Source organism: Photobacterium sp. BZF1 (genome assembly GCF_014349205.1).
In the GTDB taxonomy this organism is placed as follows: Bacteria; Pseudomonadota; Gammaproteobacteria; order Enterobacterales; family Vibrionaceae; genus Photobacterium.
This window is the reverse complement of the sequence record NZ_JACSOF010000019.1, coordinates 1-57,671: the sequence shown is the minus strand read 5'-3', so window position 1 is coordinate 57,671 and position 57,671 is coordinate 1. Positions and strand designations below refer to the sequence as shown.

Here is a 57,671-nt window from a genome sequence, read left to right as displayed (position 1 = left end):
CTATACGGCCTTTGCCGCTAACCTCTAACAACCCCAGTGACACCTCTTCTCCTAGTCGTGATGGCCGTAGTGCTAATGCGGTACAAAAAAACAACCAGACAGACCCATCGGGGCAACCGCTTGTTGGGGATAAAGCCACAAATTCCCAAGATGCCGCAACAAAACCTCAGCTTGATGAAGCAATGGCTGAAAAAATGGCCATGTATTTCCAGAACGTCAATCGTGAACTGAAATTCCAAGTCGACAACGAAGGGGGAGATCCCATTGTTATCATTATCGATAAGGAAAGTGGTGATGTTATTCGTCAAGTTCCGGCACAAGAATTGCTAGATATAAATGAAAGTCTGGCAAAGTATCCGCCAGTCTCACTGAGCCAGAAGGTGTAAAGGGGTCGCATGGGGTTATCAGTTGGTGGTCTAGGGTCAGGGCTAGATGTCGCAGGCATGACAGATATGCTAGTCGCGGCGGAGCGTACGCCAAAGCAGCAACGTATCGACAAGCAGATGCAGGAAGTCGAGGTGAGTTTGAGTGCCTACGGCCAAGTCAACTCGTCTATGTCAGATATGCAGGACATGTTTGAAGAGTTCGATGAAGATGAGGTGTTCCTCAGTAAGAAAGCAGTTAGCTCTGAGGCCGATTACTTAAAGGTCAGTGCTGAGAGCCATGCCCAAAACGGTAACTACTCAATTGAAATCAATCAACTGGCACAATCCCACCGTTTGGTGAGCGAGAATGGTTTGGATGCAGACCCCGATGCAAGCCTTGGTGATGGTGAGTTGGTCTTCTCGCTTGGTAGTGAAACCATGTCTGTTACGATAGACTCGGCGAAAAGTAGCCTTAAAGATGTCGTTGATGCCATCAATAATGCTAATGGCAACCCCGGTATCAATGCCACTACCATTACCATTGGTGATCAAGCCCACATTGTTTTCACTAGTGATAAAACGGGTAAAGATAATACGATTGCTATTGATACATCCAATGCCACTGGTGAACTGACCAAGCTTGCTTTTGACCCAGCTAATCCTGATGCTGGTGAAATGGACCAGATGCAAGAGGCACTGGATGCCGAAATCATGATCGATAACTTCCTGATGGCAACCAGTGATACCAATGAATTCGACAATGTTATCGATGGTGTAAAAATCAATGTTGAAAAACTGACAGGTACCACTGGCGGTGGCCGTGATGATATAGACGTAAAGAAAGTTGATATCACCATCAGTAACGATACTGGTAAAGCGAAAGAAGCCGTTGAATCTTTCACAGAAAATTATAATGCTTTCCTTGAGATGGTCGAGGGCATGTCCCAGTATGACATCGAGGAGAAAACCGGTGGGCCGCTCAATGGGGATAGCATAACCCGATCATTTACTGGCCAGATGCGTACCTTGATGAATACCCCAGTCGAGGTCAATGGGGAGCAACTCTATTTATCGGACTTTGGTGTGACGACCACACGAGAAGGTGTGCTCGAAATAGACAATGAAATGCTTGATGATGCGTTAGAAGATAACTTTGGCGCTTTCAATCAGTTTTTCGCCAGTGAAAATGGCTTTTTGAAAGAAGTCGACAAATTGATGGAATCCTATGTTGGTCGCGAAGGTACCTTGACCAACAGGGAGGAATCACTCGAAGGTCAGAAGCGTCGTTTGGAAGACGACCAACGAGAACTTGACCGCCGGATGGAAGCCTACGAAGAGCGGACGTATAAACAGATGTCGGCGATGGATGCAGCCATCTACAAGATGAACAATGAACTGAATACTATGATGAGCTTGCTGGTGTTCTAAGGTTGAAAGATGAAAGAACTAGCCATTTTAGAGAAGCAGATAGAGGTACTTCTCGCACTCGATGAGTATCCAGATGATTTTCCCGAGCAACTCGAGCAACTGGTCGCGGCAAGGCATGAGCAGGTCAAAGCAATCCTCGCAGACCGTGACAACCTGAGCCGGGAAACTTTTGAGGACGTCCAGCAACGTACCCGTGATTTGAAAGTACTGCTAGAACAGAACAAAGCCCGGATACGGCAGAAGCTATTGACCGCCAAGCAAGGCAAGAAGTCAGTGTCTGTCTATCAAATGTATCAAAAATAAATAGGAAAGAATTATGCGTGGTTCGCTTCAGGCATATAAGCAAGTGTCAGTTAACTCCCAGTTGGCCAGTGCATCTCCACACCGCGTGGTACTGATGCTATTAGGGGGAGCCATTGAACGCTTGATTCAGGCAAAGGCCGCGATGGATCAAGGCAATGTTGCAATGAAAGGTGAGCGAGTGTCGAAGGCATTAGCGATTATTGGCACTTTGAAAGACAGCCTGTCGATGGAAGACGGTGGTGAGGTAGCCACAAATCTAGACAGCTTGTACGATTTTATGTTGCGCCATATTATTGACGGCAGCTCAAACAACAAATCGGAAAACTTTCTAGAGGTGGTCGACTTGCTGCGTGAAATCAAGTCAGCTTGGGAGCAAATCCCTGCCGAGTTCCACCACTTGGCCGAAGAATCATAAAATTGTCACAGTAAAGCTGTGATGTGTCGCAGTCACGTACTCGTACAAAATCCGCTCGAAAGCTATCCCAAGCTTGCTTTTCATTGGGATAGCTTCACAGCTTTTACCCGCCGTCGGTTGCCTTATTCTGTACTTTAATTACAATGGTCAGATAAGATTTGAAGTGGTTTCTCGTCGCATTACGCCTTTTTTTTCATAATTTTTAAATATGAATGTCGATAATGCCAGCACGAAATAACTCTTAAGTAGGCAGGCAAACTCTTTTCTATGCAAGTTCATACCCTCGTAATTGATGATGACCAACAGCATCGCCATGATTTAAGCGTGATCCTTACCTTTATCGGTGAGCAATTTGAAGCTTACTCGTCTCAAGAGGTTAACAGTTCGCACTGGGAAAAAGAGTGGGGCGCCTGTTTACTGGGCAAGGTGTCCTCAAGCCAGTCGCTAACTAATTTGCTGAACTTCTTGCGTACCCATCACCATATTCCGGTGATTTCAATGGGCGAGCATGAGAACGAGCTCGCGGCATTGCCTAACTATGTAGGTAACCTCGATAAGCCAATTCATTACGGCCAGTTGATGGATGCCTTCCGCCACTGTAAAGAGTTCCTGGGTAAGCAGACTTTCCAGCTTCCGACCTTTGGCCGCAAGAATACTTTATTCCGGAGTATGGTTGGGCGCAGCGAAGCCATCAGCCAGATCCGCCATTTAATGGAGCAGGTGGCTTCGACCGATGCCAGCGTACTGATTTTTGGTGAATCCGGTACCGGTAAAGAAGTTGTCGCACGTAACATTCATTACCATTCTACCCGTGGCAAAGGACCGTTTGTGCCGGTTAACTGTGGGGCTATTCCACCGGACTTGCTTGAGAGCGAGTTGTTTGGTCATGAGAAAGGGGCATTCACGGGCGCTGTTTCAACCCGTAAAGGCCGGTTCGAATTGGCTGAAGGCGGTACCCTGTTCCTGGATGAAATTGGCGATATGCCAATGCCAATGCAGGTGAAATTGCTGCGTGTGCTGCAAGAGCGTTGTTTTGAGCGCGTTGGTGGCAGTGAAACGATTAAGGCTGATGTGCGTATCGTTGCTGCGACTCACCGCGATCTTGAATCTATGATCGCTGAAGAGAAGTTCCGTGAAGACCTCTACTACCGCTTGAACGTCTTCCCAATTGAAATGCCGGCCCTCCGCGAGCGAATGGAAGATATTCCGTTGTTGCTGCAGGAGTTACTGGCACGGATGGAAGCTCAGGGGGCCAAGCCTATTCACTTTACCCCACGTGCAGTGACCTCACTGATGGAGCATGACTGGCCGGGTAATATTCGTGAACTGGCCAACTTGGTTGAACGTTTGATTATTCTTTACCCTGGTGAGATGGTCGATATCAGCCACCTACCGATGAAGTATCGGTATAACCAGTTCCCAGAATTCCAGCCGGAAGAAAGCTTCCTGTCTGTCGATGACCACGAGCGCATGGCACTGGCAGACATGTTCAGCAGCCAAGCCTCAGAGCTTGAAACGGCACAGAATCACAGTGACTTGCCGCCGGAAGGGGTAAATTTGAAAGAAATGCTGGCAGAGCTGGAAATTGACATGATCAGCCAAGCGCTGGAAGCCCAAGGGGGCGTAGTCGCTCGCGCTGCCGATATGCTGGGTATGCGCCGAACCACGTTGGTTGAAAAAATGCGCAAATACGGTTTGAGCCGCTAACAACAACCCATTACTTTCATAACTCCAAAAGTGACGTCAAAAAAATGGCGTCACTTTTATATCCCTCCTGTAGATAACGTGCTGATAATAAAGATATAATATTGGCACTATTCATGCATTACTCAGTAACAGACAGCGTGCTGCTTAACGTTATGCTCTGAAATCGCCAAGAGCATAAAAAACAATGGTACGCGTTGAGATGAGCCCACTTTCGAATGAGTTTTAGGTTTTCCATGGACGATAATCAGCCTGCCCAGAGCGTATCCCAACAGACGGACCCGGCATTGGGCACATTGTCACAGCAAGTGAGCCGGTACCAGCAAGTGCTGGATGTGATGCCATCTGGCGTGATTTTCTTGGATTCTGGCGGTATCGTCCGTGAAGCTAACCCTGAAGCTATCCGTTTGCTCGAACAGCCTCTGATTGGCCAGCGTTGGGTAGACGTTATCCAGCGTGCCTTTTCGCCGCGTGAAGATGATGGCCATGAAATCTCCTTGAAAAATGGCCGCAGGGTGAAATTGGCGATTTCGGCTTCCAACAGCGGTCAACTGATCTTTATCACCGATATGACAGAAACCCGACTGCTTCAGGCCCGGGTGAGTGAGATGCAACGTTTGTCATCGCTCGGCAAGATGGTGGCTTCGCTGGCCCATCAAGTGAGGACGCCACTATCGAGTGCCATGTTGTATGCCTCCAACTTAGCGTCGCCTAACTTGACGGCACCTATGCGGGAGCGGTTTCAGGGCAAACTGGTTGATCGGTTGCATGACTTGGAAAAGCAGGTCAACGACATGCTGTTGTTTGCCAAGGGCGGTGATAACAAAGTCGTTGGGTGTTTTACTCTTGAAACCTTGCTCAACGAGCTTGATGGCATGGTAGAGGCGCAGGTGATCAACAACCAGGTTGATTTCAGTATCGACTGTGATGATGAGTCCCTGACCCTATTGGGTAATGCCAATGCACTTGCCAGTGCGATCAGTAATCTGATCACCAATGCGATTCAGATGGCAGGTAAACAATGCCGGGTTGCGCTGCAGGTTATCGTACAAGGGGAGTGGATTCATCTCGCCGTATTGGACAATGGACCCGGTATTGCCCCGGAGATGCAGAAGAAGATACTGGAGCCCTTTTTTACCACTCGCCAGCAAGGGACAGGGCTTGGATTGGCCGTGGTCCAAATGGTTGCCAATGCGCACAAAGGCCGTTTGAGTTTGGAATCCGAGCTAGGTAAAGGCGCATGTTTTACCTTGTCATTACCGCAGGCCGATGCGCAAAGCGCCACTCAGCCAATAAATCCAGTATCAGAAAAATCACAAGAACACTCACAAGAACAATTCGAACAACCAATGGACCCGACAGGAGTGACCCTATGAACCAAAGCCGTGTGTTAGTTGTCGAGGATGACGAAGGCTTGCGCGAAGCCTTGGTCGATACACTGGCTCTGGCTGGTTACCACTCACTGGAGGCAGACAGTGCCGAGCAAGCGCTGTTGATGCTCAAAGCCAATACGGTGGATATTGTGGTGTCGGATGTTCAAATGGCTGGTATGGATGGCCTTGGTTTGCTGCGCAGTATCAAACAGCACTGGCCAAAGCTCCCTGTTTTGCTGATGACCGCTTACGCCAATATTGAAGATGCCGTGTCGGCGATGAAAGAAGGCGCGATCGATTACATGGCTAAGCCATTTGCGCCGGAGGTGCTGCTTAATATGGTAAGCCGATACGCGCCGGTGAAAAGCGAAAGTGGCCAAACTATTGCAGCCGATGAGAAATCACTCAAGCTATTGGCGCTGGCCGAAAAGGTTGCCAAAACCGATGCCAGTGTGATGGTGCTTGGCCCGAGTGGCTCGGGTAAAGAAGTCATGTCCCGCTATATTCACGAAAACTCGAACCGTAGCGAAGGGCCATTTGTCGCGATTAACTGTGCCGCTATTCCGGAAAACATGCTCGAGGCGACCTTGTTTGGTTACGAAAAAGGGGCGTTCACCGGTGCGGTCCAGGCCTGTCCCGGCAAGTTCGAGCAAGCTCAGGGCGGAACGATCTTACTTGATGAAATCAGCGAAATGGATCTGAATTTACAGGCCAAATTGCTGCGGGTTTTGCAGGAACGTGAAGTTGAACGCTTGGGCAGCCGCAAGAGTATCAAATTGGATGTTCGGGTATTGGCAACCAGTAACCGTGATCTCAAAGGCTATGTGGCACAGGGTAATTTCAGGGAAGATTTGTACTACCGCCTAAATGTCTTCCCGTTGATGTGGCCGGCATTGTCAGATCGCCCAGGAGATATCGAGCCGCTAACGCAGTACCTCATGGAGCGTCACTGTATCAAGCAAGGGCTGGCTGTTCCCGAGTTTTCTCCGGCGGCTCTGAGTAAGCTAAAGCATTATAGCTGGCCGGGTAATGTGCGTGAGCTGGACAATGTTGTCCAACGTGCAATGATCCTATGCCAGGACCAAACGGTTGCCGAGTCAGATATCTTGCTCGAAGGGCTCGACTGGTTGCAAGCCGATGGATTACAGACGTTGCTTGAGCCGATGACCCACTCTAGGGCCGATGATCATTCCGCGGTTGTGCCAAATGTGGCCACAGAGCAGCAAGTTACAGAGAAGCAAAAACTCACGGCACCAGCAGATGGGCTAGGAAATGAGCTGCGGGAACAGGAGTTTTCGATTATTCTAGACACTATTCGTGCCTGTGATGGCAAGCGCAAGGATGTTGCCGAACAATTAGGGATCAGCCCGCGGACATTGCGCTATAAATTGGCAAAAATGCGTGATGCTGGAATAGATATCCCAGTTTGAACACCGTAATGAGGGAGCAATTCCTTCATACTTAACATAACCATATATATAAAGAAATTTGCTCGGTAAGTAATTGGATTGACAAATTTCTGACGGGTAGGAGAAACAAATGAAAGTAAATGGACTTCAGGCCGAAATGCAGGCAATGAAACTGGAAGCCACCAACGCTTCCCGCCCGGCAACAGGACAACAGGTCAGTGCTGATTTTGGCGCCATGCTTGGTGACGCCATTAAAGGTGTCAACCAACTGCAGTCACAATCCAGTGAGTTAGCCACCCGTTTCGACCAAGGGGATCGCAATGTTTCCCTGTCAGATGTCATGATTGCGCGCAACAAGTCGAGCGTTGCTTTTGAAGCGACGGTGCAAGTGCGCAATAAGATGGTTGATGCGTACAAAGAACTCATGAATATGCCGGTCTAATAGGAATTTAGTGCGTGTCGGATCCATCTACTAACAATGAGCTCGCCGTTGCTGGCAATTCACCGTCGACGGCGGTAATGGCTGATAGCGAATTGGAGCTACAGAACCCTGATGCTGGAGAGAAAAGTGCCTCGCGTGTAGATAGCATGCTGGGTAACCTTGACGTGTTGCGTCAGGTCGTTCTGGTTCTGTCTGTGGCGATTTGTGTCGCTTTGATTGTTCTGGTCGTCTCTTGGATCAAAGAGCCAGAGATGCGACCGCTTGGCACCTATGAAACCGCAGAGCTGATCCCCATTCTCGATCACTTCGATCAGAAAAAAATCAATTACACCCTTGATGGGAATACCATCCGGGTTCCGGCTGACAATTTCTCAGCGATCAAGCTCGAATTGACCCGGGCTGGGCTTAACCAGACCGCGGCTGTCGGCGATGACATCCTGCTACAGGATATGGGCTTTGGTGTGTCGCAGCGCTTGGAACAAGAGCGCCTCAAGCTTAGCCGCGAACGCCAATTGGCGCGGGCAATTGAACAAATTCGTCAAGTCCGACAGGCTCAGGTATTGCTCGCAATGCCAAAGCAAAGTGTGTTTGTCCGTCATAACCAAGAAGCCTCAGCAACCGTTTTTCTTACCTTATCGACAGGCGGTTCTCTTGGCCAGCAGGAAGTTGACTCAATCGTTGATATGGTGGCCACCGCTGTACCGGGACTGAAACCGACAAGGGTAACAGTGACCGATCAGCACGGTCGCTTGCTCAGCTCCGGGACCGCAGACCCTCAGGCCACAGCCCGTCGCAAAGAGTATGAACTGGAACGTAAGCAAGAGCAGGCATTGCGTGAGAAAATCGACGCTATCCTGATCCCTGTCTTGGGATTGGGTAACTATACCGCTCAGGTCGATGTGTCGATGGATTTCAGCGCTGTGGAAGAAACCCGTAAGCAATTTGACCCGGCTTCCCAGTCAACACGCAGTGAATATACCCTCGAAGATATCAATAACGGCAGCATGGTCGCGGGGATCCCGGGGGCGCTGAGTAACCAACCTCCAGCGGATAGTGCGATTCCGCAGGAAGTCAAAGAGCTACAATCTGGCGGCAGTGCAGGGAACAACTCTGTCCACCGAGAAGCGACCCGCAACTATGAGCTTGATACAACAATCCGCCATCGCCGGGCACAAACCGGGACGGTCGACCGCCAGACGGTGTCCGTGGCTATCGATTACAAGCAAGTGCAGAACCCTGAAACCGGCGAACTGACACGTGTAGCCCTGAGTGAGGCAGAGCTGGCAAAAATTGCCCGCTTGCTCAAAGGCGGTGTGGGCTTCTCTGAAATGCGTGGCGATATGTTGGAAGTGATTTCCGTCCCGTTTGCCATTCCTGAAGAGCAGATGGTGGCTGACCTGCCGATCTGGGATCACCCTAACTTCAATACTTGGGTGCGCTGGTTGGCTGCGGCATTGGTCATTATCGTTATCATGGTCGTGATGGTTCGCCCGGCCATGCGCAAACTGCTTTATCCAAACCAGGCTGCCGACGGTACGCCGTTGGATGAAAATGGCCTGCCGGTCGTTGCCGGTGGTCATGACTCCATCGATCTTATCGGTAGCGAATTGGATGGTGTTGAGACGCTTGAGTTGAGTAGCAGCAACTTGGATCTACCAAACCTGCATAAAGATGAAGACCTGCTCAAAGCGGTTCGTGCTCTGGTTGCCAATGAGCCGGATCTGGCGGCGCAGGTTGTTAAGAGTTGGGTAACTGAAGATGGCTAATGAAGTAGCAACCACAGACAACAAAAAATTTGATATCACCACCCTAACTGGTGCTGATAAAGCTGCGATCCTGCTTCTTAGCCTCAACGAGCAGGATGCGGCCAGTATTATCCGTCACCTTGAGCCTAAGCAGGTTCAGCGTGTAGGGGGCGTGATGGCGCAAATGGCCGATCTTAACCAAGAAAAGGTCTCAGCCGTTCACCGCCATTTCCTCGAGGATATCCAGAAATACACCAGCATTGGTATGGGGAGCGAAGACTTTGTCCGCAATACCCTTATTGCTGCATTGGGTGAAGATAAAGCCAATAACCTGGTTGATCAGATCCTGATGGGTAGCGGCTCTCGTGGCCTGGATTCCTTGAAGTGGATGGATCCCCGCCAGGTGGCGAGCATTATCCTCAATGAGCACCCGCAGATCCAAACCATTGTTTTGTCATACCTTGAGCCTGAACAATCAGCAGAGATCTTGGCACAGTTCCCTGAACGGGTACGCTTGGATCTGATGATGCGTATTGCCAACCTTGAAGAAGTCCAGCCGGCCGCCCTCCATGAGCTTAACGATATTATGGAGAAACAGTTTGCTGGTCAGGCGGGTGCGCAGGCCGCGAAAATTGGTGGCCTGAAGGCGGCCGCTGAGATCATGAACTACCTCGACAACAATGTTGAGGGGGCGCTGATGGATCAAATCCGTGATAACGATGAAGACATGGCGACCCAGATTGAAGATCTGATGTTTGTGTTCGATAACCTCGCTGAAGTCGACGACCGGGGCATCCAGACCTTGCTGCGCGATGTACCGCAAGATCTGTTGCAGAAAGCCCTTAAAGGGGCTGATGACATGCTACGCGAGAAGATCTTGCGCAATATGTCCAAGCGTGCCGCCGAAATGCTGCAGGATGATCTCGAAGCAATGGGGCCTATCCGGGTGGCCGATGTGGAATCTGCCCAGAAAGAGATCCTTTCGATTGCCCGTCGTTTGTCCGATTCGGGTGAGTTGATGCTGACCGGGGGCGGTGCCGATGAATTCCTGTAATCGCCGTCAGGTAACTTCTTGTTTAATGGCGAATTGTTTAAAGGCGAACTATGTCTGCTGATCGCCCAATGGATCGCCGCCGTGGTTTTCTGCGTGTGTCAGAGCATCAGGCGCAAGAGCTTGAGCGTTGGGCCTACCCGGATTACTCCCCAGAACAAGAGGGCATGACAGAAAATGCCCTCAACTATGATCCTGAATGGCAAGTCGAACCCCTTGACGAAGAGCCAGAACTACCGCCGCTTACTGCCGCCGATCTGGATGATATCCGCCATTCTGCCTATGAAGAAGGGATTGCCGAAGGCCGTGCTGCCGGACATCGCGAAGGCCTTGAGAAAGGTATGCAGCAGGGGATGGAGCAAGGCTTGCAGCAAGGGCTTGAACAAGGTTTGGCCCAAGGTCTCGAACAGGGGTTAGAGCAAGGTAAAGGCCAAATTGATGAGCAAGTTGGCCACCTGACTCAGCTCATTGAGAAGTTAGCCACCCCGCTGCAGCAGGTCGATGATGCTGTCGAGCAGCAATTGGTCTTGTTGGCGACGAGTTTGGCTCGGGAGTTGATCCAAGTCGAGCTTAAGACTAACCCTCAAGTGATTTTGCAAACGCTGCGTGAAGGTATCGCGGCGTTGCCTATGGCTGGGCAGCAAACAACCATACAGTTGAACCCGGAAGACTTGGATATTATCAAGCAGGCCTATGGTGAAGAGAACTTGGCAAACCGTCATTGGACATTGCAGGCAGAACCGGCAATGAATCGCGGTGATTTGTTTGTCGAATCAGGTAACTCGACCGTCGACTACCAGATGGAAGTCCGCCTGCGCCATTTGCTTGAGCAATTTGTTGGCCTTAATAGCCAGCTGCAACCTTCACCTCATCAAGACACTGGAGACGCGTGATGGCCAACCTGGCTCAGCGTTTATCCCGTTACCAAACCTCAAATACTGCCTGCCGTCCAGTGGCCTCTGGCCGTCTGGTGCGAGTAGTGGGGCTAACACTGGAAGCGATTGGTTGCCGTGCCCCAGTGGGTAGTTTGTGCAAGGTTGAAACCTTGACGGGAGAGATGGAGGCTGAAGTCGTTGGATTCTCAGGTGAAACCTTATTCCTGATGCCCAGCGAGCAACTAACCGGGGTCATGCCCGGTGCAAGGGTGACGCCAATCACCGAAGCAGGTGGGATCCCGGTCGGTATGGAACTGCTGGGCCGTGTTATCGACGGTGTCGGCAATCCGCTTGATGGTTTGGGGGATATCTTCACCGCCGATCGTGCCGCATTTAATGCCGAGCCTATCAACCCCCTAGCAAGAAAGCCTATCAAGGAGCCGCTGGATGTTGGCCTAAAGGCCGTCAATGGTTTGCTGACTGTCGGTAAAGGGCAGCGTATCGGTCTATTTGCCGGCTCAGGTGTGGGTAAATCGGTCACTTTGGGCATGATGACCCGGGGTACAACGGCTCAGGTCGTAGTGGTCGGGCTTATTGGTGAGCGTGGCCGGGAAGTTAAAGAATTTATTGATGAAATCTTAGGTAGCGAAGGTCGCCAGCGTGCCGTGGTGGTTGCCGCCCCGGCAGATGCATCCCCATTGATGCGCTTGAAGGGGTGTCAAACCGCGTTGACCATCGCAGAGTATTTCCGCGACCAAGGGCTTGATGTCCTGCTGCTGATGGATTCGCTCACCCGCTTTGCCCAAGCACAGCGTGAAATTGCCCTATCGGTTGGTGAGCCGCCGGCAACCAAAGGTTATCCGCCGTCGGTGTTTGCCAAGCTACCCGCTTTGGTAGAGCGTGCCGGTAATGGTGGTGAGCACCAAGGGTCGATCACGGCATTCTTCACCGTGCTGACGGAAGGCGATGATTTGCAAGATCCGATTGCCGATGCCTCACGGGCGATTTTGGATGGTCACATCGTCCTATCGCGGGAACTCGCCGATGCCGGCCATTACCCAGCGATTGATGTCGAGCGTTCGGTCAGTCGTGTTATGCCTGCCATTGTCAGCGAAGAGCATATGATGATGTCCAAGGCGGTAAGGCAGGTGCTGTCGATTTGCCGCAAGAACCAGGATCTGGTGTCTATCGGGGCCTATAAGCCAGGCACCGATCAGGCTATTGACCAGTCATTTGCCCTTAAACCCCGGTTGGACGGTTATATGCAGCAAGCGATGAAAGAAGCCGTCCCTTACGAGATGTGCGTTAATATGCTGCGGGCCGTTCTTAGTGGACAATAGCTTAGTGGGCAATAGTTCAGCGAAAGATCATTTTCAGGAGTAAGTCATGGCAGCTGATAGCGCACTCGAGCTGATTTTGAACCAGACGGCTGATGCCGAGCACAAGGCGTCGCTAGCACTGAACCAAGCCCGTATTGAGCGTGAAAATTATCTGCAGCAATTGCAGCAAATTGAACAGTACCGGCTGGATTACTGCCGTCAGTTATCAGAGCGAGGCCAGCAAGGGCTAACAGCCAGTGCGTATAATCACCTGCAGAAATTCTTAAATCAGCTTGATGAAACCTTGGTCAAGCAAAAGAGCGCAGGCGCCCATTTTGATCAGCAAGTTGAGCAATGCAGCCAGCATTGGCAGGAAATGCGGAAGCAGCGGCGTTCGATTGAATGGCTCATCGAGAAAAAGCAAACAGAGCGGCAACGTTTGCTGGATAAGCAAGAGCAGAAAATGATGGATGAGTTCGCCACCATGCAGTACGCCCGCCGCCAAATGATCCGCTAGCCGGTTACCCGGGAGTTTTGGCTTGAAAGTAAAACCATTTGGCGTGCTTCTTGCATTTTATTCACCATAAGCCACAGCCAAAGTGTGACCACCATTATGCTTTTATCTCAATTTCTCTCTGCAGATACTGCGTCGTCAGCCGCTGCCCAGACACCCAAGGCGTCGTCTGGAGCGGATAGCAAGGCGAAGGACAGTGCCTCTGCCACCTCTTCCGGGGCGTTCACTGAAACGTTGCAAGGCGCTATTGGGGCAGATCCTGCCGCCGAGAATAAAAACGGCCCTTCCGTTGCCGCGAAGCAACAGCCTGCTGATGAGCAAGAAGTAGAAAAAACGGCACAGGATGTTGAAAATGCTGAGTTACTTGCCAAAAGTGGTAGTAAAGAGGCGGTGATTTCGTCAGCTTCGGATAAAGATGGGAAAGAGCAAGCGGTTGATACCGATGAACAGGATTCAAGCGATGAGGCTGTCAGTACGGGTGTGGCAACCTTGTCGCCCGGGGCTTCCTTATCATCACCACAGAATGCCAAGGGTTCGATGACAGAAGGCGAGGAATTGCTCCAACGGTTATCGGCGTCCCGTAGTCAGCTAGCAGGTCATTCTGCCGCTGGGCAGGGGCAGGCAGTAGATGGCAAATTGTTGCCGCCTGATGCAAGTGCTGAAGGTACGGCTTCTGAGGCTGATGGCACTGTAAGTAAAGAAATGCTTGGCAAAGACAGCGCGAGTAAAGAAGCGTTGCTCAAAGACGGTCTGGCTAAGGATGGGGTTGCTATTGCTGATGGAAAGTCCGCAAAAGTTGACAGCAACGGCAAAGTGGCACTGTCAGGTATGACGGTGTCTGGCGCTGACCTGGCCGAGTTGAAAAATAGCCAAGGCACATCTCCACTTTCTTCGGGTATGAATGCTTCGGGTTTAAATGCGACGGGGGTAAGTGCGAATAGTGCCCTCACCTCATCAACAAATAGTGAATTAGCAGCCCTGATGGGGCAGTCAACCTCATCCGGCTCGCTCAAAGGCTCATTGGCCACAAAAGGCAATGCCAGCGCCCTTGCAGCTGCGTCAATGGATAGCTCATTGAGCACAATGGCAGATGATGGCCTGGGAACCAGTTTGGGTGAAACCCAAGGGGCACATGCCGCTCTTCGTTCGGCAACCGCTGGGATGATGGTCGCAGAGGGTGATAAGCCGGGGAATGCCCAGCCACCTTTACTGCTGACCAAAGAGCAAGCCGGCGAACAGCTTGCAGACAGGGTCCAGATGATGATGTCCAAGAACCTCAAGCATGTGGATATCCGCCTCGACCCGCCTGAGCTTGGCAAGATGCAGATCAAGCTGTCGATGAATAATGATCAGGCATCGGTACAAATTACGGTCGCTAACCAACAATCTAGGGACTTAGTTGAACAGGCGATGCCGCGCCTGCGTGAACTGTTGCATCAACAAGGGCTTCAGTTGGCTCAGAGCACCGTGCAGCAAGATAGCAGCCGCCAGTTTGCGGGAGGTTCACAGCAGCAAGCGAATGGACAACCGGGATCTCAACCCCAGCATGGCGGGCAGGGGAGTAGCCAGGGAAATAGCCATGACCATGCAAATGGCAGCGCTGCGCCAGCACACACAGCAGATTTGTGGATGACGGCACCAAAAGACGGTGTTGATTATTATGCCTAAGGGGTCAGTCTGTTAAACTGGCCAACAATGACTGCAAATAAGAAATAACGACAAAGGACAAATCAAAGATGGCAGATGAAGCGCAACCCGGTGGTAAGAAAAAACTCATTATTATTGCCGTGCTGACAATAGTGCTGCTGGGTGGTGGAGGCGCAGGGGCATGGTTTTTCCTCAATGACGCTTCCCCCTCTCCAGACACTGCGCAGTCTGCTGGCTCAGCTTCTCAGTCGGCTCCTGCAGTGCAGGAGTCAGCTTATTATGTCATTTTGCCTCAGCCGTTCATTTTCAATGTGACCGGCGATGCAAGGGACAGGCTGGTACAGGTCAAAGTACAGCTGATGGTGCGGGGCGACAATAACGAGGAGATTGCCCGCCAGCATATCCCGCTAATAGAAAGTACGCTGCTGCAGACCTTTGGGGCTGCAACGGTTGAGCAGTTGAGAACGCCGACAGGGCGATTGGAACTTCGTGGCCAGTCATTGACGGCAGTTCAAGAGGCACTTCTTAAGGTATCCGGCCGACAAACGGTTGAACGGGTACTGTTTACTGGTTTTGTAATGCAATAGGTTTTATGTGAGTGACTTATTAACCCAGGACGAAATTGACGCGCTTTTGCATGGCGTTGACGATGTCGATGATGATGATGACGGTGGCCAGAGTGAAACGGGCGTCATTGCGTTTGATTTTTCCTCACAAGACAGAATAGTCCGTGGGCGGATGCCCACACTGGAGCTGATTAACGAGCGTTTTGCCCGCCATATGCGGATCAGCTTGTTTAATATGTTGCGAAAAACGGCCGAGGTGTCCATCAACGGGGTACAGATGCTCAAGTTTGGTGAGTATCAGAATACCCTCTATGTCCCGACCAGTTTGAACATGGTGCGTTTCCGTCCGCTTAAGGGCACGGCGCTGATCACCATGGAAGCCAGGCTGGTGTTCATTTTGGTGGAGAACTTCTTCGGCGGTGATGGCCGCTTCCACGCCAAGATCGAAGGGCGGGAGTTCACCCCGACTGAGCGCCGTATTGTCCAGATGCTGCTGAAGTTGGTGTTTGAAGATTACCGTGAAGCCTGGTCGCCGGTGATGGGGGTCGAGTTTGAATACCTCGACTCAGAAGTGAACCCGACGATGGCCAATATTGTCAGCCCGACCGAGGTGATAGTGGTCAGCTCATTCCATATCGAGGTTGATGGCGGCGGCGGTGACTTCCATGTGGTGATGCCTTACTCCATGGTGGAGCCGATCCGCGAATTGCTCGATGCCGGTGTCCAGAGTGACAAAATGGATACCGATGTCCGTTGGAGCAAAGCCCTGCGCGATGAAATTATGGATGTCCCGGTCAACATGCGGGCCAAACTGCTCGATGTTGATCTGACTTTACGCGATCTGATGGAGCTCCAGCCGGGAGATGTGATCCCGATTGATATGCCGGAAGCTGCGACGGTGTTTGTCGAAGACCTGCCGACATACCGTGCCAAGATGGGGAAGGCGGGTGAGAATATCGCGCTTAAGATCACCGAAAAATTAAAACGTCCGGATATGGTGAAAAGCGACTTGGCTTTTCTCGATCGTGATGAATTAGGCTCGGCACTGTTGAACCTCCACAGTGACGATACAGACAATTAAGGACGAAGTCCGAATAGGTACAAAACATGTCTAATAATGACCAACAAATTGCCGACGATTGGGCGGCGGCACTTGCGGAACAGGCCAGTGATGAAGGGGCGCAGCCAGCGCCGTTGGAAGAGTTGACCGATGAGTCGGCACCGATTGGCGATGATGAGCGCCGCAAGCTCGATACGATCCTTGATATTCCGGTGACCATTTCGATGGAAGTTGGCCGTACCCAGATCAGCATCCGGAACCTGCTGCAGCTCAACCAAGGCTCAGTCGTTGAACTTGATCGCGTTGCGGGCGAGTCATTGGATGTCATGGTCAACGGTACCTTGATTGCGCACGGGGAAGTTGTTGTGGTCAATGACAAATTCGGTATTCGTTTGACTGATGTGATCAGTCAGACCGAGCGTATCAAGAAGTTGCGTTAATGATGGCCCCAGAACTAAACCTTGCCACCACCCTGGCGTCACTGTTACTCGTTATCGCTGTCATTGTGCTGTTAGCTTGGTTGATGAAACGGATGAAGCTGCCCGGCCTGCAGGGCGGGGATAGCGCCATCCGCATTTTGCGCCAGATGCCAGTTGGTCAAAAGGAGCGCATCGTGCTGCTTCAGGTCGGCGAAGAGCAGATGTTGGTCGGGGTGACCCAACATAATATTTCATTGCTTGGAAAACTCGATTCTCCCATTGTCACCGAGACTGGTCAGGATGGTGCGGAGTTTGCCGGCCAGCTGGGTAAGCTGTTGAGAAAAAATGATAAGAACTAATTTCATTGCCGCCATAATGGCGGCTTTTTTGCTTCTGTTGGTTTTTCCCGTTGCTGCTGAAACAGGAGCTGTTACAGCCGGTGGGGCCGCGCCAGGCGTGACACTGAGCGAGATGCAAAATGATGCTGGCTCGACCCAAATGTCGCTGGCCCAAGCCGGTGGCAGTGGTATCCCGGCCTTTTCGGTGACCGTCAACCCAGATGGTAGCGAGGACTATTCGGTCACCTTGCAGATCCTTGCGTTGATGACCGCCTTGGGCTTCTTGCCGGCAATCGTGATTCTGATGACCTCCTTTACCCGTATCGTGGTGGTCATGTCGATATTGCGCCAGGCAATGGGCCTGCAGCAGACGCCATCGAATCAGGTGATCATCGGTATTGCGATGTTCCTGACCTTTTTCGTGATGTCACCGGTGCTTGACAGGATCAACACTGAGGCCGTCCAGCCCTATATCAATGAGCAGATGACCGCCCCTCAAGCCCTGGAAGCGGCGCAGGATCCACTTCGCCAGTTCATGCTCAAGCAAACCCGGGTCAAAGACCTAGAGACGTTTGTTGAGATGTCCGGCTCAACCGCGACCGACCCACAGGAAGTACCGATGACGGTACTGATCCCGGCTTTCGTGACGTCCGAGTTGAAAACCGCTTTCCAGATAGGCTTTATGCTGTTCTTGCCGTTCCTGATCATTGACTTGGTGGTGGCATCGGTATTGATGGCGATGGGTATGATGATGCTCTCACCCATGATTGTCTCGCTGCCGTTTAAGCTGATGCTGTTTGTGCTGGTTGATGGCTGGAACCTGATCCTATCAACCTTGGCAGGGAGTTTTGGTACGTGACGCCGGAGTTTTTTGTCGAAATATTCCAAGACGCGCTGTATATGGTACTGATCATGGTCTGTGCCATTGTGGTGCCGGGTTTGCTCATCGGTTTGGTGGTGGCGATTTTCCAGGCGGCGACCTCGATTAATGAGCAGACATTGAGCTTCTTGCCGAGGCTGATTGTCACTTTGCTGGCACTGATGTTCTTCGGCCACATGATGACCCAGATGCTGATGGACTATTTCCACCAGATGATTGACTACATCCCACGGCTGTTGCACTGATGAATTACCCGGCGCCCCTGTTGTTGGATTGGTTAGCAACGGTTTTCTGGCCGTTGACCCGCATCTCGTCAATGTTGATGGTGATGACGTTTTTTGGTGCCCGCTATGTTGCCGCCAAAATCAGGCTCTATGTGTCTTTGTTGTTCACGTTTGCCCTGTTGCCGGTGTTACCCGCGGCACCGGTTGATATTCCCTTGCTCTCATTACAAGGCTTTATCACGACCGGTCAGCAGGTGGTCATAGGAATCGCCATGGGGATGGTGACCACCTTCGTGACCCAGACGTTTATCTTGCTCGGGCAAATTCTGGGTATGCAGTCGAGCTTGGGCTTTGCATCTATGGTCGACCCGTCCAATGGCCAGAATACGCCGGTTCTGGGCCAGTTCTACATGTTCTTGGTCGTCATGATCTTCCTTGCCAGCGATGGTCATTTGATGATGTTAAAACTGGTGGCGATGAGCTTCCATACCTTGCCTATTGGTGAGTCGATGCTTGAAGCGGGTGACTATTACCACATGGCCGAGTGGTTCGGGCATATGTTCAAGTTTGCCCTCACCATGGCTATTGCCGGTGTCGTCGCTTTGCTGGTGGTGAATATGTCGTTTGGTGTCATGACCCGTGCCGCGCCACAGTTGAATATCTTTGCGCTTGGCTTCTCTTTTGCGCTATTGCTGGGCTTTGTGATCAGCTGGTTCTTGATTGGCGGGATCCTGCCGCATTATGAAGCGATTTGGCAGGTCGGTGTCGACCAAGTGTGTAGTTTAATTCGGTTGGATTGCTAAGGATTATCGATGGCAGAGTCTGACGGACAGGAAAGAACCGAAGAGGCCACGCCCCGAAGGCGGGATCAGGCCCGCGAAAAAGGACAGGTTCCCCGATCGAGGGAACTGGCATCTATTGCAGTACTCGTTGCCGGTGCCGTCGGCTTCATGTGGTTTGGTGAGGCGATCGGCCGTGGCTTGGGTGAGGTGATGACCCGGTTGTTTAGCCTGACCCGCGAAGAAGTCTTTGATCTATCGAAACTCTTTGCACTGATTATGTCAGCAGTGGGTAACGTGCTGTTCCCCTTGTTTACCTTTTTGTTGTTTGTCTATGTCGCTGCGTTTATTGGGGCGACAGGCCTTGGCGGGATCCGCTTTTCATCTCAGGCAGCAGCCCCAAAGCTGTCCAAGATGAACCCGCTCAATGGCTTCAAGCGGATGATGGGTAAGCAAAGCTTGGTGGAACTGATCAAATCTATTCTCAAAGTACTGCTTGTAATCGGTGTGGCGTTTTTCTTGCTCAAGGCAAGCCTGACCGACTTTTACCAGCTCAGCCGTGAACAGTACCCGCAGAATATCGTTCATGCACTTGATATCCTGCTGAATTTTATTTTGCTGATCAGCTGCTCTTTACTGGTGGTGGTGGCTATCGATATTCCGTTCCAGATCTGGCAGCACAACGAACAACTCAAGATGACCAAGCAGGAAGTGAAGGACGAGTTCAAGGACTCAGAAGGTAAGCCGGAAGTGAAGGGGCGTATCCGGATGCTCCAGCGTGAAATGGCACAACGGCGGATGATGGCGGATGTACCGCAGGCCGATGTGGTGATCACCAACCCGGAGCACTTCTCGGTCGCCTTGCGCTACGATTCCAAAATCGACTCAGCCCCGGTGGTTGTCGCCAAGGGCACGGATTTCTTAGCCTTGAAAATACGTGAAATTGCCAATGAGCACGAGATAGAAATTGTGCCAGCGCCTCCGTTGGCAAGGGCCCTTTACCATACCACGGAGCTAGAACAGCAGATCCCGGACGGTTTGTTTGCTGCTGTCGCGCAGGTGCTGGCTTATATCTACCAGCTCAAACAGTTCCAGAAAGGGCGCGGCCGTCGTCCGACCCTGTCTAAGGAAGCCTCCGATATTCCTAATGAGTTCCGCTATTAATCAGTGAAATGCTATCCGGCGAGTAATCTGGCTAGGATAGAATGACTCACCTCAAATTTTTACAACACACGTCAAGAAAATGACATTAAATTGAGGCATGATATTTGCTTTATAAATGATTAATCATTGCTGCCGGTCACTTTTTGTTTACCGGTGATAACGGTACAATATTGGCAAAATAATGCCGACATTCTAATCACACCCCTCGCAGATCCCTCTCAATACAGTGTCGCCTGAAACGGCCCGCGATGTATTGAAGGTGTTTTGGTTTAGCGGGAATGGAACCATTACAGACATTGCATGAAGCTTTCTTTACCTTTCGCCGATAAGTTCAATCCTGCCCGTTTGCAGTCTATGCCTGCCATAGGTGCGCCTATTATGGTACTGGCGACCCTGGCGATGGTGATCTTGCCGATGCCACCGCTGCTGTTGGACATGGCTTTCTCGTTCAACATTGCTCTTGCGCTGGTGGTACTGCTTGTGACGGTTTATACCCGTCGCCCTCTCGACTTTGCGGCTTTCCCGACAGTCTTGCTGATTGCGACCTTGCTGAGATTGGCCCTGAATGTCGCCTCGACCCGGGTGGTATTGCTGTATGGTCACGAAGGGCCGGATGCCGCAGGCCAGGTGATTGATGCCTTTGGTTCGGTGGTGATTGGCGGTAACTACGCTGTTGGTCTGGTGGTGTTCCTGATCTTGATGATTATCAACTTCATGGTGGTCACCAAAGGTGCTGGGCGTATCTCCGAGGTCAGTGCTCGCTTTACCCTTGATGCATTGCCGGGTAAGCAGATGGCGATCGATGCGGATTTGAATGCTGGGTTGATTGACCAAGATCAGGCCCGTACCCGTCGTTTTGAAGTGACCAAGGAAGCTGACTTCTATGGCTCGATGGATGGTGCGTCCAAGTTTGTAAAAGGTGATGCCATTGCCGGTATCCTTATTCTCTGTATCAACATCATCGGTGGTTTGGTGATTGGCATGGGCCAGCATGGCCTAGGTTTTGGTGAAGCCATCGAGATCTACAGCTTGCTGACCATCGGTGATGGCCTGGTTGCCCAAATTCCTTCGCTGCTGTTGTCCATTGGTGCCGCCATGATGGTGACGCGTCAAAATACTGACGAAGATATGGGCCAGCAGATGATTTTCCAGATGTTCAACAACCCTCAGGCGTTGATAATCACTGGCGGGATTTTATTTGTCATGGGCATTGTGCCGGGGATGCCGCACATCCCGTTTTTGTTGTTGGCCCTGCTTATCGGTGGTGTGGCCTACTGGCGTATCAAGGCACAGCGCGAGGCTGCCGAAGTTAAAGAGCAAGAAGCCTCGACGGATGTGGTGGCGCCTCAGTTGCCCAAAGAACTGTCGTGGGATGACGTCAAGCCAATCGACGTTATCGGTTTGGAAGTGGGTTACCGTTTGATCCCGATGGTCGACAAAGACCAAGGTGGTGAGTTGCTTGAGCGGGTTAAGGGCGTGCGAAAGAAATTGTCACAGGACTTTGGTTTCCTTATCCCTGCTGTTCATATCCGCGATAACCTTGAACTACCGCCAAATACCTACCGCATCAGTTTGATGGGGGTGGCATGTGGTGAAGCCAATATTCACCCTAACCGGGAGTTAGCGATTAACCCCGGTCAGGTCTTTGGTACTGTCGACGGCGAGCGAACCATCGATCCGGCCTTCGGTCTTGAAGCCGTTTGGATCAACGAATCCCAGCGGGAACATGCACAGGCACTTGGCTATACCGTGGTGGACTCTTCGACGGTATTGGCGACCCACTTGAGCCAGATCCTGACCAACCGAGCGGCTCAACTTATTGGCTATGAAGAAGTCCAGAACCTACTCGACTTGCTGGGCAAATCGGCCCCTCGCTTGGTTGAGGGCCTCGTACCGGATCAGCTGACTCTGGGCGTTATTGTTAAAGTGCTGCAGAACTTGCTTAACGAAGCCATACCGATTCGAGATATCCGCACCATTGTTCAGACATTGGCTGAGTATTCGACCAAGAGTCAAGATCCTGACATTCTCACTGCCGCAGTTCGGGTGAGCTTGAAACGACTAATATGTCAGGAAATCAATGGTATAGAGCCTGAATTGCCCGTCATTACATTGGTGCCAGAGTTGGAGCAAATCTTGCATCAAACTATGCAGTCTTCCGGCGGTGAGTCGACCGGGATTGAACCCGGGTTGGCTGAGCGCCTGCAGCGTTCATTAGTGGAAGCCACCCAACAACAAGAGCTTAAGGGCGAGCCTGCTGTCTTGTTGACGTCGGGTGTGTTGAGACTGACTCTTGCGAAATTTGTTAAGAACACCATTCCTTCATTACGTGTGTTGTCTTATCAGGAAGTGCCTGATGAGAAACAGATCCGTATTGTAAATGCAGTAGGGAATTCATAATGGCGATGACGATGATGGAGATGGCCCCAAGGCTGTCATCACCTCACGGCCTGATATAACGGGAAGGTCACATTGAAAATAAAACGTTTTTTTGCCAAGGACATGCGAGCTGCGCTGACCCAAGTAAAGGAAGAACTGGGTGCTGATGCGGTTATCATGTCAAATAAAAAGGTCACCGGTGGGGTGGAAATCGTGGCTGCGCTCGACAGTGAGGAGCCCCGTGCACAACTGTCAGCCACTGCGAGCAAAACCCGTGAAGAGCTAGCGGGCCAATTTGACAGTGCCAAGCGGCAACTGGCAGATGACAAAGTCCAGCTCCAATCCCCCTCAAGCCGATTTGCCAAAGTGCTGAATAACTTCACTGGTCATTCTGGCGATAACGAACAGGGTGGGGACAATGAAGCCGATTCGCTATCAGCTTTGCTGCAGCGCCAATCGAAACATTATGGTGATGAGCCGCGTTATGGCCGTCATGAAGAACCACAGCAGCCCACCAACCGTGGTTACGGTGAACGCAACCCTATGGGGGGCAGTCGCTCACAAGAGCCGCAACGTCGTCAGCCTGACTCTTATTTTAATGACTCGGCGCCGCGCCAGCAAAATGGCCGCCAGCAAGGCCGGCACCAACTTGATATTGGCGATTACCGCCGTCCATCCGTGCCTCAGGCCGAGCCCCTGCATGTTTCCCGTTCTGCAGATGGCCGCAATGAACCGCACCGTTCAGAATCACGGTTTGGCTCGTCCCAGCAGCCTAAAAACCGCTTGGACCCTAGCCGCTACGATCCCAAAGCGCGCAGCCACAGTGTTGATGAAATTGATGCCATGCGCAATGAAATGGCATCCATCCGCCGTTTGCTTGAGCACCAAGTTTCCGGCCTGATGTGGCAGGAAATGGAGCGTCGTGAGCCGATGCGGGCCATGATGATCAAGCGGTTGGAGAAAATGGGCCTGTCGCAAGAGTTATCTGATCAGTTGGCGTGTTACATCCCAGAAGATGTACCGGCAAATGAAGCCTGGCCGGCGTTGTTGGATCTCCTTTCCGATCAAATCATCACAACCAAAGACAGCATTTTGGAAACCGGCGGTGTTGTTGCGCTACTCGGGCCGACCGGGGTGGGGAAAACCACAACGATTGCCAAGCTAGCAGCACGGGCGGCCATGGAGTTTGGACCGGATCAAATTGCCATGGTCACCACAGATACTTTCCGTATCGGTGCCCATGAGCAGTTAGCGACGTATGGTCGAATTATGGGCTGTCCGGTAAGAGTGGCTAAAGATGCCGAGGAGTTGGCCGATATATTACACCAGTTGCGTCATCGCCGTTTGGTGCTGCTTGATACCGCAGGTATGGGGCAGCGTGATATCAGGCTATCGGAGCAGCTCGATACCCTGATGCAAAACAGCGGCTCGCAAATCCGCAGTTTCCTGGTGCTGCCATCGACCGCGCAGCGCCGGGTATTGCATGAAACCATCGAGCACTTCCGTCGTATTCCGCTTTCGGGCTGTGTCCTGACCAAGCTGGATGAGTCATTGAGCTTGGGTGAGGTGATCAGTGTGTCGATACAGCACGCACTGCCGATTGCCTACCTTGCCGATGGCCAGCGGGTACCGGAAGACATTAAGGTCGCCACGGGTAACTATTTGGTTGCCCGGGCAAATGAATTACTTGAACAAGAGTTAAGCCAGCAAACCCACTTCTGGAGCAGCGAAAGCTCTGAGAACCAGGGGGCAGACTTTTATGACTGAGAACGCCATGTACGATCAAGCTAGCGGTTTACGCCGTATGACACAGCTAACTTCAACCAAAGTGATTACCGTAACAGGCGGTAAGGGGGGCGTAGGCAAAACCAACGTCACCCTTAACATGGCGATTTCGATGGCCCGCCAGGGCAAGCGGGTGATGGTACTGGATGCCGACCTCGGCTTGGCAAATGTTGACGTGATGCTCGGCCTGCGTGCCGGACGTAACTTGTCACATGTTCTGTCGGGTATGTGTGAGCTCAAGGATATTATTGTCGAAGGCCCGTATGGCGTGAAGATTGTACCGGCCGCGTCGGGTACCCAGAATATGGCTGAGCTGACCACTGCCCAGCACATGGGGCTAATCAGGGCTTTCAGTACCCTTGAAGAAGATATTGATGTGCTGCTGGTTGATACGGCCGCAGGGATCTCGGACATGGTGCTGAGCTTTTCCCGCGCCGCCCAAGATGTGGTGGTCGTGGTGTGTGATGAGCCAACCTCGATCACCGATGCTTACGCGCTAATTAAAATCCTCAGCCGCGAATACGATGTTCAGCGTTTCAAGATTGTCGCCAACATGGTGCGTAGCTACCGTGAAGGCCGGGATCTGTTCATTAAACTGACCCGGGTCACAGAACGCTTCCTCGATGCCAATCTAGAATTGGTGGCTTGTATCCCGCTTGACGACCGTGTTCGCCAGTCGGTGAAGCGCCAGAAATTGGTGGTTGAAGCCTTCCCGCGCAGCCCGGCTGCACTGGCTTTGGGGGCGCTGGCCAACAAAGCGGCAATGTGGCCGGTGCCGCAGAGTCCAGGTGGGCACTTGGAGTTCTTCGTTGAAAGGTTGTTGGTGAACAACCGTCGTGGACGGGAGGTGCCGGTCGGTGAATAAGGCATTAACCTATGGGCGGTACCAGCAAAGCCCACAGGCATTTATTGAACGGTACTCATCACTGGTAAAGCGTATAGCCCATCACCTTATGGGCCGTTTACCGCCGAGCGTGATGTTAGAAGATCTGATCCAGGCCGGTATGATTGGCCTGCTTGAGGCGCAGCAGAACTACGACCCGACCAAAGGGGCGAGCTTCGAGACCTTCGCCGGTATCCGTATCCGTGGTGCCATGCTGGATGATATCCGCCGGGGAGACTGGGTTCCCCGATCTGTTTACAAAAACAACCGACGTATTTCAGAGGCGATTTCTGCCCTTGAAAGCACACTTGGCCGCGATCCGAATGATCAGGAAATTGCGGCATATCTCGAAATGACGCTAGAACAGTACCACCAGGCCTTAAATGATGTTAATTGTGGTCGTTTAGTGGGTATGGATGACCTCGGTGTCTCGGAAGATGCAGTCGCCAATGAAGAGTCGGTTGAAGAAAATCTTCCCTTTCAGGGGGTTGTGGATGATAATTTTCGCCAATCCTTGGCTAGCGCGATAAAAACGCTGCCGGAAAGAGAAGCATTAGTTTTGTCCCTGTACTACGACGAGGAGCTTAACCTCAAAGAGATAGGGGCGGTTATCGGGGTGAGTGAATCCCGAGTTTGCCAGATTCACAGTCAGGCGATGCAACGCTTACGGTCCAAGTTGACTGCGTGGACTTCGTAATAATCACACTATAAAACACTGATAATTCAGTGGGGGCAACTTTGAATAAAAACATGAAAATCCTCATTGTTGATGACTTTTCAACAATGCGCCGAATCGTAAAGAATTTACTGCGTGACCTGGGCTTCAACAACACCCAGGAGGCGGATGATGGATTGACTGCACTACCCATGCTTAAAAAAGGCGGTTTTGACTTTGTAGTAACAGACTGGAACATGCCTGGCATGCAGGGTATTGATCTGCTTAAGCATATCCGTGCCGATGCCGAACTTAAGCACCTGCCAGTGCTGATGATCACTGCAGAAGCCAAGCGCGAGCAGATCATCGAAGCCGCCCAGGCCGGTGTTAATGGCTACATTGTGAAGCCATTTACTGCAGCAACGCTGAAAGAGAAGCTAGATAAAATCTTCGAGCGTATGCAGTAAGACACTTATCGGGCATCAAAGGACAATAATAACAATGATTACACTCGAACAGGCAAAACAGCTTGTCAGTCTGCTTGAATCCGGCGATCAGGATGGAGCAAATACACTATTTACCCGATTGGTGTCAGATAGTCGTGATCCCGTCTATGAAGAAGTCGGCAAACTTACCCGCCAACTTCATGATTCGCTGGCTAATTTTCGCCTTGATCCCCGTATTACCGATTTAGCAAAAACGGAAATTCCTGATGCTCGTGACCGGTTGTCTTATGTCATAGACAAAACCGAGTCCGCCGCCAATAAAACCATGGATGCTGTCGATAGTATCCAGCCTCTGGCCGAGCAACTCGGGGATACCTTACAGCAGGTTTATCCAAGATGGCAGCGTTTGATGGGCGGACAGATTGCACTGACTGAATTCAAGTCGCTCTGTCACGATATCAACGGGCTACTCACTCAGGTCGAGAGTGATAGCAATGTGCTGCGCACCCAGTTAACCGAAATTCTCATGGCCCAGGACTTCCAGGACCTGACCGGTCAAATCATCCGCCGGGTGATTGAACTGGTGCATGAGGTTGAAGATCAGCTGGTGGAAATTCTCAAAGCGTTTGGCATGGAGCAAGAAGACCGAACCGAAGCGCTGCGTGAAGAGCGGATCCTTTCGCCAGAAGGGCCGATCGTCAACAGCGACACGCGTGAGGATGTCATGTCCAGTCAGGATGATGTCGACGACCTGCTGTCGAGCCTAGGATTTTAAGGGAACAATATGAGCTTTGATTTAGACGAAGATATCCTACAGGACTTTTTGATTGAAGCCGGAGAGATCCTCGAGCTGCTTTCCGAGCAGTTAGTTGAGTTGGAACGCAGTCCGGAAGACTCGGATCTGCTCAACGCGATTTTTCGTGGCTTCCATACCGTAAAAGGCGGGGCAGGTTTTCTTTCCCTGACCGAACTGGTGGACGCGTGTCACGGCGCCGAGAATATCTTTGATTTGCTGAGAACCGGTAAACGTACGGTCACACCGGAATTGATGGATGTGATCCTAGAAGCGCTGGATACCATCAATGTTATGTTTGGCCAAGTGCAAGACCGCGAACCGGTTGAGCCTGCTGAGCCAACATTGCTGGAAGCGTTGCACCGATTCAGCCAGCCACCGACAGAGCAAGAGTTGGCACAGCCTAGCAAGCCGACCCTTAGTGAGCCCCAAACGGTTGTTGATGCTGCGATTGAATCGGCGATGGGATCGCCAAGCATTGATCCAATGCCGCCAGTCAGTCATAAGCCTGTATCAGATAATGACCCGCAAGCGGGATCTTCGACTAGCTCAGCGATAGCCGGTGATTCTGTTGACGATATCACTCAGGATGAATTCGATCGTCTGCTCGATGAGCTGCACGGTAAAGGGCGTGGGCCTTCTGTTAACGAACAAGAGGTCACTCCCGCTTCTCTATCCCCTGTTGCCGACACAGATATCGTCAATCAAATTCAATCTGAGAGCGGTGATATTACCGATGATGAGTTTGAGCGCCTGCTTGATGAATTGCATGGTGCGGGCAAGGGGCCGGGTAACAGTGATTTTAGCTCGCCAGCCACTACGGACCCTCAGGTTCAAGAGCCGGTTGTAGAAACGCCGACGCCATCGTCTTCAGTTGCTGATAGCAGCAATGATGACCTGATGACGGATGACGAGTTTGAGCGCTTGCTGGATGAATTACATGGGGTGGGTAAAGGGCCTTCCGAAGATGAGCTGGAGATCGCCACCAAGTCTGTGGCTGAGATGGTACAAGAATCCCAGCCTGTGCCTGCCGAAGTGCCGGTGCAAGTTCATCAAGACCCAGCGCCTGCTCCAGCGTCAATTTCTACCCCTCAGCCAGCGGTAGAGAGAAAGGCAAAGCCGGCCGCGAAAGAAAAGAGCAAGGCCGCAGAAGCTACAGTGCGTGTCGATACGTCAACGCTAGATACCATCATGAACATGGTCGGCGAGTTGGTACTGGTCAGAAACCGCTTGGTGAGCCTTGGCCTCAATACCAATGATGAAGAGATGTCCAAAGCCGTCGCTAACTTGGATGTCGTCACAGCAGACCTGCAGGGTGCGGTAATGAAAACCCGTATGCAGCCAATCAAGAAAGTGTTTGGCCGTTTCCCTCGCGTCGTCCGCGATTTGGCACGCAACCTCAATAAAGAGATTGTGCTGGAGATGCGCGGTGAAGAAACTGATCTCGACAAGAACCTGGTTGAAGCCCTGGCCGATCCGTTGATCCACTTGGTGCGTAACTCTGTCGACCACGGCATTGAAATGCCCGATGCCCGTGAGAAAGCAGGTAAGCCTCGTGTGGGTACAGTGTTGCTGTCGGCTTCACAAGAAGGCGACCATATACTGTTGACCATCGAGGATGATGGCGGCGGTATGGATCCGGACAAGCTACGGGGTATCGCGGTTGAGCGCGGTGTTATGGATGCCGATGCCGCATCCCGACTGACAGATAGCGAGTGCTACAACCTGATCTTTGCGCCTGGTTTCTCGACCAAGAAAGAAATCTCGGATATCTCTGGCCGAGGTGTCGGGATGGACGTCGTCAAAACCGGTATTAGCCAGCTTAACGGCTCAATCTCGATTGATTCGGCGCTGGGCAAAGGCACCCGTATTGATATCAAGGTTCCATTGACTCTCGCCATTTTGCCGACCTTGATGGTGGGTGTGGCCGAACAGCCGTTTGCCCTGCCACTGGCCAGTGTGAATGAGATCTTCCATCTTGATCTGCGCAAGACCAATACGGTTGATGGCCAGCTGACCATTATCGTGCGTGATAAAGCGATTCCGTTGTTCTACTTGCAGGACTGGTTATCGGGCGTGGGTGTACCACAGCGTGAGCGTGACCATGGCCACGTGGTCATTGTTCAGATTGGTCACCAGCGAATTGGTTTTGTGGTCGATACCCTGATTGGCCAAGAAGAAGTGGTGATTAAGCCACTCGATGAACTGCTGCAGGGTACGCCGGGTATGGCAGGCGCGACAATCACCAGTGATGGCCACATTGCGTTGATCCTCGATGTCCCGAACCTACTCAAGCATTATGCGGGCCGCTAATTACAAGTCGCCAAGACCTTGATGGCTTCCCTTTTTCGGGGAAGCCTTTCTCCTTGTAACAGAAACAACAATAAAACATAACTCATAGAAAGCCTGTCCGAAGGCGTAAAGTTTGTCATCAATAAGGTAAATTAACATGGCAGTAAAAGTATTGGTGGTGGATGATTCAAGCTTTTTCCGCCGGCGCGTGAGCGAAATTCTCAATGCTGACCCAAGATTGGAAGTGGTTGGCAATGCGGTCAATGGTAAGGAAGCGGTCGATTTAGCCTCCCGTTTGCATCCTGATGTTATCACCATGGATATTGAAATGCCGGTCATGGACGGGATCACTGCTGTCCGTGAAATAATGAAGGCGAATCCTACGCCAATCTTGATGTTCTCTTCACTGACCCATGAAGGGGCGAAAGCCACGCTGGATGCGCTTGATGCAGGTGCCTTGGACTTCCTACCCAAGAAATTCGAAGACATTGCGCGTAACCGTGATGAAGCTGTCAGCCTGCTACAAAAGCGTGTGACGGAACTTGCCCGCAAACGGGTATTCATGCGCCGTCCGGCACGCACGGCAACGCCGCTGCGTGATCCATCGCGAGATCACGACCCCGCACGGCCATTGTCGGCGACCCGCAACTCGCTGGGAAGCCAAAGCCTATCTTCGTCATCCAGCCTGAAGTCAGCGAATTCTGTCTCGGCATTACGTCAACCTGCTGCGAGACCGAGTGCGGTAAAGCCTGCTGCGCGATTTAAGCCATCGGGTAAGAAATACCAACTGATGGCGATTGGTACGTCGACCGGTGGGCCAGTTGCGCTGCAAAAGATATTAACGGCACTGCCCGCTAATTTCCCGTTGCCGATTGTGTTAATCCAGCATATGCCTGCGACCTTTACCGCGGCATTCGCTGCCCGTTTGGACAATTTGTGCAAGATTGGCGTCAAAGAGGCTCAGGACGGTGATGTCCTGAAACCGGGAATGGCCTACCTTGCCCCCGGTGGCATGCAGATGATGCTCGATGGCCGTCCGGGCTCGGTGCGCCTGCGCATTATCGATGGCGGCGACCGTATGAACTACAAACCGTGTGTGGATGTGACCTTTGGCTCTGCGGCTAAGGTTTATCATGACAAGGTGCTGTCTATGGTACTGACCGGGATGGGAGCCGATGGCCGCGAAGGGGCACGAATGCTGAAAAACAGCGGCGCGACCATTTGGGCGCAGGATGAAGATAGCTGTGTGGTCTACGGGATGCCTCAGGCTGTGGCCAAGGCGGGGATTTCATCGGAAGATCTGCCATTGGAGCGGATTGCCGAGCGTATCTCTGTCGAACTAGGGCTGGCATAGGGAGTTTGCCTTGATAGTCTGGAGTATTGCTAACCAGAAGGGTGGCGTCGGGAAAACCACAACCACAGTATCCCTCGCTGGGTTGCTCAGTGAGCGAAATAAGCGAGTGTTGCTGGTGGATACCGATCCCCATGCATCGCTAACGACTTACCTCAATTTTGATGCAGATGGTGTCTCTGCCAGTTTGTTTGATTTGTTCCAGTTAACCGAGATTAACCGTGATACTGTCAAACCGGTGATTTTGCGCACCCAGTTCAAAAATATCGACATTATCCCTGCCCATATGTCCCTTGCAACGCTTGATAGGGTAATGGGGAACCGAGGGGGGATGGGGCTTATTCTTAAAAAAGCCCTCCAGTGTTTGGCTGACGATTATGATTATGTCCTGATTGACTGCCCGCCGATCCTCGGGGTGATGATGGTCAATGCGCTTGCCGCCAGTGATCGTATTCTTATCCCGGTGCAGACCGAGTTTCTGGCGATGAAAGGCCTTGAGCGCATGATGCGCACGTTGCAAATTATGCAAAAATCCCGCCGGTCACCCTTTAAAGTGACCATAGTCCCGACCATGTACGACAAGCGGACAAGGGCATCGTTGCAGACGCTACAGGAACTGAAATTACGCTTCCCGGATCAGGTTTGGGCATCTGCCGTGCCCATTGATACCAAGTTCCGTGATGCCAGCATTAAACATATGCCACCTTCACTCTACTCTCGCAGTAGCCGTGGGGTGTTTGCTTATAAAACCTTATTGAATTACTTGGGGCGCCTACAACAGGATGAGCGATAATACCCGTTTGTCCAGCACTCAGGCGCTGGAAGACTACTTTGTTGATTTACTGCTAGAGCCAGAGCCAGAGCCAGAGCCAGAGCCAGAGCTAGAACCTGAGGCCGAGGCCGACGCGGGTTCAGAAGCGGCAGAAAGTGTTGAAACTGGTGCTGAACCAGAGGCAGAAGCGAGTCTTGAGGTACCAAATAGAGACGTTTCTTCAGAGGCAGGCCCCAGGCCAGGTTGCCACCTACCTCAAGATGCTGGGTTGGACGAAGAGCAACAGTCGCTAGAAACCGTGCAGCTAGCAGAAAAGCCTATGCCCGCCGCAAAGCCATTTGACTTTGGCAGCATGGATGAAGACGTTCATCACCCTGTTGGCAGTATGCCATCACCAATGCTGGATAGCGTCCAGCGTTTACTGAATCAGGTCAATAAGGTTAGCCCGCAAGAGCAGGCTGATTTATCCCAAGCACAGTCTTCGACTATCGATGCAGAGTTAGAAGATGACTGGCAGCAGGTAATGGCCCATGAACAGGCCAGTACTAGCGAAGGGTTACAGGAAGTTGGGCAACCGGAAAGTGAGGGAGCTGAGCATCCTGTTGAGCTTCTGAAAGAGGCTACCAATGAGCCAGAGCGAAAAACAGAGCAAGAGAAAGAATTACTGGCTGAAAATGGTCTTGAGACCAAAACATCAGAAGTTTTACCGCCTGATAACTGGTCGCAGCAAATCCATCAAGGCGATGAGTTTCAAGCGTTGTTTTTTGAGGTCAACGGGGTGACCTTTGCGGTTCCGCTGACCGAGCTAGGGGGCATTCATCAACTCGGCGACGTCAATCGTCTGTTAGGCCGCCCGCCATGGTATCTCGGCTTGATGAGCAGCCGCGAGCACCAATTGGATGTGGTCGATACGGCGTGTTGGGTGATGCCGGATAAGCTCGACGGGGAAGAATACCGCGAGCACTATAAGTATGTGGTGGTACTGGGTGAAAGTTCATGGGGCTTGGCATGCAATACTTTGCTGGGTACCGAAACCTTAACCGAGCACAGTGTCCGTTGGCGTGAGAAAGCAGGTAAGCGCCCTTGGCTGGCGGGCATGGTAAAAGAAAAAATGTGTGCGCTAATTCATGTTAGTGAGCTAATCTCCATGCTCAAAGCAGGATTAGATGTTAATACCAAACTTAGGCAATCATGAACGGCTACGGTATCATCCGGTAGCTAACTGAATGCAGCAAAATAGATCAAAGAGGAAACAGCATGTCACAGGTGAGTGTCGCTGAAATACAAAAAGAAGACAGTAATGATCAAGTCCTGCAGTGGGTAACCTTCCAGTTGGAAGATGAAACCTACGGTATTAACGTAATGCAGGTACGTGAAGTGTTGCGCTATTCCGAAATCGCACCTGTACCGGGCGCGCCTGACTACGTGCTGGGTATTATCAACCTGCGTGGTAACGTCGTGACCGTTATCGATACCCGCTCACGCTTTGGTTTGATGCCGGGCGAGATCTCAGACAACACCCGTATCGTGATCATTGAAGCTGAAAAGCAGGTTATCGGTATTCTGGTAGACAGTGTGGCCGAAGTGGTTTACTTGCGCAGTTCAGAAATCGACAGCACACCAAGTGTCGGTACGGAAGAGAGTGCCAAGTTTATTCAGGGTGTGAGCAACCGTGATGGCCAACTGTTGATCTTGGTTGACCTTAATAAGCTACTATCAGATGACGAATGGGACGAGATGGCGTACCTGTAATGCTTGATATGTTGTTGCAATGGTTACCACTGGCCTTGTCGCTGCTGGCGATTGTGGTCGCATGGCTAATGGTAAGACGTGAGCGTATTGCCCGTCAGGCCCTTGAAACCAAATTTGCAGCGACAGAGCTGGTATTGAAAAATGCCCGCCAGCAGCAGGAAAGTTTGGTTAAACAGTTTAACGAACTGCGAGCGGGTACTATGGGAATGAGCCAGAAATTGGCAGATATGGCTCGCCATTTAGAAGAGCTGTCTGATCGCCAAGGCGAATTGGCCATGCAAGATCCCGATAGCCGCCTATATAGCCGTGCAAGCAAAATGGTTGAGCTAGGTGCTGACGTCAACGAGTTGATGCGCGAATGCGATCTACCTAAAGCCGAAGCTGAACTGCTGCTTCGCCTCCAGCAAATGCACCACTCGAGACGCTGATAGCGAGCTGAGTGGTTAAAGGCGATAGGCCGTTAAATTGATGAAAGATAGAAAGGTATCCATATGATGGGTACCTTTTTTATGCGCCTAGTTTGTCATTACATAGAAACCTTTATGTAATGACAAACCTTGTCAAACCGCGGACAGTGGCCTGACTCATCGCTGACAGAGCAGGGACAAGAAGGTTATACAGTGATTTCTGATAATAAATAACCAATAAAATCATAAAATTACATGTATATTAAGGTGTCGCTAATGAGAGTCTTGTTAACCTTTTTTGTCATCGCACTCACTTTTTCCCAACCCGCGTTTGCTAAGGGGTGGGAGCATTTGGCCGAAAGGCGGGTTACCTATAAAGAGGATACGGACCGAGTCAACATTAACTGGTTCAATCGGGACATTCACCAGATCCGCCTCAAGTCCAAGCAAGGGATTATCAATATGGACTCTATTACCTTGCACTTTCGAGACGGAAGCAAACAGGTTACCAACGATTTAGGTATCCTTCTCAAGGGAAAAACCAGCCGAGCCATTACTGTCCCTCGTCATCAGTCCAGAAATCTAAGGCGAGTGACCTTCAAGTATAAGAGTGTCGGTAATCAAAAGACCGATATAGCGGGTATCACCAAACGGGGTATCGTTGAAATACAGGCCAAAAGACGATAACAGATTGTTATGCAACTTTACGTTTGACTTAGGTGGAGAGGAGCTTGCGAGTAATTTTATGTCTTATATCAGGCTTTTATGACCCTTTAGACTTTAAATGGTCTAGTGAATCAAAAAAGTTAGACAGATTTATGTCTGTTTTGCAGAGTCTAAGTGATTGAAATTAATAGATTTTGAAGTGTTACCCTAATGATTCTTGCATTGCTTTAGCATATGTATAAAATACAGGAAATTTTATTGGTGAGTCTGTATGTTATCATATCGTAAAGAACTTGATGGGCTTAGAGCATTAGCTGTCATCGCGGTGATTATTTATCATGCTAATCTGGAAGTATTTGGATTTCATATCTTAAAAGGTGGCTTTTTTGGTGTTGATGTTTTCCTTGTACTGTCAGGATATTTAATTACAGGGATCATTAGAAATCAAATGGAAAAAGGCAGTTTTTCCTTTGTTGATTTTTATTGGCGAAGAGCGAAAAGAATCTTACCAGCATTGTTAATAATGTTGGTTGTATCTACGTTATTAGCGTATGTTATCTTACTCCCAAATGATTTAGTTTCATATTCAAAGTCATTACAATCTGCTTTATTTTTTGGCTCTAACCACTTCTTTTATGGCGAGGATAGTTATGTTGCAGATGCAAGTATATATAAACCGTTACTCCATACTTGGAGTCTAGCGGTTGAATGGCAGTTTTATATTGTCTATCCCATTGTCGTATGGTTTATTAATAAATACTTCAAGCGCCATTTATTCGGCATATTGCTAGGCTTAGCGATACTGTCGCTACAATACTCAAACTATATTGTAAGTAACTACCCTGATATGGCTTTTTTTCTGTTGCCTTCACGCGCATGGGAGTTGATCCTAGGTGGTTTGATTACCTTTTATGACAGGGAGTTAATTCAAAAGGCGACCAAAAATAGCTTTGCTAATTTTGCTTATCAGGCCTTACCGATTATTGGCTTGGCGGTGGTTATACATTGTATGGTCTTTATTGATCATACTGTGTTACACCCTTCTTTTCTGACTTTGCTTCCTGTTTTAGGGACATGTCTATTCATTATGTTTTCGCATGAAGGTGAGTTAACAAATGATATTTTATCATTAAAGCCAGTTGTTTATATTGGTTTAATCTCTTATTCACTCTACCTTTGGCATCAACCCGTTTTTGTGTTTTTTAGGTTTGTCAAAAACGAAAGCTTTAGACATGAACACTTACTATTGCTAATAGCGATTTCATCGTTGTTGGCCGTTGTGACATACAAATATATTGAAAGTTACTACAGACAGAAAAAAACGAGTCATTTAGCGGCTTCACTATTAGTTATTCAAACAGGATTATTAATGGTATTTGCATATCAAACCCCTATAAGCAAGGGCTTCCCTGAGCGTTTAACGGGTATAGTCAAAGAGGCTTATGATATGTATGAAACGGTTGAGTTTAGACGATTAAAAGATACTCAATTGTTAGGTGAAACATACCGCAAACCTTCCACGAAACAAGCTCAGTGTAACTTCAGAACCGTGGATACATCATGCCAATTTGGTGATGGTGATTGGATAACTCTCGGTGATAGTTTCGCTGGGCAATATGATTATGCATTGAAGGAAATGACAACAGAGAACCATGAAGGTATGAGGTCGCTTACCTATGAGCAGTGCCCATTTGTATCACCTTCAATATGGTTTGGTAATGTTCCGGAATGTACAGTAGTCAATGAGGAACGATTAGACTTTATCAATAGCCTTAGCAGTCCAAAGAAAATTATTGTTGCTGCCAATTATGAGCAATTCTTTCATCCTAAAAAGAGAACGGCAGATCCGCTGGAAGACGGGAAACGTAATTTCCAGGGAGGAGAATTTATAAATAGTGAAGAAGCATGGACTTCTTATGCTAACAATATCAATAAATTACTAGAGTTAGGGCATGAGGTTTTCGTCATTTATGCCACGCCACGTCCAGATATTGATGTCAAAAACCTTGTTTTTCAACAGTTAAAATCAAATACATCCGCATATGAGGATACTTGGTCTGCAGGTACACATGCTTTTGAACAAGCCAGTAAAGTTTCTAAAAAGCTTGATAGTTACCTGACAGAGCACCCAAGACTCCATAAGGTCCTTCCTGCAGATTTTTTATGTGAAGGTACTCACTGTAAAGTTATCGATAGTGAAGGTGGCCTCTATAACAATGGCGGTCACTTATCATATGTTGGCGCAAAAAAAGTCTTGCGAGGTATTTTTGGCAAAAGCTAACTACCGTGCTCGACATTAAATAAATTTGAGAGGCTATAATTAATAGCCTCTCTCGTTAACTGAATGAAACGTAGAGTCTATCTTCCTCAGGCCGAAGTTGAATTGCCCTAGTCACAAGTTTTGTTTTTGTTAGAATGTAATAAAATATTTCTCTTATATCACATCTGTTCTTCAAAACTTTTGCTTTATCTCCATTGTGGTCACCATATCTAGCCTCCCTCTTGCTCTTTCTGCTATTTTTAAAACTTCTTGTGGCACTTTTTTATTGTCTTCTTGTCCATTTTGGCTACGGGTAGATTTTGCAATTGGGGTGCTTGGGTTAGGCGCAGTATGGAAGTCACAATTACAGCCTCTGGTCTCTAACAACAGGGTAGGCCGCTGTGGTACTATGCGAGTCAAATTGTGACACCTAGGATGCATCATTTTTATGTTGTCTGTTGAAGAGTTAAGTTGTACCCGAGACGAAAGGGTATTGTTTGAAAACCTGCATTTCACGGTTTCGTCGGGTGAACTGGTTCAGATCGAAGGCCACAATGGTGCCGGTAAAACCACCTTGTTACGAATTCTGGCAGGGCTTGGCCGTGCTGATGATGGCCGAGTTTGCTGGCTTGATGAAGATATCGAATCAGCAAGGGAAGACTATCACCAAGAACTCTTGTTCCTCGGCCACCAGACCGGGGTCAAGCGGGAGCTGACAGCCTATGAAAATTTGGCTTTTTTTCAATCGATGCATCTGTGTAACGAAGAGTCAGATTTAAACGGTGAGCCTCAGGTCTCAGGCAAAGACAGCTTATGGCAGGCGCTCGCACAGGTAGGCTTGGCAGGACGCGAAGATGTACCAGCCGGCCAACTTTCTGCCGGCCAGCAACGCCGGGTTGCGCTAGCCAGGTTGTGGCTGAGTAACCACAAGCTGTGGATTTTGGATGAACCCCTGACAGCGATTGATAAGCAAGGGGTCAAGGTGTTGGAAGGCCTGTTCCTTGCCCACGCCAAGCGAGGGGGTATTGTGGTACTGACCACCCACCAGGATATGTTCACAGACAGTGATCAGCTACGAAAAATCAAGTTGGGGCAGTAAAAGAAGATGAATGCGATTTTTCATGTGATCCGCCGAGAGCTTCTTATTGCCTTCCGTCGTCAGGCCGAAGTCTTCAATCCGTTGTGGTTTTTCATTATTGTCATCACCCTTTTCCCACTCGGTGTTGGGCCTGAGCCGAACTTGCTGGCACGAATCGCGCCGGGCATTGTTTGGGTCGCTGCCTTGCTGGCGGCGTTGCTTTCCATGGAGCGTTTGTTCCGTGATGACTTTGTCGATGGTTCGTTGGAGCAAATGTTGCTGATGCCAACCCCCTTGCCTATTCTGGCTTTTGCTAAAATGCTGGCGCATTGGGTATTGACGGGGCTGCCGCTGCTTTTGATTAGCCCGCTATTGGCAATTCTCTTATCGCTGGAGTGGGAAACGTGGAAGGCCGTGGTGCTGACCCTACTTATCGGGACACCAACGTTAAGTTTCCTGGGGGCAATTGGGGTTGCCCTGACCGTGGGGTTGCGAAAAGGTGGCGTTTTATTGAGCCTGCTCATATTGCCGTTGTATATTCCTGTGCTTATATTCGCGACCTCCGCCATCGATGCGGCCAGTTTGGGTATGCCTTACAACGGCCAAATGGCGTTGATGGGCGCAATGCTGGTGGCGTCTGCGACACTTTCTCCGTTTGCTGTCGCAGCTTCACTACGCATAAGTGTGCAATAACTGATTACAATTAACTTAGATTTGTGCTGTCTCATGAGATTGGATCTCATGAGACAATTTTGAGCAAGAACAAGGAAGCGGACGATAGCCAACCCATTACCTCTTTAGGAGTATTTAGGTTGGCGTGGCATTCTGGATGATGGGCAATAGAAAGCCCTTTTAGACCATGTGCTTATAACTGGATGATGTTTATTTGTCTGGTCAATGTAATCGTCAAAAACGTTAAGTAGCACCTTAGGCGGACCTGGATTGGTATTTGAGCCAAGTGCTGTTTAACAACGTATTATTCTTATTAAATGAGTAGAGCAGAAATATGTGGAAGTGGTTACATCCCTACGCGAAAGCTGAGAACTGCTACCGTTTGTGCGGTACCTTGTTGCCTTGGTTTTCAATCATCGCTTTGTTATCCATCCTGATAGGTACGGTATGGGGGTTGATGTTCGCCCCGACCGATTATCAGCAAGGTGACAGTTTCCGAATCATCTACCTGCACGTTCCTGCGGCCATCTGGTCGATGGGTGCCTATATGTCGATGGCGATCGCTGCCTTTATCGGCCTGGTTTGGCAGATCCGTCTGTCGGACATGGCAGCCCTTGCCATGGCGCCAATCGGAGCCGTCTTTACGGTAATCGCTTTGCTGACCGGCGCAATCTGGGGCAAGCCGATGTGGGGCGCATGGTGGGTATGGGATGCCCGTTTGACCTCTGAACTGATCCTGCTTTTCCTCTACTTGGGTGTGATTGCACTCTACAATGCCTTCGACGATCAGAAGACGGCAGGTAAAGCCGCTGGCATTCTGGCGATTGTCGGTGTGATCAACCTTCCTATTATTCACTTCTCGGTAGAGTGGTGGAATACCTTGCATCAGGGTGCCACGATTACAAAATTTGCTAAACCATCCATTGCCACCACGATGCTGTGGCCACTGTTGCTCAACATTATTGGTTTTGCCTGTTTCTTTGGTGCGTTGACCATGGTGCGTCTGCGTAACGAAATTATTGCCCGTGAAAGCCACCGCCCTTGGGTGCGTGCCCTGATGAAGTGAGGCCATTATGCATTTTGACTCTTTTAGTGACTTCTTGGCGATGGGCGGGTATGCCCCTTATGTATGGAGTGCCTACGGGATCTCCTTTGGCGCCTTGCTGTGGTTGATGATTTCAAGCCTGAATACCAAACGCCGCCTAGCGGCCGAGATCAAGAATAAGATTGCGCGTGAGAAGCGCATTAAAGAAGCGGAAAAACTGGAGAACACATTATGAACCCGAGACGTAAAAAGCGCCTGACGTTGGTATTGGCGTTAGTAGTTGGCCTCGGTGCAACCATCGGGTTGCTGCTGTATGCACTGAACCAGAATATGGACCTTTTCTACACCCCGACTGAATTGGTTCAGGGTAAGAAAGATGGTACCAAACCAGAAGTCGGTCAGCGTCTGCGTATTGGCGGCATGGTGGTTGAAGGTTCGGTTGAACGTGATCCCCAGTCTTTGCAGGTCACTTTCGACGTGGCGGATATCGGCCCGTCAGTGACTATCAAATATGACGGTATCCTGCCTGATTTGTTCCGTGAAGGGCAGGGCATTGTCGCTCAGGGTGTGTTGGTTGATGCCAATACTATCCAAGCTCATGAAGTGTTAGCTAAGCACGATGAAGAGTACATGCCACCGGAAGTGGCAGAAGCGATGCAGAAAACACACGCGCCGCTTCAGTACACCGATGAACAATTGCAGGGTAGTGCTCAATAATGATTGCAGAAATAGGCAACTTTAGCCTGATAGTTGCACTGGGATTATCCATCCTCGTCAGCATTTATCCGCTGTACGGTGCATCCGTCGGCAACCAGGCGCTAATGCGTATGGCCCGTCCGCTAACCTATGGTATTTTCGGCATGATCCTCGTGTCGTTTATCATCCTTAGCTGGTCCTTTTACGTCAATGATTTTACGGTTGTTTACGTCGCCAGCAACTCGAACTCGATGCTGCCGTGGTACTATCGCCTGTCAGCCGTATGGGGTGGCCATGAAGGCTCGCTATTGTTGTGGGTGCTGATCCAGGCGGGTTGGGCGGTTGCGGTTGCGGTCTTTAGCCGTGGCATGCCATTGGAATCATTGGCGCGCGTTCTGTCTGTGATGGGTATGATTGCGATCGGCTTCTTGCTATTTATCATCGCGACATCAAACCCGTTCCTACGCACGCTGCCATTCTTCCCTGTTGATGGCCGTGACTTGAACCCATTGCTGCAAGACCCGGGTCTGATCATCCACCCACCATTGCTCTACATGGGTTATGTCGGTTTCTCGGTGGCTTTTGCTTTTGCGATCGCTTCACTAATGACAGGTCGTTTGGATACGGCTTGGGCACGTTGGTCGCGCCCTTGGACTATCGCTGCGTGGGCATTCCTGACTCTGGGTATCGCCCTTGGCTCTTGGTGGGCATACTACGAGCTTGGTTGGGGCGGTTGGTGGTTCTGGGATCCAGTAGAAAACGCCTCCTTCATGCCATGGCTTGCCGGTACAGCTCTTATGCACTCACTGGCAGTGACTGAAAAACGCGGCACGTTCAAAGCATGGACGGTATTGCTTGCGATCTCGGCATTCTCACTGAGTTTGCTAGGAACCTTCTTGGTTCGTTCAGGCGTACTGGTCTCGGTACACGCCTTTGCTTCGGATCCAGCGCGAGGCATGTTCATCCTAGGCTTCCTCGTGGTGGTTATCGGTGGCTCCCTGTTGCTTTACGCACTACGTGGCGCGCAAATCCGCTCCCGTGGTAACTACAGCCTGTTCTCGCGTGAGAACCTGTTGTTAGCGAACAACCTATTGTTGGTTGCTGCACTGCTGGTGGTGCTGATCGGTACATTGCTACCGCTGGTTCACAAACAGATTGGCTTAGGTTCTGTATCCATTGGTGTGCCGTTCTTCAACACCTTGTTTACTTGGTTGATGATCCCGTTTGCTTTCATTCTGGGTATCGGTCCACTGGTGCGTTGGAAACGTGACAAGCTGTCGAGTATCAGCAAGCAGATGACAATCTCTGCCATTATCACTGTTCCGTTTGCGTTTCTATCGGTATGGCTATTTACCGACATCCTTGAGCCAATGGCGGTTCTGGGTATGGCGATGGCGATTTGGATCATCGTGATGCACGGTTTTGAACTCTACGAGCGTGCGACGCACCGCCATAGCTTGTGGACGGGCCTTGGCAAACTAGGTCGCAGCCACTGGGCGATGGTACTGGGCCATATGGGCTTGGCGGTATCCGTCATTGGTATTGCGCTGGTCTCTAACTACGACATAGAGCGTGATGTCCGTATGGCGCCAGGTGAAACTGTGCAGGTCCAAGGTTATGACTTCCACTTCGCGGGTCTTCGCGATGCCGATGGTCCTAACTACGACGGCTACATTGCTGACTTCAACATTACCCGTGATGGTAAACGTGTTACAACACTGCATGCTGAGAAGCGTTTTTACACCGTGGCTGGCTCGATGATGACCGAAGCGGCTATCGACAGCGGTGTTACACGCGATCTTTATGTGGCAATGGGTGAGAAGCTAGGTGACGGCGCTTGGGCGGTCCGTATCTACTTCAAACCGTTTGTAAACTGGATTTGGTTCGGTGCAGCCTTGATGGCGCTGGGTGGTGCATTTGCTATCAGCGATAAGCGCTACCGTTTCCGCAAGAAAGCCGAAAAGGGACAGCCGGTTGATGCCAAGGCTGAAAAAGTCGTGAAGCAGGAGGCGAAGGCAAACTAATGAACAAGAAGTTACTTTTTATCCCTCTGGTCCTATTCCTAGGGCTGGTGGTGATGTTCATGATCCAGTTAAGCCGTAATGCTGACGGTGACGATCCGACTAAGTTGGAATCGGTATTGGTCGGCAAACCTGTCCCTGAGTTCAAGTTGGAAGACTTGGTCGAAGCGGGCAAACTGTATGAGCAAGATATCTTCAAAGGCGAGCCGCTGCTGCTAAACGTATGGGCGACATGGTGTCCAACCTGTTACGCCGAGCATACTTACTTGAATCAGCTAGCCAGTGAAGGGGTGAAGATCATCGGCCTTAATTACAAGGACGAGCGTCTGAAAGCGGTTCGCTGGCTCAACGAGCTGGGTAACCCTTACCTACACAGCCTGTTTGATGGTAATGGCATGCTAGGGATGGATCTGGGCGTATACGGCGCACCGGAAACGTTCCTTATCGATGCCAACGGCATTATCCGCTACCGTCATGTTGGTGATGTTAACGACCGTAATTGGAATGACACATTGAAACCAATGTACGAAGCCTTGATTGAGGAGGCGCAGGGGTAAATGATTATTTCTCGTCGAGTGGCTCAGCTTTTTACTGGGCCCGTTTTGGCACTGGCAATGGTGCTTGGTGGAACGGCGTTGCTCACAGCGCCGGCTCCGGTCTCTGCATTCACAGATGTGTATGACTTCGAATCGGCCCAGCAGGAAAAAGACTTCCAGGAGCTGACAGCCACATTGCGCTGCCCGAAATGTCAGAACAACAATATCGCTGATTCCAATGCGGCGTTGGCGCTGGATATGCGTCAAAAGACCTATGAGCTGCTGCAGGAAGGCAAGAGCAAGCAGGATGTTGTCGATTACATGATTGCCCGTTACGGTAACTTTGTGACCTACAACCCACCGGTTATGGCCTCAACCTTGATCTTGTGGCTGGGTCCGCTGTTCTTTATCGTGGCGGGCTTTACCGTGCTTGTCATGCGCTCGCGTAAAGGCAACCAGAAGGTGACCGATACAGAACTGGAAGTTGATGAGCAAGCGCGTTTGAAAGCCCTGATGTCAGAGATGGGGTCAGAAATGGGGACAGAGGCAGATGAGTCTGCACAGCAGGTTAACCAAGACGGTAAGGTGAAATAATGACAATATTTTGGGTAATCTCCGCCCTCTTGGTACTGGTTGCGATGGCTATCTTTGTCGTACCGATGTACAAAGGTAAAGAGCAGGATGAAATCGCCAGCCGTGATGAGCTGAACAAAGCTTTCTTCAAAGATCGTATGGACGAGTTGAAGGAAGAGAACAGCGAAGGTCTGGTTGTTAATAAAGACGAGCTGGTTGTTGAACTGCAGCAGTCACTACTTGACGATGTGCCTGCCAATGCTGAGCAGACCAAGACGACAGTCAGTACTGCCATGCTTATTCCAGGCTTGATCCTGTTGGTGGGTGTCAGCTTCGGTATGTACATGAAAGTCGGGAGCTTGGACAAGGTACAAGCGTGGAACGAAACCGTTGCTCGTTTGCCAGAGTTATCTCAGCGTTTGATGGATGAATCTAATCCGCTAAGCGATCAAGAGATGGAAGACCTGACGCTTGCGCTTCGTACCCGCCTTCACAGTAATCCAAATGATGCCACCGGTTGGCTTCTGCTGGGCCGAATCGGTATGGCTAACCGTGATGCGGAAACCGCGCAAGATGCGATGAACCGTGCTTACCGCCTTGACCCAACGAACCCTGAGGTGATGTTAAGCTTCGGCCAGACCTTGATGATGATTGGCGATCCGGCGCAAAGTGAGCGGGCTCGTGTGCTACTTCGTAGTGTGCTACGCGTTGATCACACCAACATTCGTGCGTTGTCTTTGCTGGCTTTTGACTCGTTTGAAAGTGGTGATTTCCAGCAGGCGATTAACTACTGGAGCATGATGCAGCAAATTATCGGTAAAGATGACCCACGTGCTGAAATGTTGGATCGCAGTATTGCCCGCGCCCAGTCGCAGCTTGACCGTGGCAAGAACACGGCAACCTCTGTATCGGTGACCGTTGACCTAGGTTCAAGTGTACAATTGCCAGAGCAGGGTTTGGTGTTTGTTTCTGTCCATTCGGCTGATGGTGCCCCGATGCCAGTGGCTGCGCGCCGCGTACCGCTTTCGGCATTTCCGTTTACAATCACGCTGGATGATAACGACAGTATGATCCCTGAGCGTCCGATGACGTCATTGCAGGATATGATCATCAAAGCGCGCATCGACACCGATGGTAACGTAATGACTCGCAACGGCGACTGGTACGGTCAAAGTGATGTGATTTCACTAGGCGGCTCGACAAACGTCGTGATAAATACAAAATATCAATAAAATCTTCCACTTGAGGTGGTAGAGTTAAAAAAGGCCAGATACTATTAAGTATCTGGCCTTTTGTTTTTTGCGCGAAAAGGATTTGTAAATCTGCATGAGTACATCTAATTGTCGAACTACGTTGATCAAAATATCGGCCTAGTTGGTATCAAGTTAATCTATCAATTTAGGGTTGGCATAAAAACGCTAGATGTTTGCTGTTGCTGATATTACCATTTAGCACGGTTTCAGCCTCATAAGCCATGGAAAGAACATTGAATAAACACCTACTTGCTATCGCCATTTCATTGACACTCACAGCGTGTGCCCAATCGCCAGACGATCAGGAAACACTCGATATTACTAATGTCGAGCAAACGTCATCACCAGAGCTTGAAGATGGCCAGAGTGCTGATATTACTGATGCAGAGTTAGATTCCAACCCCTTTACCTCTGATGATGAAGCAATGGATGAGTTCGGTGACTACGATGAAGAGTATGATGAAGATCTCGCCGCAGTACTGGAAGAAGTCGAGCAAGGGGAAGGGGAGTATGGTGTACCCGGCGTGTATGACCCTTTCGAAGGCTTCAACCGAGCCATGTGGAACTTGAACTACGACTACTTTGATCCGTATTTGGCACGTCCGGTGTCATTGGCCTACGTTGATTACACCCCGTCTTTCATCCGCACCGGTATCAAGAACTTCCTGGCCAACCTCGATGAGCCAGCAAGCATGGTGAACAGCGCACTGATGCTTAACGGCGAGGAAACCGTCCGCCATTTCAACCGTTTCTGGATCAACTCCACCTTTGGTGTCCTTGGTTTGATCGATGTGGCCTCCGCGGCCGATATCCGCAAGCCTGTCGACAAACAGTTCGGCGACACTATGGGTAAATATGGCGTCGCCAACGGGCCATACTTCATGTTCCCGGTATACGGCCCACTGACATTGCGCGAAGGTGCCGGTGATATTGTCGATGGTCTGTACCTACCATTGAGTGCTTTGAACTTCTGGCAGAGCTTCGGTAAATGGGTATTCGAAGGCATGGAAGACAGGGCTGCCTTGGTCAACCAAGAAGCGATCTTGAGAGACTCTCCAGACTCGTACATCTTCACCCGTGATGCCTACATCCAGAACAAGAACTTCCGCGCCTCCGGCGGTAACCTGGAGGTGCTAGAGCAGGAAGATGAAGCGTACCTAGACGACTTTCTTGATGAGATAGATGAATATTGATTGAATCGCCACCACTTAAACGGTGGCGATTTAATTTTTGTAGCAAAAAGTGAAAAATAGTCTAGTCGAAGCACTTGTCTTTGCATGGTAAAAGTAATTGATCACCATGTAGCGCCTCCTATCTATAGCCCCAAATCATAAGGTCTTTAATTATCTGCCATGTAGCCTTTTATATAAAGTGTTTTATCGGAAGGTGGTGGCAAATACTTTTACCGATCTTGTGTGCCTGTCCGGTTATAGCAATATTAAAATACTTCTACATTTGACTATCGGGATATTTCATTGTCATTGAAATCTAAAGGTAAGCAAAAGGATTTTAAGTGAGCTTTTGTTTTTAAGTGTATGTTTTATATAGAATTTTCTGGTGTGCGTGGCTTTGCTTGTTAAGCGTTAACGTCTCTTTTTTATATTTGTAGATGGCTTCTAATTATGCCGAGTTGATATTTTTCATTTTGATATTTTTGTTTTATGATACTGCAGTCATCTTGGGAGGGTAGCTTGAATTTGCTTTATTGGAATCATGTTATTCCATAGGTTCAAATAGTGATCGGTAAATATAAAACGTCACCCATTATGATTTATTCGAACGGTTGGAATTAATGAAGGGAGTTTGATAACGACTGGCTTCTAGCTGCAAAAAAGACTAGATCGGTAAATGTGATTGGACACATGTTTGGGTTTGATGGGAAAATGGCGTGTTAACCGGGCCTCGAGGCTATCTGGTGTGCCGACGACACCACCCAGAAACGATTGTAAAGGTATTTTTTTGTGAGAACGTTAATCCAACCGCTTACGTGTCTGTTTGGGCACAAGAATTTAATTTGGAACATGGTTAAGCGAGATATCGCTGCCCGTTATAAAGGGTCTGTACTGGGTATCCTTTGGAGCTTTCTGAACCCATTGTTCATGCTAGCTATCTATACATTTGTATTCAAATATATTTTTAGCGCACGTTGGGTGACAGAAGGTGATTTGGAAGTTAGCTTCTCAACAGTATTGTTTGCCGGGTTGATTATTCATGCCTGGTTGGCCGAGGTGCTTAGTCGTTCGGCTTTAGTGATCGGTGATCACGTTAACTTTGTTAAAAAAATTCGTTTTCCTTTGGAAATACTGCCTTGGGTCATCGTTATTTCCTCAGGAATCCAGTTTCTGATGGGCTTCTGTGTACTGATTGTCTTCATGTTAGTGCTCGGAATGCAAATACAACTGCAGATATTGATGCTGCCGTTGATGTTGCTGCCATTCTCCCTCTTCTTAGTAGGGTGTGCATGGATACTTGCAGCGCTAGGTGTGTTTTTAAAAGACTTGAGCCAAGTAATTGGCACGCTTGTAACAGTGTTACTGTTTACTAGTACTGTCTTCTTTTCACTTAACACTGCGCCTGAAGTTATCCGTCCATACCTAGTGCTCAATCCGGTGACTATCCCGGTTGAAGCGACACGAGGGATGGTGGTGTTCGGTAATTACGATGCGTGGATGCAACTTGGTGTGTATTCGGGCGTCTCAATTTTCGTCATGCTGATAGGCTTTTTTGCTTTTAACCGAGTGAAGGTGTTGTTCGCAGACGTCTTGTAAAGGTGTTAATTAGGTCGGGGTATGGCTAAAAAAATAGGGCAGATTCTTATTGATCACAAAGCGATCGATGAGAAGCAATTAGATGAAGCTCTTACGACACAGCTTAAGGATGAGCGTTTTCTAGGGGAGATACTAATCGCCCTCGGATATTGCTCTGAAGAGCAGGTGCTAGATGCTCTGTCAGAACAACTTAGCGTACCCAGGCTACCGGCCTTTTTGGCTTTACAAAACATTCCAACCATTGAAGATCTTATTTTTCAAGAGCATGGATTACATCCGTCTTGGTGGGAACAGCATCGTGCCTTCCCACTCGAGGCTGCGCATGATGTCATCTGGGTTGGACTAAATGATGTTTTCGACTCCTTCGTTATCGAGGCTGTTGAAAAGACCACCCACAAAAAAGTGATCCCTGTTTTTTGCAGCACTTTTGAGTTGCGAAAACTCTTCTCTAACGTTGATACCGCCAAACAAAGTGCAACGTCTGCATCCAGTGAAGATCTGGATGACTCTTCTGCACCCGTTGTTAAATTCGTCAACGATATTATTCAACGCGCCATATCAGCCAAGGCCTCAGACTTACACTTTGAGATCTTCAAAGGCATATTCCGGGTTCGCTTTCGTATAGATGGTGTTATGCGTGTTGTTGACCAACCGGGTTTGGCTATGCACGCTGCAGTCGTGTCACGACTAAAGCTCATGGCAACGCTGGATATTTCAGAAAAACGCCTTCCGCAAGATGGGCGAATCCGCGTGCGTCTTGCCGGTCAGATTGTTGATATCCGTATGGCAACAACGCCAACTGTCCACGGTGAGAATATTGTATTGCGTCTGTTAAACAACGACAGTGCAACACATGCCACGAAAGGGCTGACCATGTTCCCAGATCAAATGGATGATCTGAAGAATATTATTCAGCAGAAGAACGGGATATTCTTGATCACCGGCCCGACAGGTAGCGGTAAAACAACATCTCTTTACACCATTTTAAATGAGCTGAATAACGAAGATACCAAGATCATCACGGTAGAAGATCCGGTCGAATATCAAATGGCCGGCCTAACCCAGATCCAAGTGCATAGTGAAATTGGTTTAACCTTTGCCAAGGTGTTGCGTTCATGCCTACGTCAAGACCCTGATGTAATGCTAGTTGGTGAAATGCGTGACACTGAAACAGCCCAAATTGCGATTCAGGCAGCATTAACAGGCCACTTGGTGCTTTCAACCCTGCATACCAATGATGCGCCAAGCAGTTTCATCCGACTAAAAGACATGGGGATCCCTGATTACCTTATCAAGTCTTCCATTGTCGGTGTCATGGCGCAGCGACTACTGCGTACACTTTGCCCGCATTGTAAAACGGAACATCCAGCCAGTGTCCAGCGTGCTAAAGAACTGGGTTTAGATGGCATCATGCAGCGTTTCCCTGGGTTGGTTACTGAGCCGGTATTCTATAACGCGGCAGGCTGTGATCACTGTAATAGCACGGGGTATGTTGGCCGTTTCGCTGTGTTCGAGTTGCTTGAAATCATCAACGATGGTGAGCAACTGGGTGAGTTGCGCTCCGAGGAGCTTGCAGCACTATCGACCAACAAGAATATGCGCACATTGAAAGAAGACGGTTTGTTACGTGCAGCACAGGGAGCGACTTCACTAGATGAAGTGATGAGGGTGCTTGGATGAGTTTCTTCCAATATATTGGTCGCAATGCCCATGGTGATACCGTAGAAGGGTGGGTTGCTGCCGATGAACAATCTATTGCAAGGGAAAAGCTAGAGCAAAAGCGTATCCAGCCGTTGGTCATTCGCAAGGGGATCAAGCAGATCCCATTGAAGGTGGATCGTGAATCCCTGCTTACCAGCCTGCGCGAGCTAGCCAGCCTTCGAAAAAGTGGGATGGGGCTGGATAAGGCTGTCGAAGCCATTGCCGAACTGAGTGAAGACAAGCAACTTAAGCAGGCATGGAAGAAAGTTTATGAATTCTTGCACAATGGCTTTAGCCTTTCCGAAGCGATGGAGAGCCTACCTTTTGTTTTTCCACGCTATGTCCCTTCAATGGTTAGGTTGGGCGAAGCAAATGGTGATCTGCCACAAGCGCTGTACAGTATTGCCGAGCGAGTTGAAAAAGAAGCAGAACTAATGGGTGAAATCAAAAGTGCCCTCACGTATCCGGCATTTTTGATTTGTTTTAGTATCGCCATCTTACTGTTTTTGTTCAGCTTCGTTCTGCCAAATTTTGAATCGATGGTCGAGTCGGGCAATGGCCAAGGCTCTGCTCTTGCCTCCCTTCTGACGGTTGCTGATTTTTTCAATCGGAATATTTCATGGATTTTGCCGGGGCTGTTTATCTCTTTCGGCATGATCGTCTGGGGTTTCCATGAAGGCAAACTACAGTCTGTGTTTTATCGCATAGCGGCCAAACTCCCATTCACCCGTGATGTGATTGCCTATTGGGACATCATCGAGTTTTCATCCAGCATGTCACGTTTGCTTGGGGCTGGTGTTGATTTACTTGAAGGGGCACTTTTGTCTGCCGAAGGTTTGTCGCAGGAAAAAGTCCGCCGCCGGTTGGCGGATACCGTTAAAGGGATCAAGCAGGGTGAATCTTTTTCAGATTCACTAAGACAAAAAGAAGTTTTCCCTAATCTGGTCATCCAGATGATTGCTGTGGGTGAAAGTGGTGCGACGTTACCAGAAAGTTTTCAGGAAATTTCCACCTTATATGAAAGACGAATGAAAAATGCCCTAAAGCGTGCCATTACTTTGCTCGAACCCTCAGTCATTGTCGTGATGGGCGGTTTGATTGGCTCAATTATGATCGTGCTTATTTCCGGCATTATTTCAGTTAATGATATTGCAATATAGGTTCAATAAAAAATGAAAATGAAAAATCGGTCCCAGCGTGGTTTTACCCTGATTGAAATGCTTGTTGTACTGGTACTTATTTCACTATTAGCAGGCTTAGTGGGACCAAAGCTATTTAACCAAGTTGGCTCGTCAAAAACCAAAGTGGCTTCTGCACAAATTGAATTGTTTGTTTCAGCGCTTAATACCTACCGCTTGGATGTAGGTGACTACCCGACGTCTCAGCAAGGCTTGAATGCATTGATGACTGCTCCTGAAGGTTCAACAGGCTGGAATGGCCCGTACATGGCCAAAGAAGTGCCGGTTGACCCATGGAATCGCTCATATGTCTACCAGCGTAAAGATGACGGTGAATTCGCCCTCTACTCATACGGACGTAATGGCACAGAAGGCGGTGAAGGCGAAGATCAAGATGTGGGCATCTTCTAAAACCCAGTCCGGTTTTACCCTTATTGAACTATTGGTCGTACTGGCTTTAATGTCTGCCATGGTTAGCTTTGCGGCTCCCAATCTGTGGAATTTTTATACGACCCGTAGTGAGCAGGCTGAAGTGGAGAAGGTGATACATCAAATCAATCACCTTCGACGCGAATACCGTAAAGCGGGTAGGCCATTGATCCTAAACCAGAGTGATTATGGTAAAGAAGGCGAACTGACCTTACCTGACGGCTGGGAAGTGGAACAAGCTGATCAGTTACGTTTTTTAACGAATAGGGTTACCAATGGTGGGGAAATATTCCTTACCTCAGGGTCAGGAAAAATATGGCGGGTATGGTACCGCCCGCTCGATGGCAATATTGAGGTCTCCCAGTATTATGCGGACTGAACGTGGTTTTGGTTTGATAGAAGTACTTGTTGCCTCTGTCATTCTAGTGACATTGTTGGCGGTGACATTGCCTTTGTTTGATGCTGGTAACCGCCAAATTCACCGGGCTGAACAGGTAGAGAAAATACTGTCAGTAAAAAAGCGGGTGTTTAACCGTTTGAGTTCAATCAATCCGGCTGAAATATCATCGGGGGATGGTATTGATAATGGCGTGTATTACCGTTGGAGTGCAAAGCAAAAAGGCGTGTATCGTTCACAATATGACCCTGACTTCGGGACGAATACTAAATTAGCAATGTTTAAAGTATCGGTTTTTCTGGCTGAAGAAAAAAACGAAATCGTTCTTGATAGTTTCGAGTTTGATTTAATTGGATGGCAGTAATGAAACATCAGCAGGGTTTTACATTGATTGAATTGCTGGTGGCACTAGTGGTGTTCTCCTCCATTGTAAGTCTTACTATGCTGTCATTCGATCAGGGAGTGAGAAACTGGCAGCGTAGTATTAACCGGGTATCTACTCAAGGAGACTTGTTCAAGCGTGAGGCGTGGTTGTATCCGGTTTTTGAGCAAGCTATAGCTGCTGAATATATATACCCCACTGGGCAATCAGGTACATATTTTGAAGCCACTTCAGATTCTATGCAGTTTGTTTCTTCAGCTCCGATTTTGACAGGGCCAGGGAGAAATGCAGCCGTGAATTTCAAGGTAGAACGCCAAAATGGAAAAGCCAAGTTGATGTATCGCCAGCGTTTCAACGCAGATATCCAAAGGGGAATTCGTTGGGGAGATGAAGAGTGGTTTGTCTTGGTTGAAGGGATGAAAACCATTCAACTTCGCTTTCTAGCTGGTGAGCATATGCCGATAGTGGGTGGGCTTGATTCGATTCATCCTGACCTTAGAAGACACTACCGCACATCGCCTGCTTGGCTTGATGATTTCAGTGGCTTTTATGAAGAAAGTCTGCCGCAACGCATCGCTATCTCAATGCAAACTGTTAATGATGAAAAAGTGGAGTGGGAGTTTCCCGTGACTTATTTGAGTGGTGCTTTTTCGCCAATGTTTGGAAGGCAGTAGCGATGCGTGTACAAAAAGGCGCTATATTACCTTTAACATTGATTATCATGGCGATTTTATCAGTATTAGCATTGAGCATTGTTTCAAGAGCACGTGATACTTTAGAGTTTACCATTGAGCAAAAACAGGAGTTTGCTGACTACATTGCGATAAATAATGCAATGACTAATGCAGTCTATATGCTCTCTGTCGGCGTACCTTCACCTAATGCATTTACTCTGCCAGGTAGTGCTGAGCAAAAGGTGTATGTAGATGGTCGCGTTATGGATTTTGAAGGAGTACAAACCAGCATCCAGGATAGTGCGGGCTTACTAAGCTTGGCTGTTGCATCTCATCAAGACTTTTATAATTTGCTACGCACTTTTACGAGTTCTTCGCAAGCGGCATCGATTTCTAAAGATTTCTCTAACTGGAGAAACCCGAAATCTTCTTCGTCAATAGCGTCGTCGGGGCGAACTGATGAGTATTTTCCCCGCCATTCCTTTATGCGCAGTGCCGATGAATTACTTGAAATTCCAGGTATAGGGCAAAGCGACTTTTTTAACCAGAAAGAAGGGGAGCCGGGTTTACGAGATTATGTTGTTGTGGGGGGAGCAGATTGGTACAACTTTGCAACCATGCCAGAATTATTAATTTCTGCTTTATATAGCTTGAGTGATAGCCAATTAGTGAATTTGCTTAAGGCAAGGGAGGATGAAAATTGGGAGTATTTTACCCAACTTCATCGCTCGCTGGGTATGTACAGTGAAATGCCAATCCAGCCGAGTAATCATTTCCTAATGAAGTTTCATGGGAAACACTACAGTGGTAGAGCCCAAATCGGAATAACAATCGGAGATTTGCCATTGTTTACCAAAACGTTATGGCAGTATCCGGATGCTGCAAGGTATTAAATGAAAAACTTAAACCTAAAACAGTTCGTTCAACATTTCTGCCTCATTGCCCATGATAATGGAAGTTTGGTTGACTTCGATGGACAAAGCATAAATATCTCTGAGGTTACCCCAAAGCTACTTGATAAAGTGATTTGGTTAGTCCCGCCTCAACGCTGTTTGTTTAAACAGCTGCAATATGATGTGGAATATGTTGCAGCGGGTGAAATTGAAGAATGCGTCCGTAGTGATATTGAGCAGTGGACAATCTGGCCTGAGACAGACATGTTTCATCTATACCACAAGGCGGGTCAACAATGGCATGTGTCAGTATGGATCTGGAACCAAGAGGTTGAGTCTGGGCTAATGTCTTGCTGCACTCCGACACATGTACTGCCATACAGTGCTTATTTGGCGAGTTCTATGGGGAGCGGGGCTGTAGTTATCTCTCATGTTTTGGGCCAAGACTGGCTAGTTGTAAAAGATGAGAACGATTTGGTGCATGGGGTACACAGTGTTGATAGCCCGTTGTCACAACATCAACTTGAACGCCGCTATGAACGCCAGCTCGAGTCAGGCCAGCATATTTTCAAATACGGTTACAGTGGCGATTGGCTGACACAAGCTGAGCCATTGGTTTTAAAACCGAAAAACAGCGTAATTAATGCGGGTAAGCAAAAAGGGGTAATAGACTTTGCCGATGTGTCGACCTACGTGCGGCCGTTTGGTGCGTTGGCGTTGGCAACAATGATATGGATGCTGGGTGATTATCTGTTGGTGACCTCACATTTCAGTGACATCAAAGATCAAACGACAGCACTGGGAGCGCAGACACGAAATGCGGTAGCACAGCGTAACCACTTCGATTTTGTCCAAAACCAGTTGGCGGCTTTTGACAGTCATCTTATACAACAGCATCAGCCTATGCAGGCCATTGCTGAACTGACAGAAAGTATTCCGGAAGATATTTATCTGACAGCATTGGAGGTGTCACCAGAACACTTGGTGTTATCGGGGCAAGGTGTCAATGTTGCACGCCTCCCTGCCATGCTTGAACAATGGGAAGCTGTTGAAAGTGCGGTTTTTGTTAGTGATATCCGTCAAGGTCGTGATAATAGCGAGTCTTTCAGGCTGCAGGTTGAGTTAAAAGGAGTGACACCATAATGCAAGAGCAGCTAAGGGCTTTTTTGGCTCGCGTAGATAATGAACTGGAAAGTCCAATTGTTAGGTGGACGGCACTGCTTATTGTGATTTGCCTGTTCTACTTTATTGTTGTCGACCCATATTTTAATTGGCGCGCCCAGATGCAAGACCAAATTGCTCAAAGTACGCTTCAACTAGAAAGGCAACAGCGAGTTGTAGCAAGCCTGCCTAAATTACAACAACTGGTTACTCAAGTTGATGAACAACGAAATGCATTGGGTGGTCACTTATTGAAACAAACAACGGACTCCTCTGCACAGGCGGCACTAATGGGGGAATTGAATAAGCCTATTCGTAAACACGGCCTGCGCATTGCGGGACGTCGTTTTGAGTCTGGTGAGCCTGTACCTTATTTGGGTAGCGAGCTTTCAATTCGTCTGACATTGACAGGGTCAACCTGGGATATCTACCAGTTTTTAGATGAGATAAACCAATCTTCACTGTTATTGGTTATCGAGCCGTTAAATATCCGGTTATTGCAGCGCCATACCGAGTTGCAGTTAACAGTAAAAGCATATCGACAGTTGCCCGAGCAGGAACTAAAGCGACTGTCTCAGCAGGGGGCGTCGTAACATGCTAACTATGCGAATGGGAATGGTGGTTGCATCAGTGCTTGTCAGTTCAATGTGGGGGGTGACTTGGTACAGCCAATCTGTTGATACTGAATCACCTTCTGCTATGACCTTTGAGACAGTCGTTGTTGGTGACCAAGCTGAGAATAAATGGTTGGCATCAGCAAAGAAAGCGAACTTATTTGATCCTGATAGAAAGGTGATGGCCGGTAGCGATATGAGTGCCAACGCTTCGGTAGGAAACAGTAGTGGTAATTCCAATGATGATGGAACACCGAATAGTGCTAAAACCGGTCAAGCTTCTGATGCTAAGTCTACAGATTGGCGTTTGGTCGCGATAACCGAAGATGTAGGGCAGCGCGCATTAATAGAACTGCCTGATACCTCTTTCGTGAGCTTAAATGTTGGTGATATTACGCCGGATGGCCGGAAAATTAGCAGAATTGGCACTCGTCAAATTTGGCTGACTGCAGAAGACAGTAAAGAACAACAAACAGTTAACCTATTTACCTTTGAATAAGATGGAAATACAAATGAATCAACAAGCGGTGAAGCGTCTTAGCGTCATAAGTGTCGCATTATTGTTGGGTGGTTGTGCGGCAAGGCCGTTTGGTGATGAAATTATCCGTCCTATCGGGCCTAATATTCCTCACAGCAATGCTCAGCAAACCTTGGCACAAGGCCAGCAGCAAACACCTCAAGAGCAAATGGAGTTTGTCGAGGTACCTCAAGCGCCAGTACTTGGTGCTAACACTAACCGTGATGGAATGGGAGAGGCATTAACACTTCCGACTAAGCCGGTTTCAATAAATGCCCAAGATTTGGCCTTAAACAAATTTGTCAAATTGACCCTAGGTGAAATCCTAGGGGTGAACTACATCCTTGATCAAGCTTTGTCGAACAATACCCGGCCAGTTACCTTGCATATTAACGAGCCTGTAGAGCCACTTCGCATGCTGGGTTTGGTAGAAGAGGTGCTTCGCCTATCTGATGTGGCACTCCTGAAAGACAAAGATGTTATTAAGGTCGTGCCGTTGTCAAAAGCGACTAATTTAGCGCCAGAAGTGGTCGATCGAAATGTTAAGCGCATGCTGCGCTATGGGCAAGTGATTGAGCTTGTACCAATTAATTACATGTCATTGACCCAAGCCTCGCAATTAGCTTTTACTTTTATTAGTCAAAGCAAAGGTAAGGTGCTGACTCAGAACCATCTCAATGCTATTGTTCTTGTCGGTGAGCAGCAAGATATCGAGCGCTTCCGACAAACACTGACCTTAATTGATCAGCCATCACCTATTTCCAAGTATACAGCTATTGTTGCACCGGCTTTCTTAAGTACAGAAGAGCTGGTTCAATCGTTTAATAATACCTTACCAATTCAAGGCATACCTGTGGTTAATCGTGAGATTGATGATGCAGGTAATATCAAAAGTTCAGGTGTACATGGCGTATCCATTACTCCAATTGGTGATACTAATCGCGTATTATTGACCGCTAGCAACCAGAATTGGCTCAATTATTCCCGCTACTGGCTGCAACAAATTGACAAGCCAAAAAATGTGGTGGCTGGTGAAATGAATATTTTCACTTACTTCTTACAAAATACACAGGCTCAAGATATCAGCAACGTAGTTGAGCAAGTGTTTGGTAGTGGAAAAGTGACCCAGAGTGATAGTTCAGAATCTGTGGCAACTACAGAATCGGCCGTTCGACCAGCCAATTTAAGTGTTGCCAATCAGTCTAAGGATAGTAGAAACCGCCGTTCAGCAGCCAGCAGTGTATCAGCTGATAATGAACGTTATAAAATTGTTGTTGATTCCACCCGTAATGCCTTGATCTTTATGGGCACTTATGATGATTATGCTCAGGTTCTTGAGCTTTTGGAAGTTTTGGACCGCCGCCCAAGGCAGGTGTTGATTGAAGCCTCTGTAATGGAGGTTACGTTGGATGATACTTTGGACCTCGGAGTGAATTGGCATACATCAGGTAGTAGTGGAAGCGGTGGCACCGCTGGCCCTTCTGGTGACGGGACTGGGGGAATCGGTCTTGCAACGGGTGGCTTATTTTTAACCGGCACCTTTGGTGACTTTAGTGCAAGTTTAAGTGCAGCAGCTAAAGACGGTAAAGTTCATATCCTATCCAGCCCGCGTTTACTGGCGAAAGACGGTGAGGATGCAAGAATTTCAGTCGGTACCCAAATTGCGGTTAAAACAGGGTCTGTATCAAGCGGTGATAACAACGGTCAAGTTGTTGAAAGCTTTACTTATATTGATACTGGTGTGATTTTGGAAATTACACCAACTATTAATGAAAGTGGCTTGGTGGAAATGTCTGTATCCCAAGAGGTAAGTGAGGCCGGTGAGTCCGATAGCTCAGCAACACCACCAATTTTGAAACGTCAAATTGATACTATGTTGGTCGCCGAAACAGGTCAAACCGTGGTACTCGGTGGGTTAATCAGCCAAAACCAAACCTCAACAGTAAATAAGGTTCCATTCTTTGGTGATATTCCTGTCTTAGGCCACATGTTTAAATCTACCAGTATCCAAGATCGTAAAACTGAATTGGTTGTGACATTGACCCCTCACATTATCTATAACCGTTCAGATGCCGACTTCTATACCCAAGAGTTCCGCAATCTGTTTGGCTGGGATTTAGTAACCCCACAGATTGAAATGAAGCTTTAATTTCTTAACAATATAAGACACAGAAGAAAGGCTTTCCATCTCATAAAGCCAGTAGGGTAATAGTTATCCAACTGGCTTTTTCTTTTTCTCCAGACACTTACTTAACGAAATTCACCCCACTCACTTGCCGTTTTACTGAAATGGCCCCTAAGCTCTCGTCATCAAACAAGCTTTCTTTGTTTTTGGTCGCCAGAAGTACCGCTAACTGTCACAGACGGCAAAACAACACACTTCTATTCATAAACTATCTGCGCTCTTTCTCTTGCAGGGAATCTGCAGACCTGCGGTTTGAAATATAGGTTAAGACAATATTTTATGGGTGGTATTACAGGGATAAGGTTGCTCAATTTTATCGATGAAGTTTTTGTCTAATCCGCGCGTTGCTTAATTGTTACTTGATTGTTGTGATTTGGATTCAATTATTGAGTGGTTTGTTTAACAAGAACGTTTATATAGGTCTTCATAAATAAATG

At 49.1% G+C, this 57,671-nt stretch carries 58 protein-coding genes (1 of these 58 running past the window's edge); all 58 read left to right on the top strand.

The window, feature by feature from the left end:
• Positions 1-386, top strand: partial view of a flagellar protein FlaG gene (locus BIZ37_RS06325; protein WP_187460770.1) — the 3' portion only. 22 nt of this gene lie to the left of the window's left edge; only the last 386 of its 408 coding nucleotides appear in the window; its start codon lies off the left edge, out of view; the stop codon is at positions 384-386.
• A gap of 9 nt (positions 387-395) precedes the next feature.
• Entirely contained in the window at positions 396-1,793 is a 1,398-nt protein-coding gene (gene fliD / locus BIZ37_RS06320; RefSeq protein WP_187460769.1) for a flagellar filament capping protein FliD, read from the top strand.
• Positions 1,794-1,802: 9 nt separating this feature from the next.
• The gene (locus BIZ37_RS06315) at positions 1,803-2,096 is read left to right on the top strand and encodes a flagellar biosynthesis protein FliS (protein WP_187460768.1); all 294 of its coding nucleotides are present in this window, start codon (positions 1,803-1,805) and stop codon (positions 2,094-2,096) included.
• Between the two features lie 13 nt (positions 2,097-2,109).
• Entirely contained in the window at positions 2,110-2,511 is a 402-nt protein-coding gene (fliS, locus tag BIZ37_RS06310) for a flagellar export chaperone FliS (RefSeq protein ID WP_187460767.1), read from the top strand.
• 267 nt (positions 2,512-2,778) lie between these two features.
• Positions 2,779-4,218 carry a sigma-54 dependent transcriptional regulator gene (locus tag BIZ37_RS06305; protein ID WP_187460766.1) on the top strand — a complete coding sequence of 480 codons (1,440 nt, stop codon included), beginning with the start codon at positions 2,779-2,781 and terminating at the stop codon, positions 4,216-4,218.
• A 233-nt stretch (positions 4,219-4,451) separates the two neighbouring features.
• Positions 4,452-5,591: a PAS domain-containing sensor histidine kinase gene (locus tag BIZ37_RS06300; protein WP_187460765.1), complete on the top strand. Its 1,140-nt coding sequence runs from the start codon at positions 4,452-4,454 to the stop codon at positions 5,589-5,591.
• Positions 5,588-7,018, top strand: a complete 1,431-nt coding sequence (locus BIZ37_RS06295; protein ID WP_187460764.1) for a sigma-54 dependent transcriptional regulator — start codon at positions 5,588-5,590, stop codon at positions 7,016-7,018. The genes BIZ37_RS06300 and BIZ37_RS06295 overlap by 4 nt, the downstream gene beginning before the upstream one ends.
• A gap of 109 nt (positions 7,019-7,127) precedes the next feature.
• Positions 7,128-7,439: a flagellar hook-basal body complex protein FliE gene (gene fliE / locus BIZ37_RS06290; RefSeq protein ID WP_187460763.1), complete on the top strand. Its 312-nt coding sequence runs from the start codon at positions 7,128-7,130 to the stop codon at positions 7,437-7,439.
• Positions 7,440-7,453: 14 nt separating this feature from the next.
• On the top strand, positions 7,454-9,205 hold the full coding sequence (fliF, locus tag BIZ37_RS06285) for a flagellar basal-body MS-ring/collar protein FliF (protein WP_187460762.1): 1,752 nt from the start codon (positions 7,454-7,456) through the stop codon (positions 9,203-9,205).
• Positions 9,198-10,238, top strand: a complete 1,041-nt coding sequence (fliG, locus tag BIZ37_RS06280; protein WP_107299318.1) for a flagellar motor switch protein FliG — start codon at positions 9,198-9,200, stop codon at positions 10,236-10,238. Before fliF ends, fliG begins: the two co-directional genes overlap by 8 nt.
• A 50-nt stretch (positions 10,239-10,288) precedes the next feature.
• Positions 10,289-11,128 carry a flagellar assembly protein FliH gene (gene fliH / locus BIZ37_RS06275; RefSeq protein WP_255526686.1) on the top strand — a complete coding sequence of 280 codons (840 nt, stop codon included), beginning with the start codon at positions 10,289-10,291 and terminating at the stop codon, positions 11,126-11,128.
• On the top strand, positions 11,128-12,450 hold the full coding sequence (gene fliI, locus BIZ37_RS06270) for a flagellar protein export ATPase FliI (protein WP_187460761.1): 1,323 nt from the start codon (positions 11,128-11,130) through the stop codon (positions 12,448-12,450). The genes fliH and fliI overlap by 1 nt, the downstream gene beginning before the upstream one ends.
• A gap of 46 nt (positions 12,451-12,496) precedes the next feature.
• Positions 12,497-12,946, top strand: coding sequence for a flagellar export protein FliJ (fliJ, locus tag BIZ37_RS06265; RefSeq protein WP_187460760.1), 450 nt, complete (start codon positions 12,497-12,499; stop codon positions 12,944-12,946).
• 96 nt (positions 12,947-13,042) lie between these two features.
• On the top strand, positions 13,043-14,611 hold the full coding sequence (locus tag BIZ37_RS06260; RefSeq protein ID WP_187460759.1) for a flagellar hook-length control protein FliK: 1,569 nt from the start codon (positions 13,043-13,045) through the stop codon (positions 14,609-14,611).
• A gap of 44 nt (positions 14,612-14,655) precedes the next feature.
• The gene (gene fliL / locus BIZ37_RS06255; RefSeq protein ID WP_370577313.1) at positions 14,656-15,177 is read left to right on the top strand and encodes a flagellar basal body-associated protein FliL; all 522 of its coding nucleotides are present in this window, start codon (positions 14,656-14,658) and stop codon (positions 15,175-15,177) included.
• Between the two features lie 7 nt (positions 15,178-15,184).
• Positions 15,185-16,237 (top strand): flagellar motor switch protein FliM, encoded by a 1,053-nt coding sequence (gene fliM, locus BIZ37_RS06250; RefSeq protein ID WP_187460757.1) that lies wholly within the window; start codon positions 15,185-15,187, stop codon positions 16,235-16,237.
• Between the two features lie 26 nt (positions 16,238-16,263).
• On the top strand, positions 16,264-16,656 hold the full coding sequence (gene fliN, locus BIZ37_RS06245; RefSeq protein ID WP_107299325.1) for a flagellar motor switch protein FliN: 393 nt from the start codon (positions 16,264-16,266) through the stop codon (positions 16,654-16,656).
• A complete protein-coding gene (fliO, locus tag BIZ37_RS06240) occupies positions 16,656-16,994 on the top strand; it encodes a flagellar biosynthetic protein FliO (RefSeq protein ID WP_187460756.1) in 339 nt (112 codons plus the stop codon). Before fliN ends, fliO begins: the two co-directional genes overlap by 1 nt.
• Complete coding sequence (gene fliP / locus BIZ37_RS06235; protein ID WP_187460755.1) at positions 16,981-17,832, top strand: flagellar type III secretion system pore protein FliP; 852 nt, start codon at positions 16,981-16,983, stop codon at positions 17,830-17,832. The genes fliO and fliP overlap by 14 nt, the downstream gene beginning before the upstream one ends.
• Complete coding sequence (gene fliQ, locus BIZ37_RS06230; protein ID WP_107299328.1) at positions 17,829-18,098, top strand: flagellar biosynthesis protein FliQ; 270 nt, start codon at positions 17,829-17,831, stop codon at positions 18,096-18,098. Before fliP ends, fliQ begins: the two co-directional genes overlap by 4 nt.
• Positions 18,098-18,880 carry a flagellar biosynthetic protein FliR gene (gene fliR, locus BIZ37_RS06225; RefSeq protein WP_187460754.1) on the top strand — a complete coding sequence of 261 codons (783 nt, stop codon included), beginning with the start codon at positions 18,098-18,100 and terminating at the stop codon, positions 18,878-18,880. The genes fliQ and fliR overlap by 1 nt, the downstream gene beginning before the upstream one ends.
• A gap of 9 nt (positions 18,881-18,889) precedes the next feature.
• Entirely contained in the window at positions 18,890-20,020 is a 1,131-nt protein-coding gene (flhB, locus tag BIZ37_RS06220) for a flagellar biosynthesis protein FlhB (RefSeq protein ID WP_187460753.1), read from the top strand.
• 300 nt (positions 20,021-20,320) lie between these two features.
• Entirely contained in the window at positions 20,321-22,420 is a 2,100-nt protein-coding gene (flhA, locus tag BIZ37_RS06215) for a flagellar biosynthesis protein FlhA (RefSeq protein ID WP_187460752.1), read from the top strand.
• A 72-nt stretch (positions 22,421-22,492) separates the two neighbouring features.
• On the top strand, positions 22,493-24,166 hold the full coding sequence (gene flhF / locus BIZ37_RS06210; protein WP_187460751.1) for a flagellar biosynthesis protein FlhF: 1,674 nt from the start codon (positions 22,493-22,495) through the stop codon (positions 24,164-24,166).
• Positions 24,159-25,049 (top strand): MinD/ParA family protein, encoded by an 891-nt coding sequence (locus tag BIZ37_RS06205; protein WP_187460750.1) that lies wholly within the window; start codon positions 24,159-24,161, stop codon positions 25,047-25,049. Before flhF ends, BIZ37_RS06205 begins: the two co-directional genes overlap by 8 nt.
• Positions 25,042-25,764 (top strand): RNA polymerase sigma factor FliA, encoded by a 723-nt coding sequence (locus tag BIZ37_RS06200; protein WP_187460749.1) that lies wholly within the window; start codon positions 25,042-25,044, stop codon positions 25,762-25,764. Before BIZ37_RS06205 ends, BIZ37_RS06200 begins: the two co-directional genes overlap by 8 nt.
• A 53-nt stretch (positions 25,765-25,817) precedes the next feature.
• Complete coding sequence (gene cheY / locus BIZ37_RS06195; protein ID WP_039467413.1) at positions 25,818-26,189, top strand: chemotaxis response regulator CheY; 372 nt, start codon at positions 25,818-25,820, stop codon at positions 26,187-26,189.
• Positions 26,190-26,223: 34 nt separating this feature from the next.
• Positions 26,224-26,943, top strand: coding sequence for a protein phosphatase CheZ (locus BIZ37_RS06190; protein ID WP_187460748.1), 720 nt, complete (start codon positions 26,224-26,226; stop codon positions 26,941-26,943).
• A 9-nt stretch (positions 26,944-26,952) separates the two neighbouring features.
• On the top strand, positions 26,953-29,274 hold the full coding sequence (locus BIZ37_RS06185; protein WP_187460747.1) for a chemotaxis protein CheA: 2,322 nt from the start codon (positions 26,953-26,955) through the stop codon (positions 29,272-29,274).
• Between the two features lie 136 nt (positions 29,275-29,410).
• The gene (locus BIZ37_RS06180; RefSeq protein ID WP_187460746.1) at positions 29,411-30,607 is read left to right on the top strand and encodes a chemotaxis response regulator protein-glutamate methylesterase; all 1,197 of its coding nucleotides are present in this window, start codon (positions 29,411-29,413) and stop codon (positions 30,605-30,607) included.
• Positions 30,608-30,617: 10 nt separating this feature from the next.
• Positions 30,618-31,397 (top strand): ParA family protein, encoded by a 780-nt coding sequence (locus tag BIZ37_RS06175; RefSeq protein ID WP_107299338.1) that lies wholly within the window; start codon positions 30,618-30,620, stop codon positions 31,395-31,397.
• A complete protein-coding gene (locus tag BIZ37_RS06170; protein WP_187460745.1) occupies positions 31,387-32,571 on the top strand; it encodes a chemotaxis protein CheW in 1,185 nt (394 codons plus the stop codon). The genes BIZ37_RS06175 and BIZ37_RS06170 overlap by 11 nt, the downstream gene beginning before the upstream one ends.
• 62 nt (positions 32,572-32,633) lie before the next feature.
• Positions 32,634-33,128, top strand: coding sequence for a chemotaxis protein CheW (locus tag BIZ37_RS06165; protein ID WP_107299340.1), 495 nt, complete (start codon positions 32,634-32,636; stop codon positions 33,126-33,128).
• Positions 33,128-33,556 carry a DUF2802 domain-containing protein gene (locus tag BIZ37_RS06160; protein ID WP_187460744.1) on the top strand — a complete coding sequence of 143 codons (429 nt, stop codon included), beginning with the start codon at positions 33,128-33,130 and terminating at the stop codon, positions 33,554-33,556. Before BIZ37_RS06165 ends, BIZ37_RS06160 begins: the two co-directional genes overlap by 1 nt.
• A gap of 255 nt (positions 33,557-33,811) precedes the next feature.
• Positions 33,812-34,222: a hypothetical protein gene (locus tag BIZ37_RS06155; RefSeq protein WP_187460743.1), complete on the top strand. Its 411-nt coding sequence runs from the start codon at positions 33,812-33,814 to the stop codon at positions 34,220-34,222.
• 250 nt (positions 34,223-34,472) lie between these two features.
• Positions 34,473-36,482 (top strand): acyltransferase family protein, encoded by a 2,010-nt coding sequence (locus BIZ37_RS06150; RefSeq protein ID WP_187460742.1) that lies wholly within the window; start codon positions 34,473-34,475, stop codon positions 36,480-36,482.
• Positions 36,483-36,909: 427 nt separating this feature from the next.
• Positions 36,910-37,560, top strand: coding sequence for a cytochrome c biogenesis heme-transporting ATPase CcmA (ccmA, locus tag BIZ37_RS06145; protein ID WP_187460741.1), 651 nt, complete (start codon positions 36,910-36,912; stop codon positions 37,558-37,560).
• A 6-nt stretch (positions 37,561-37,566) separates the two neighbouring features.
• Entirely contained in the window at positions 37,567-38,232 is a 666-nt protein-coding gene (gene ccmB, locus BIZ37_RS06140) for a heme exporter protein CcmB (protein WP_107299344.1), read from the top strand.
• Positions 38,233-38,545: 313 nt separating this feature from the next.
• Positions 38,546-39,277, top strand: a complete 732-nt coding sequence (locus tag BIZ37_RS06135) for a heme ABC transporter permease (protein ID WP_107299345.1) — start codon at positions 38,546-38,548, stop codon at positions 39,275-39,277.
• Between the two features lie 7 nt (positions 39,278-39,284).
• Complete coding sequence (gene ccmD, locus BIZ37_RS06130; RefSeq protein WP_107299346.1) at positions 39,285-39,491, top strand: heme exporter protein CcmD; 207 nt, start codon at positions 39,285-39,287, stop codon at positions 39,489-39,491.
• Positions 39,488-39,973, top strand: coding sequence for a cytochrome c maturation protein CcmE (gene ccmE / locus BIZ37_RS06125; RefSeq protein WP_107299347.1), 486 nt, complete (start codon positions 39,488-39,490; stop codon positions 39,971-39,973). The genes ccmD and ccmE overlap by 4 nt, the downstream gene beginning before the upstream one ends.
• Positions 39,973-41,976, top strand: coding sequence for a heme lyase CcmF/NrfE family subunit (locus tag BIZ37_RS06120; protein ID WP_187460740.1), 2,004 nt, complete (start codon positions 39,973-39,975; stop codon positions 41,974-41,976). The genes ccmE and BIZ37_RS06120 overlap by 1 nt, the downstream gene beginning before the upstream one ends.
• Positions 41,976-42,530 (top strand): DsbE family thiol:disulfide interchange protein, encoded by a 555-nt coding sequence (locus BIZ37_RS06115; RefSeq protein ID WP_107299349.1) that lies wholly within the window; start codon positions 41,976-41,978, stop codon positions 42,528-42,530. Before BIZ37_RS06120 ends, BIZ37_RS06115 begins: the two co-directional genes overlap by 1 nt.
• A 57-nt stretch (positions 42,531-42,587) precedes the next feature.
• On the top strand, positions 42,588-43,103 hold the full coding sequence (locus BIZ37_RS06110; RefSeq protein WP_107299400.1) for a cytochrome c-type biogenesis protein: 516 nt from the start codon (positions 42,588-42,590) through the stop codon (positions 43,101-43,103).
• Positions 43,103-44,314 (top strand): c-type cytochrome biogenesis protein CcmI, encoded by a 1,212-nt coding sequence (gene ccmI / locus BIZ37_RS06105; RefSeq protein ID WP_187460739.1) that lies wholly within the window; start codon positions 43,103-43,105, stop codon positions 44,312-44,314. The genes BIZ37_RS06110 and ccmI overlap by 1 nt, the downstream gene beginning before the upstream one ends.
• 446 nt (positions 44,315-44,760) lie before the next feature.
• Positions 44,761-45,528 (top strand): MlaA family lipoprotein, encoded by a 768-nt coding sequence (locus tag BIZ37_RS06100; RefSeq protein WP_187460773.1) that lies wholly within the window; start codon positions 44,761-44,763, stop codon positions 45,526-45,528.
• Between the two features lie 768 nt (positions 45,529-46,296).
• Positions 46,297-47,103 carry an ABC transporter permease gene (locus tag BIZ37_RS06095; protein WP_187460738.1) on the top strand — a complete coding sequence of 269 codons (807 nt, stop codon included), beginning with the start codon at positions 46,297-46,299 and terminating at the stop codon, positions 47,101-47,103.
• A 21-nt stretch (positions 47,104-47,124) separates the two neighbouring features.
• Positions 47,125-48,783 (top strand): GspE/PulE family protein, encoded by a 1,659-nt coding sequence (locus tag BIZ37_RS06090; RefSeq protein ID WP_187460737.1) that lies wholly within the window; start codon positions 47,125-47,127, stop codon positions 48,781-48,783.
• Positions 48,780-49,964, top strand: coding sequence for a type II secretion system F family protein (locus BIZ37_RS06085; RefSeq protein WP_187460736.1), 1,185 nt, complete (start codon positions 48,780-48,782; stop codon positions 49,962-49,964). Before BIZ37_RS06090 ends, BIZ37_RS06085 begins: the two co-directional genes overlap by 4 nt.
• A gap of 18 nt (positions 49,965-49,982) precedes the next feature.
• Complete coding sequence (gene gspG, locus BIZ37_RS06080) at positions 49,983-50,393, top strand: type II secretion system major pseudopilin GspG (RefSeq protein WP_187460772.1); 411 nt, start codon at positions 49,983-49,985, stop codon at positions 50,391-50,393.
• Positions 50,377-50,790, top strand: coding sequence for a Tfp pilus assembly protein FimT/FimU (locus tag BIZ37_RS06075; RefSeq protein ID WP_222939599.1), 414 nt, complete (start codon positions 50,377-50,379; stop codon positions 50,788-50,790). The genes gspG and BIZ37_RS06075 overlap by 17 nt, the downstream gene beginning before the upstream one ends.
• Positions 50,687-51,172 (top strand): type II secretion system protein, encoded by a 486-nt coding sequence (locus BIZ37_RS06070; protein ID WP_370577312.1) that lies wholly within the window; start codon positions 50,687-50,689, stop codon positions 51,170-51,172. The genes BIZ37_RS06075 and BIZ37_RS06070 overlap by 104 nt, the downstream gene beginning before the upstream one ends.
• Positions 51,172-51,864, top strand: a complete 693-nt coding sequence (locus BIZ37_RS06065) for a type II secretion system protein J (protein WP_187460733.1) — start codon at positions 51,172-51,174, stop codon at positions 51,862-51,864. The genes BIZ37_RS06070 and BIZ37_RS06065 overlap by 1 nt, the downstream gene beginning before the upstream one ends.
• Before the next feature lie 2 nt (positions 51,865-51,866).
• Positions 51,867-52,757, top strand: a complete 891-nt coding sequence (locus tag BIZ37_RS06060; RefSeq protein WP_187460732.1) for a type II secretion system protein — start codon at positions 51,867-51,869, stop codon at positions 52,755-52,757.
• Complete coding sequence (locus BIZ37_RS06055) at positions 52,758-53,900, top strand: PilN domain-containing protein (RefSeq protein ID WP_187460731.1); 1,143 nt, start codon at positions 52,758-52,760, stop codon at positions 53,898-53,900.
• Positions 53,900-54,511, top strand: a complete 612-nt coding sequence (gene gspM, locus BIZ37_RS06050; protein WP_187460730.1) for a type II secretion system protein GspM — start codon at positions 53,900-53,902, stop codon at positions 54,509-54,511. Before BIZ37_RS06055 ends, gspM begins: the two co-directional genes overlap by 1 nt.
• Before the next feature lies 1 nt (position 54,512).
• Positions 54,513-55,031 carry a hypothetical protein gene (locus BIZ37_RS06045; protein WP_187460729.1) on the top strand — a complete coding sequence of 173 codons (519 nt, stop codon included), beginning with the start codon at positions 54,513-54,515 and terminating at the stop codon, positions 55,029-55,031.
• A 13-nt stretch (positions 55,032-55,044) separates the two neighbouring features.
• Positions 55,045-57,198: a secretin N-terminal domain-containing protein gene (locus tag BIZ37_RS06040; protein ID WP_187460728.1), complete on the top strand. Its 2,154-nt coding sequence runs from the start codon at positions 55,045-55,047 to the stop codon at positions 57,196-57,198.
• The last annotated feature ends 473 nt before the right edge of the window (positions 57,199-57,671 follow it).

Excerpts from the sequence above, each read along its gene's own strand:
- BIZ37_RS06305 (WP_187460766.1), top strand. The coding sequence starts at position 2,779 with ATGCAAGTTCATACCCTCGTAATTGATGATGACCAACAGCATCGCCAT.
- BIZ37_RS06300 (WP_187460765.1), top strand. The coding sequence starts at position 4,452 with ATGGACGATAATCAGCCTGCCCAGAGCGTATCCCAACAGACGGACCCG.
- BIZ37_RS06190 (WP_187460748.1), top strand. The coding sequence starts at position 26,224 with ATGATTACACTCGAACAGGCAAAACAGCTTGTCAGTCTGCTTGAATCC.
- flhA (WP_187460752.1), top strand. The coding sequence starts at position 20,321 with ATGAAGCTTTCTTTACCTTTCGCCGATAAGTTCAATCCTGCCCGTTTG.
- BIZ37_RS06070 (WP_370577312.1), top strand. The coding sequence starts at position 50,687 with ATGGTGGGGAAATATTCCTTACCTCAGGGTCAGGAAAAATATGGCGGG.
- fliR (WP_187460754.1), top strand. The coding sequence starts at position 18,098 with ATGAATTACCCGGCGCCCCTGTTGTTGGATTGGTTAGCAACGGTTTTC.
- BIZ37_RS06075 (WP_222939599.1), top strand. The coding sequence starts at position 50,377 with ATGTGGGCATCTTCTAAAACCCAGTCCGGTTTTACCCTTATTGAACTA.
- fliJ (WP_187460760.1), top strand. The coding sequence starts at position 12,497 with ATGGCAGCTGATAGCGCACTCGAGCTGATTTTGAACCAGACGGCTGAT.
- fliI (WP_187460761.1), top strand. The coding sequence starts at position 11,128 with ATGGCCAACCTGGCTCAGCGTTTATCCCGTTACCAAACCTCAAATACT.
- cheY (WP_039467413.1), top strand. The coding sequence starts at position 25,818 with ATGAAAATCCTCATTGTTGATGACTTTTCAACAATGCGCCGAATCGTA.
- BIZ37_RS06165 (WP_107299340.1), top strand. The coding sequence starts at position 32,634 with ATGTCACAGGTGAGTGTCGCTGAAATACAAAAAGAAGACAGTAATGAT.
- BIZ37_RS06150 (WP_187460742.1), top strand. The coding sequence starts at position 34,473 with ATGTTATCATATCGTAAAGAACTTGATGGGCTTAGAGCATTAGCTGTC.
- BIZ37_RS06045 (WP_187460729.1), top strand. The coding sequence starts at position 54,513 with ATGCTAACTATGCGAATGGGAATGGTGGTTGCATCAGTGCTTGTCAGT.
- BIZ37_RS06260 (WP_187460759.1), top strand. The coding sequence starts at position 13,043 with ATGCTTTTATCTCAATTTCTCTCTGCAGATACTGCGTCGTCAGCCGCT.
- fliO (WP_187460756.1), top strand. The coding sequence starts at position 16,656 with ATGATGGCCCCAGAACTAAACCTTGCCACCACCCTGGCGTCACTGTTA.
- fliH (WP_255526686.1), top strand. The coding sequence starts at position 10,289 with ATGTCTGCTGATCGCCCAATGGATCGCCGCCGTGGTTTTCTGCGTGTG.
- gspM (WP_187460730.1), top strand. The coding sequence starts at position 53,900 with ATGCAAGAGCAGCTAAGGGCTTTTTTGGCTCGCGTAGATAATGAACTG.
- BIZ37_RS06295 (WP_187460764.1), top strand. The coding sequence starts at position 5,588 with ATGAACCAAAGCCGTGTGTTAGTTGTCGAGGATGACGAAGGCTTGCGC.
- BIZ37_RS06170 (WP_187460745.1), top strand. The coding sequence starts at position 31,387 with ATGAGCGATAATACCCGTTTGTCCAGCACTCAGGCGCTGGAAGACTAC.
- ccmA (WP_187460741.1), top strand. The coding sequence starts at position 36,910 with ATGTTGTCTGTTGAAGAGTTAAGTTGTACCCGAGACGAAAGGGTATTG.
- BIZ37_RS06185 (WP_187460747.1), top strand. The coding sequence starts at position 26,953 with ATGAGCTTTGATTTAGACGAAGATATCCTACAGGACTTTTTGATTGAA.
- BIZ37_RS06060 (WP_187460732.1), top strand. The coding sequence starts at position 51,867 with ATGCGTGTACAAAAAGGCGCTATATTACCTTTAACATTGATTATCATG.
- BIZ37_RS06155 (WP_187460743.1), top strand. The coding sequence starts at position 33,812 with ATGAGAGTCTTGTTAACCTTTTTTGTCATCGCACTCACTTTTTCCCAA.
- fliP (WP_187460755.1), top strand. The coding sequence starts at position 16,981 with ATGATAAGAACTAATTTCATTGCCGCCATAATGGCGGCTTTTTTGCTT.
- gspG (WP_187460772.1), top strand. The coding sequence starts at position 49,983 with ATGAAAAATCGGTCCCAGCGTGGTTTTACCCTGATTGAAATGCTTGTT.
- fliG (WP_107299318.1), top strand. The coding sequence starts at position 9,198 with ATGGCTAATGAAGTAGCAACCACAGACAACAAAAAATTTGATATCACC.
- BIZ37_RS06180 (WP_187460746.1), top strand. The coding sequence starts at position 29,411 with ATGGCAGTAAAAGTATTGGTGGTGGATGATTCAAGCTTTTTCCGCCGG.
- fliN (WP_107299325.1), top strand. The coding sequence starts at position 16,264 with ATGTCTAATAATGACCAACAAATTGCCGACGATTGGGCGGCGGCACTT.
- ccmI (WP_187460739.1), top strand. The coding sequence starts at position 43,103 with ATGACAATATTTTGGGTAATCTCCGCCCTCTTGGTACTGGTTGCGATG.
- flhB (WP_187460753.1), top strand. The coding sequence starts at position 18,890 with ATGGCAGAGTCTGACGGACAGGAAAGAACCGAAGAGGCCACGCCCCGA.
- ccmE (WP_107299347.1), top strand. The coding sequence starts at position 39,488 with ATGAACCCGAGACGTAAAAAGCGCCTGACGTTGGTATTGGCGTTAGTA.
- BIZ37_RS06110 (WP_107299400.1), top strand. The coding sequence starts at position 42,588 with ATGGTGCTTGGTGGAACGGCGTTGCTCACAGCGCCGGCTCCGGTCTCT.
- fliS (WP_187460767.1), top strand. The coding sequence starts at position 2,110 with ATGCGTGGTTCGCTTCAGGCATATAAGCAAGTGTCAGTTAACTCCCAG.
- BIZ37_RS06055 (WP_187460731.1), top strand. The coding sequence starts at position 52,758 with ATGAAAAACTTAAACCTAAAACAGTTCGTTCAACATTTCTGCCTCATT.
- BIZ37_RS06205 (WP_187460750.1), top strand. The coding sequence starts at position 24,159 with ATGACTGAGAACGCCATGTACGATCAAGCTAGCGGTTTACGCCGTATG.
- BIZ37_RS06160 (WP_187460744.1), top strand. The coding sequence starts at position 33,128 with ATGCTTGATATGTTGTTGCAATGGTTACCACTGGCCTTGTCGCTGCTG.
- ccmB (WP_107299344.1), top strand. The coding sequence starts at position 37,567 with ATGAATGCGATTTTTCATGTGATCCGCCGAGAGCTTCTTATTGCCTTC.
- ccmD (WP_107299346.1), top strand. The coding sequence starts at position 39,285 with ATGCATTTTGACTCTTTTAGTGACTTCTTGGCGATGGGCGGGTATGCC.
- BIZ37_RS06090 (WP_187460737.1), top strand. The coding sequence starts at position 47,125 with ATGGCTAAAAAAATAGGGCAGATTCTTATTGATCACAAAGCGATCGAT.
- BIZ37_RS06100 (WP_187460773.1), top strand. The coding sequence starts at position 44,761 with ATGGATGAGTTCGGTGACTACGATGAAGAGTATGATGAAGATCTCGCC.
- fliD (WP_187460769.1), top strand. The coding sequence starts at position 396 with ATGGGGTTATCAGTTGGTGGTCTAGGGTCAGGGCTAGATGTCGCAGGC.
- BIZ37_RS06040 (WP_187460728.1), top strand. The coding sequence starts at position 55,045 with ATGAATCAACAAGCGGTGAAGCGTCTTAGCGTCATAAGTGTCGCATTA.
- BIZ37_RS06115 (WP_107299349.1), top strand. The coding sequence starts at position 41,976 with ATGAACAAGAAGTTACTTTTTATCCCTCTGGTCCTATTCCTAGGGCTG.
- BIZ37_RS06085 (WP_187460736.1), top strand. The coding sequence starts at position 48,780 with ATGAGTTTCTTCCAATATATTGGTCGCAATGCCCATGGTGATACCGTA.
- BIZ37_RS06120 (WP_187460740.1), top strand. The coding sequence starts at position 39,973 with ATGATTGCAGAAATAGGCAACTTTAGCCTGATAGTTGCACTGGGATTA.
- BIZ37_RS06135 (WP_107299345.1), top strand. The coding sequence starts at position 38,546 with ATGTGGAAGTGGTTACATCCCTACGCGAAAGCTGAGAACTGCTACCGT.
- BIZ37_RS06065 (WP_187460733.1), top strand. The coding sequence starts at position 51,172 with ATGAAACATCAGCAGGGTTTTACATTGATTGAATTGCTGGTGGCACTA.
- BIZ37_RS06315 (WP_187460768.1), top strand. The coding sequence starts at position 1,803 with ATGAAAGAACTAGCCATTTTAGAGAAGCAGATAGAGGTACTTCTCGCA.
- fliE (WP_187460763.1), top strand. The coding sequence starts at position 7,128 with ATGAAAGTAAATGGACTTCAGGCCGAAATGCAGGCAATGAAACTGGAA.